This window comes from Haladaptatus sp. ZSTT2 (genome assembly GCF_037081775.1).
Taxonomy (GTDB): Archaea; Halobacteriota; Halobacteria; order Halobacteriales; family Halococcaceae; genus QDMS2.
Genome location: NZ_JBAMHQ010000001.1, coordinates 56,309 through 111,646, shown reverse-complemented (window position 1 = coordinate 111,646; position 55,338 = coordinate 56,309). Strand labels below are relative to the sequence as shown.

At 61.6% G+C, this 55,338-nt stretch carries 57 protein-coding genes (2 of these 57 only partly in view); 28 read left to right on the top strand and 29 right to left on the bottom strand.

Features of this window, described 5'->3' with window-relative positions; all coding sequences use genetic code 11:
* Positions 1–102 carry the start of a hypothetical protein gene (locus V5N13_RS00545; RefSeq protein WP_336359167.1) on the bottom strand. It extends 693 nt beyond the left edge of the window, so 102 of the gene's 795 nt are visible here — the first part of the coding sequence; it begins with the start codon at positions 100–102; its stop codon lies off the left edge, out of view.
* Between the two features lie 275 nt (positions 103–377).
* Between V5N13_RS00545 and rtcA the strand changes: the two genes are divergently transcribed.
* Positions 378–1,397: an RNA 3'-terminal phosphate cyclase gene (gene rtcA, locus V5N13_RS00540; RefSeq protein ID WP_336359166.1), complete on the top strand. Its 1,020-nt coding sequence runs from the start codon at positions 378–380 to the stop codon at positions 1,395–1,397.
* Here rtcA and V5N13_RS00535 read toward each other — a convergent pair.
* The 6 genes from V5N13_RS00535 to V5N13_RS00510 form a co-directional block, all read right to left on the bottom strand.
* Complete coding sequence (locus V5N13_RS00535) at positions 1,369–2,235, bottom strand: DMT family transporter (protein ID WP_336361401.1); 867 nt, start codon at positions 2,233–2,235, stop codon at positions 1,369–1,371. The genes rtcA and V5N13_RS00535 overlap by 29 nt on opposite strands.
* 132 nt (positions 2,236–2,367) lie before the next feature.
* The gene (locus tag V5N13_RS00530; RefSeq protein WP_336359165.1) at positions 2,368–2,922 is read right to left on the bottom strand and encodes an NAD(P)/FAD-dependent oxidoreductase; all 555 of its coding nucleotides are present in this window, start codon (positions 2,920–2,922) and stop codon (positions 2,368–2,370) included.
* Between the two features lie 32 nt (positions 2,923–2,954).
* Positions 2,955–3,440 (bottom strand): SRPBCC family protein, encoded by a 486-nt coding sequence (locus tag V5N13_RS00525; protein WP_336359164.1) that lies wholly within the window; start codon positions 3,438–3,440, stop codon positions 2,955–2,957.
* Positions 3,441–3,500: 60 nt separating this feature from the next.
* The gene (lrpA1, locus tag V5N13_RS00520) at positions 3,501–3,929 is read right to left on the bottom strand and encodes an HTH-type transcriptional regulator LrpA1 (protein ID WP_336359163.1); all 429 of its coding nucleotides are present in this window, start codon (positions 3,927–3,929) and stop codon (positions 3,501–3,503) included.
* Between the two features lie 68 nt (positions 3,930–3,997).
* Positions 3,998–4,936, bottom strand: a complete 939-nt coding sequence (locus tag V5N13_RS00515; RefSeq protein WP_332898865.1) for a thiamine pyrophosphate-dependent enzyme — start codon at positions 4,934–4,936, stop codon at positions 3,998–4,000.
* Entirely contained in the window at positions 4,933–6,831 is a 1,899-nt protein-coding gene (locus V5N13_RS00510) for a 2-oxoacid:acceptor oxidoreductase subunit alpha (RefSeq protein WP_336359162.1), read from the bottom strand. The genes V5N13_RS00515 and V5N13_RS00510 overlap by 4 nt, the downstream gene beginning before the upstream one ends.
* 386 nt (positions 6,832–7,217) lie before the next feature.
* Between V5N13_RS00510 and V5N13_RS00505 the strand changes: the two genes are divergently transcribed.
* Together V5N13_RS00505 and V5N13_RS00500 are read left to right on the top strand one after the other, a co-directional pair.
* Positions 7,218–8,804 carry a COG1361 S-layer family protein gene (locus tag V5N13_RS00505; protein WP_336359161.1) on the top strand — a complete coding sequence of 529 codons (1,587 nt, stop codon included), beginning with the start codon at positions 7,218–7,220 and terminating at the stop codon, positions 8,802–8,804.
* Complete coding sequence (locus V5N13_RS00500; RefSeq protein WP_336359160.1) at positions 8,804–11,296, top strand: efflux RND transporter permease subunit; 2,493 nt, start codon at positions 8,804–8,806, stop codon at positions 11,294–11,296. The genes V5N13_RS00505 and V5N13_RS00500 overlap by 1 nt, the downstream gene beginning before the upstream one ends.
* On the opposite strand, the gene V5N13_RS00495 is transcribed toward V5N13_RS00500, so the two are convergent.
* The 3 genes from V5N13_RS00495 to V5N13_RS00485 all read right to left on the bottom strand — a co-directional run bounded on the left by V5N13_RS00495 (position 11,293) and on the right by V5N13_RS00485 (position 13,545).
* The gene (locus V5N13_RS00495) at positions 11,293–11,490 is read right to left on the bottom strand and encodes a hypothetical protein (RefSeq protein ID WP_336359159.1); all 198 of its coding nucleotides are present in this window, start codon (positions 11,488–11,490) and stop codon (positions 11,293–11,295) included. The genes V5N13_RS00500 and V5N13_RS00495 overlap by 4 nt on opposite strands.
* Before the next feature lie 78 nt (positions 11,491–11,568).
* Positions 11,569–12,369 (bottom strand): N-acyl homoserine lactonase family protein, encoded by an 801-nt coding sequence (locus V5N13_RS00490; protein ID WP_336359158.1) that lies wholly within the window; start codon positions 12,367–12,369, stop codon positions 11,569–11,571.
* Positions 12,370–12,399: 30 nt separating this feature from the next.
* A complete protein-coding gene (locus V5N13_RS00485; protein ID WP_336359157.1) occupies positions 12,400–13,545 on the bottom strand; it encodes an acyl-CoA dehydrogenase family protein in 1,146 nt (381 codons plus the stop codon).
* Positions 13,546–13,727: 182 nt separating this feature from the next.
* Between V5N13_RS00485 and V5N13_RS00480 the strand changes: the two genes are divergently transcribed.
* Complete coding sequence (locus V5N13_RS00480; protein ID WP_336361400.1) at positions 13,728–14,672, top strand: oxidoreductase; 945 nt, start codon at positions 13,728–13,730, stop codon at positions 14,670–14,672.
* Between the two features lie 6 nt (positions 14,673–14,678).
* Here V5N13_RS00480 and V5N13_RS00475 read toward each other — a convergent pair whose 3' ends face one another.
* On the bottom strand, positions 14,679–15,128 hold the full coding sequence (locus V5N13_RS00475) for a luciferase domain-containing protein (RefSeq protein WP_336359156.1): 450 nt from the start codon (positions 15,126–15,128) through the stop codon (positions 14,679–14,681).
* Between the two features lie 123 nt (positions 15,129–15,251).
* Here V5N13_RS00475 and tuf point away from each other — a divergent pair, with 123 nt between their 5' ends.
* From tuf to gdhB, 3 genes are all read left to right on the top strand, one after another.
* Positions 15,252–16,517: a translation elongation factor EF-1 subunit alpha gene (gene tuf / locus V5N13_RS00470; RefSeq protein WP_336359155.1), complete on the top strand. Its 1,266-nt coding sequence runs from the start codon at positions 15,252–15,254 to the stop codon at positions 16,515–16,517.
* A gap of 90 nt (positions 16,518–16,607) precedes the next feature.
* Positions 16,608–16,907, top strand: coding sequence for a stress response translation initiation inhibitor YciH (gene yciH / locus V5N13_RS00465; RefSeq protein ID WP_442905053.1), 300 nt, complete (start codon positions 16,608–16,610; stop codon positions 16,905–16,907).
* A gap of 262 nt (positions 16,908–17,169) precedes the next feature.
* Positions 17,170–18,468, top strand: coding sequence for a glutamate dehydrogenase GdhB (gene gdhB / locus V5N13_RS00460; RefSeq protein WP_336359154.1), 1,299 nt, complete (start codon positions 17,170–17,172; stop codon positions 18,466–18,468).
* Between the two features lie 287 nt (positions 18,469–18,755).
* On the opposite strand, the gene V5N13_RS00455 is transcribed toward gdhB, so the two are convergent.
* Positions 18,756–20,408, bottom strand: coding sequence for a long-chain fatty acid--CoA ligase (locus V5N13_RS00455; protein WP_336359153.1), 1,653 nt, complete (start codon positions 20,406–20,408; stop codon positions 18,756–18,758).
* 133 nt (positions 20,409–20,541) lie between these two features.
* On the opposite strand from V5N13_RS00455, the gene V5N13_RS00450 reads away from it, so the two are divergent.
* Complete coding sequence (locus V5N13_RS00450; protein WP_336359152.1) at positions 20,542–21,312, top strand: hypothetical protein; 771 nt, start codon at positions 20,542–20,544, stop codon at positions 21,310–21,312.
* Here the strand turns inward: V5N13_RS00450 and V5N13_RS00445 are convergent.
* Both V5N13_RS00445 and V5N13_RS00440 read right to left on the bottom strand, forming a co-directional pair.
* Positions 21,305–21,970 (bottom strand): O-methyltransferase, encoded by a 666-nt coding sequence (locus V5N13_RS00445; protein WP_336359151.1) that lies wholly within the window; start codon positions 21,968–21,970, stop codon positions 21,305–21,307. The two genes, V5N13_RS00450 and V5N13_RS00445, sit on opposite strands and share 8 nt — an antisense overlap.
* A gap of 34 nt (positions 21,971–22,004) precedes the next feature.
* Entirely contained in the window at positions 22,005–22,958 is a 954-nt protein-coding gene (locus tag V5N13_RS00440; protein WP_336359150.1) for a mechanosensitive ion channel family protein, read from the bottom strand.
* A gap of 151 nt (positions 22,959–23,109) precedes the next feature.
* Between V5N13_RS00440 and V5N13_RS00435 the strand changes: the two genes are divergently transcribed.
* Positions 23,110–23,328 (top strand): hypothetical protein, encoded by a 219-nt coding sequence (locus tag V5N13_RS00435; RefSeq protein WP_336359149.1) that lies wholly within the window; start codon positions 23,110–23,112, stop codon positions 23,326–23,328.
* A 70-nt stretch (positions 23,329–23,398) separates the two neighbouring features.
* On the opposite strand, the gene corA is transcribed toward V5N13_RS00435, so the two are convergent.
* The 5 genes from corA to V5N13_RS00410 form a co-directional block, all read right to left on the bottom strand.
* On the bottom strand, positions 23,399–24,379 hold the full coding sequence (gene corA, locus V5N13_RS00430; RefSeq protein ID WP_336359148.1) for a magnesium/cobalt transporter CorA: 981 nt from the start codon (positions 24,377–24,379) through the stop codon (positions 23,399–23,401).
* The gene (locus V5N13_RS00425; RefSeq protein ID WP_332898848.1) at positions 24,376–24,540 is read right to left on the bottom strand and encodes a hypothetical protein; all 165 of its coding nucleotides are present in this window, start codon (positions 24,538–24,540) and stop codon (positions 24,376–24,378) included. Before V5N13_RS00425 ends, corA begins: the two co-directional genes overlap by 4 nt.
* Positions 24,541–24,584: 44 nt before the next feature.
* Complete coding sequence (locus tag V5N13_RS00420) at positions 24,585–25,238, bottom strand: DUF6517 family protein (protein ID WP_336359147.1); 654 nt, start codon at positions 25,236–25,238, stop codon at positions 24,585–24,587.
* A gap of 104 nt (positions 25,239–25,342) precedes the next feature.
* Positions 25,343–26,788 (bottom strand): cysteine--tRNA ligase, encoded by a 1,446-nt coding sequence (gene cysS / locus V5N13_RS00415; protein ID WP_336359146.1) that lies wholly within the window; start codon positions 26,786–26,788, stop codon positions 25,343–25,345.
* A 343-nt stretch (positions 26,789–27,131) separates the two neighbouring features.
* Entirely contained in the window at positions 27,132–27,632 is a 501-nt protein-coding gene (locus V5N13_RS00410; RefSeq protein ID WP_336359145.1) for a DUF7523 family protein, read from the bottom strand.
* A gap of 84 nt (positions 27,633–27,716) precedes the next feature.
* Between V5N13_RS00410 and V5N13_RS00405 the strand changes: the two genes are divergently transcribed.
* The 6 genes from V5N13_RS00405 (at position 27,717) to V5N13_RS00380 (ending at position 33,877) form a co-directional block, all read left to right on the top strand.
* The gene (locus V5N13_RS00405) at positions 27,717–28,379 is read left to right on the top strand and encodes a helix-turn-helix domain-containing protein (protein ID WP_332898844.1); all 663 of its coding nucleotides are present in this window, start codon (positions 27,717–27,719) and stop codon (positions 28,377–28,379) included.
* A gap of 93 nt (positions 28,380–28,472) precedes the next feature.
* Entirely contained in the window at positions 28,473–29,801 is a 1,329-nt protein-coding gene (locus V5N13_RS00400; RefSeq protein WP_336359144.1) for an ABC transporter substrate-binding protein, read from the top strand.
* Complete coding sequence (locus V5N13_RS00395) at positions 29,798–30,709, top strand: carbohydrate ABC transporter permease (RefSeq protein WP_332898842.1); 912 nt, start codon at positions 29,798–29,800, stop codon at positions 30,707–30,709. Before V5N13_RS00400 ends, V5N13_RS00395 begins: the two co-directional genes overlap by 4 nt.
* Positions 30,709–31,572, top strand: coding sequence for a carbohydrate ABC transporter permease (locus V5N13_RS00390; protein WP_332898841.1), 864 nt, complete (start codon positions 30,709–30,711; stop codon positions 31,570–31,572). Before V5N13_RS00395 ends, V5N13_RS00390 begins: the two co-directional genes overlap by 1 nt.
* Before the next feature lie 2 nt (positions 31,573–31,574).
* A complete protein-coding gene (locus V5N13_RS00385) occupies positions 31,575–32,699 on the top strand; it encodes an ABC transporter ATP-binding protein (protein ID WP_336359143.1) in 1,125 nt (374 codons plus the stop codon).
* Positions 32,696–33,877 (top strand): CaiB/BaiF CoA transferase family protein, encoded by a 1,182-nt coding sequence (locus tag V5N13_RS00380; protein WP_336359142.1) that lies wholly within the window; start codon positions 32,696–32,698, stop codon positions 33,875–33,877. The genes V5N13_RS00385 and V5N13_RS00380 overlap by 4 nt, the downstream gene beginning before the upstream one ends.
* Here V5N13_RS00380 and V5N13_RS00375 read toward each other — a convergent pair.
* Complete coding sequence (locus V5N13_RS00375; protein ID WP_336359141.1) at positions 33,870–34,943, bottom strand: LeuA family protein; 1,074 nt, start codon at positions 34,941–34,943, stop codon at positions 33,870–33,872. The two genes, V5N13_RS00380 and V5N13_RS00375, sit on opposite strands and share 8 nt — an antisense overlap.
* 100 nt (positions 34,944–35,043) lie before the next feature.
* Between V5N13_RS00375 and V5N13_RS00370 the strand changes: the two genes are divergently transcribed.
* The gene (locus tag V5N13_RS00370; RefSeq protein ID WP_336359140.1) at positions 35,044–35,916 is read left to right on the top strand and encodes a CbiX/SirB N-terminal domain-containing protein; all 873 of its coding nucleotides are present in this window, start codon (positions 35,044–35,046) and stop codon (positions 35,914–35,916) included.
* On the top strand, positions 35,913–36,968 hold the full coding sequence (locus tag V5N13_RS00365) for a DR2241 family protein (protein ID WP_336359139.1): 1,056 nt from the start codon (positions 35,913–35,915) through the stop codon (positions 36,966–36,968). Before V5N13_RS00370 ends, V5N13_RS00365 begins: the two co-directional genes overlap by 4 nt.
* Here the strand turns inward: V5N13_RS00365 and V5N13_RS00360 are convergent.
* The 4 genes from V5N13_RS00360 to V5N13_RS00345 form a co-directional block, all read right to left on the bottom strand.
* The gene (locus V5N13_RS00360) at positions 36,965–37,171 is read right to left on the bottom strand and encodes a hypothetical protein (protein ID WP_332898835.1); all 207 of its coding nucleotides are present in this window, start codon (positions 37,169–37,171) and stop codon (positions 36,965–36,967) included. The two genes, V5N13_RS00365 and V5N13_RS00360, sit on opposite strands and share 4 nt — an antisense overlap.
* Before the next feature lie 81 nt (positions 37,172–37,252).
* Entirely contained in the window at positions 37,253–37,819 is a 567-nt protein-coding gene (locus tag V5N13_RS00355; RefSeq protein WP_336359138.1) for a DUF7524 family protein, read from the bottom strand.
* Positions 37,820–37,852: 33 nt separating this feature from the next.
* The gene (locus V5N13_RS00350; protein WP_336359137.1) at positions 37,853–38,047 is read right to left on the bottom strand and encodes a methytransferase partner Trm112; all 195 of its coding nucleotides are present in this window, start codon (positions 38,045–38,047) and stop codon (positions 37,853–37,855) included.
* Between the two features lie 70 nt (positions 38,048–38,117).
* Positions 38,118–39,440 carry an adenylosuccinate synthase gene (locus V5N13_RS00345; protein ID WP_336359136.1) on the bottom strand — a complete coding sequence of 441 codons (1,323 nt, stop codon included), beginning with the start codon at positions 39,438–39,440 and terminating at the stop codon, positions 38,118–38,120.
* A gap of 190 nt (positions 39,441–39,630) precedes the next feature.
* Between V5N13_RS00345 and V5N13_RS00340 the strand changes: the two genes are divergently transcribed.
* The gene (locus V5N13_RS00340; protein ID WP_336359135.1) at positions 39,631–39,933 is read left to right on the top strand and encodes a hypothetical protein; all 303 of its coding nucleotides are present in this window, start codon (positions 39,631–39,633) and stop codon (positions 39,931–39,933) included.
* Between the two features lie 80 nt (positions 39,934–40,013).
* On the opposite strand, the gene V5N13_RS00335 is transcribed toward V5N13_RS00340, so the two are convergent.
* From V5N13_RS00335 to V5N13_RS00325, 3 genes are all read right to left on the bottom strand, one after another.
* Positions 40,014–42,080: a DUF7527 domain-containing protein gene (locus V5N13_RS00335; RefSeq protein WP_336359134.1), complete on the bottom strand. Its 2,067-nt coding sequence runs from the start codon at positions 42,078–42,080 to the stop codon at positions 40,014–40,016.
* A gap of 83 nt (positions 42,081–42,163) precedes the next feature.
* Positions 42,164–42,442 carry a UPF0058 family protein gene (locus V5N13_RS00330; RefSeq protein ID WP_332898829.1) on the bottom strand — a complete coding sequence of 93 codons (279 nt, stop codon included), beginning with the start codon at positions 42,440–42,442 and terminating at the stop codon, positions 42,164–42,166.
* A 64-nt stretch (positions 42,443–42,506) separates the two neighbouring features.
* Entirely contained in the window at positions 42,507–42,722 is a 216-nt protein-coding gene (locus V5N13_RS00325) for a DUF7120 family protein (RefSeq protein WP_332898828.1), read from the bottom strand.
* Between the two features lie 206 nt (positions 42,723–42,928).
* On the opposite strand from V5N13_RS00325, the gene V5N13_RS00320 reads away from it, so the two are divergent.
* From V5N13_RS00320 to V5N13_RS00275, 10 genes are all read left to right on the top strand, one after another.
* Positions 42,929–43,525, top strand: coding sequence for a sulfite oxidase-like oxidoreductase (locus V5N13_RS00320; protein WP_336359133.1), 597 nt, complete (start codon positions 42,929–42,931; stop codon positions 43,523–43,525).
* Between the two features lie 31 nt (positions 43,526–43,556).
* Positions 43,557–44,912, top strand: coding sequence for an isochorismate synthase (locus V5N13_RS00315; protein ID WP_336359132.1), 1,356 nt, complete (start codon positions 43,557–43,559; stop codon positions 44,910–44,912).
* Complete coding sequence (gene menD / locus V5N13_RS00310; protein ID WP_336359131.1) at positions 44,909–46,666, top strand: 2-succinyl-5-enolpyruvyl-6-hydroxy-3-cyclohexene-1-carboxylic-acid synthase; 1,758 nt, start codon at positions 44,909–44,911, stop codon at positions 46,664–46,666. Before V5N13_RS00315 ends, menD begins: the two co-directional genes overlap by 4 nt.
* Before the next feature lie 336 nt (positions 46,667–47,002).
* Positions 47,003–48,280: a Cdc6/Cdc18 family protein gene (locus V5N13_RS00305; RefSeq protein ID WP_336359130.1), complete on the top strand. Its 1,278-nt coding sequence runs from the start codon at positions 47,003–47,005 to the stop codon at positions 48,278–48,280.
* A 41-nt stretch (positions 48,281–48,321) separates the two neighbouring features.
* Complete coding sequence (locus tag V5N13_RS00300) at positions 48,322–49,206, top strand: 1,4-dihydroxy-2-naphthoyl-CoA synthase (RefSeq protein WP_332898823.1); 885 nt, start codon at positions 48,322–48,324, stop codon at positions 49,204–49,206.
* A gap of 207 nt (positions 49,207–49,413) precedes the next feature.
* Entirely contained in the window at positions 49,414–50,361 is a 948-nt protein-coding gene (locus tag V5N13_RS00295; RefSeq protein ID WP_336359129.1) for a 1,4-dihydroxy-2-naphthoate polyprenyltransferase, read from the top strand.
* A complete protein-coding gene (menC, locus tag V5N13_RS00290) occupies positions 50,361–51,395 on the top strand; it encodes an o-succinylbenzoate synthase (protein ID WP_336359128.1) in 1,035 nt (344 codons plus the stop codon). Before V5N13_RS00295 ends, menC begins: the two co-directional genes overlap by 1 nt.
* Positions 51,395–52,876 (top strand): o-succinylbenzoate--CoA ligase, encoded by a 1,482-nt coding sequence (gene menE / locus V5N13_RS00285; protein ID WP_336359127.1) that lies wholly within the window; start codon positions 51,395–51,397, stop codon positions 52,874–52,876. Before menC ends, menE begins: the two co-directional genes overlap by 1 nt.
* A gap of 45 nt (positions 52,877–52,921) precedes the next feature.
* A complete protein-coding gene (locus V5N13_RS00280) occupies positions 52,922–53,665 on the top strand; it encodes an NRDE family protein (protein WP_336359126.1) in 744 nt (247 codons plus the stop codon).
* A 26-nt stretch (positions 53,666–53,691) separates the two neighbouring features.
* Positions 53,692–54,042, top strand: coding sequence for a helix-turn-helix transcriptional regulator (locus V5N13_RS00275; protein ID WP_332898818.1), 351 nt, complete (start codon positions 53,692–53,694; stop codon positions 54,040–54,042).
* Between the two features lies 1 nt (position 54,043).
* Here V5N13_RS00275 and V5N13_RS00270 read toward each other — a convergent pair whose 3' ends face one another.
* Positions 54,044–54,202: a hypothetical protein gene (locus V5N13_RS00270; RefSeq protein WP_336359125.1), complete on the bottom strand. Its 159-nt coding sequence runs from the start codon at positions 54,200–54,202 to the stop codon at positions 54,044–54,046.
* A 40-nt stretch (positions 54,203–54,242) separates the two neighbouring features.
* Positions 54,243–55,338, bottom strand: partial view of an Asp-tRNA(Asn)/Glu-tRNA(Gln) amidotransferase subunit GatA gene (gene gatA / locus V5N13_RS00265; protein ID WP_336359124.1) — the 3' portion only. The gene runs 176 nt beyond the window's last position; only the last 1,096 of its 1,272 coding nucleotides appear in the window; its start codon lies beyond the right edge, outside the window — the gene reads right to left on this strand; its stop codon occupies positions 54,243–54,245.

The following is a 55,338-nucleotide window of genomic DNA, read 5'->3' as shown; positions in this document are numbered from 1 at the left end:
GAGTTCGTCTTCGTACTCCGCGATGGCTTGTGGCTCTATGTAGTAGGTTTGGTAGTGGTCTTGGTTACGGAAGGTGCCGGGCTCTGGGGCCAATTGGTCCACGACGTGTCGCCGACGACGAACGGAATCGAGCTGCACCCCGCGAGTCCACCCATCGCACCAGCACCGACCAACAGCCCTGTACTCCGTAGCATTCGCCGCCGAGAAAGTTCATCAAACCCCATATGTTTTCAATTATGACTCATCAACTGGTTGTAAATAGCTTCTGGTCTGACATATTTTCTCAGGAAGTCGGGTGAAAATTGATGAGTGCACATCGGAGCTAATCGCGTCGGGCCGACAACAGACCTTTCTCTGCCGCCCACCGAAAGAGCGTGATGCGAATCGTTTCGGGACAAACCGGCGGCGGGCAGATACTCAGAACTGCGTTGAGCCTCAGCGCGCTCTCCGGAACGCCTGTCACCGTAGAGGACATTCGCACCGCACGCCCGACGCCCGGTCTGAAACGCCAACACTGCGCGGTCGTCGAAACGCTCGCCACCATCTGTGATGCGACCGTGAGCGACATCTCGGTCGGCACCGAGACGCTCACCTTCGAACCGGCTGCCCCGACCGGCGGCGAGTTCAGCGTCGATATCGGCACCGCAGGGAGCCTCACGCTCCTGTTCGACGCGCTGCTCCCGCTCGCCGTCGCCATCGACGAACCGCTCACGGTGCGAGCAACGGGCGGCACGGACGTGCAGTGGGCACCGACCGTCGCGTGGTACGACCAGGTCAAACTCCCATTGCTCGCCCACTTTGGCCTCGATGCGTCGCTTAGAGTCGACCGCACCGGTTTCTACCCCGTCGGCGGCGGCGAGGCCACACTGACGCTCGCACCCTCTACGCTGGCACCACTCTCCATGCCAGTGCGTGGCGACCTCAACGCGATTGCGATTACCTCGAAAGCATCGACGCATCTCCGGAAGGCGAACGTCGCAGAGCGGCAAGCGATCGAAGCGCGCAGACTGCTCGAAGCCGACGGACACGAGGTGGCCGCCCAAACCGTGACCACCGTCGAAAGCGCCTCGCCAGGGTCCTCGCTGCTCGTACGGGCCGCCTACGATGCGACGGTCGTGGGATTCGATACGCTCGGAGAGAAGGGGAAAGTCGCAGAGAAAGTCGCCGTGGCCGCCGTCAACGCCTTCCGAGCGTTTCACGCGACCGGAGCGACCGTCGATTCGTTTCTCGCAGACCAGTTGCTGCTCTGGCTCGCGCTCGCAGGCGGTGAGTTCGTCGCACCCACCCTGTCCGGACACGTCGAAACCAACCGCGAGGTCATTTCGCAGTTCGGCTACGACATCGACGTACGCGAGGTAGAAACCGGCCTCATTCGGTGTTCCGCGCCGTCGTCGTAACGTAGATTCCGGCGAGCACGACGGCTCCGCCGACCACCGTGAGCGGCGTGGGAACTTCTGCGAGGAGACCAAAGGCGAGGAGCGTACTCCCCACGGGTTCACCGAGCAGTGAGACGCTCACCACACTCGATTCGACGTGGGCGAGAGCCCAGTTGATGACGGTGTGGCCGAAGATACCTGGCCCAAGCGCCATCGCGAAAAAGAGGAGCCACTCGTTTGTGGGGTAGCCCGTGAAGGGTTCACCCTCCGCGAGCATGAGCGCGAGAAGCACCACCGCACAGACGCCGTAGACGACGGTGACGTACGGGACGAGCGCGATGCGCTGGCGCAGCGAGCGACCAGCGAGGACGTAGGCGGCGGCGGTAATCGCACCCGCCACGGCGAGCGCGTTGCCGAGCAGTGGGTTCGAACCCGTCACGGTCGTGCCGGTCAGCACGTCTCCGAGCGACATGACGAGCATCCCGGCAAGGGCGATGCCGATGCCGACGACGGTGCGACGGGTGACGCGCTCTGAGAGCAAGAAAAACGCCCCGAGCGCGACGAACAGCGGTTGGGATTGGACGAGGGTGACGGAGGCGGCGACGCTCGTCCAGTTCAGGCTCTCGAACCACGTTGCGAAGTGGACGGCGAGGGCGACGCCCGAGAGGGACGCAAAGAACAGGTCGCGCGCGGAGAGTCGGCGGAGGTCGTCTCGGTAGCGCGTCGCCGCAACTGGGGCGAGCAACGCGAGGGTGAACAGGACGCGATAAAAGGCTTTGACGAGGCTCGGTGCGCTGCTCCACCGGACGAGAATGGCGCTCGTGCTCACCGCCACGATGGCAACGGCGAGCGCGGCCATTGGCGGGATGCGCGTTTCGAGGCGAGCCCAGTCGGTCACACCGTGAAGTGGTGGTGGTCGCCTCTTACGTGTATGGGTCTGATGCGGGCGACTGGGTGCGGTTTTCCGGGCTGAGAAAGAAGGGAAATTCGATTACTCGTCGTCGTCTGGCGTGTCGAAGTCGTGGAACGGCTTGCCCTGCTCTTTCGAGAGGATGTCGAGGGCGGCCGCCGCGCCGCCGCCGACCGAGATGGCCGCCTGAATCTTGTCCTTTCGCGCGGCCCACCCCGCGGCGTAGGCGTTTTCCACGGACGTTTCGTTATCAGAATCGACCGAGATGGTTCCGTCGTCGTTCAGGTCACAGCCCAGTTCCGTCGCTACATCACGGGACTCGCCCGTGGCAAACACGACGTAGGTCGCGTCGTACTCGCCGCCGTCGGTAGTGAGACGGAAGCCGTCGTCGGTTTGCTCTACCGCCGTCACCTCTTCGTCACGGCGGTCTGCCCCCTGTGCGTCTACCTGTGCGCGGCCGACACGGAGGAACTCGTCGCCGTCGATTTCCTCGATACCGAGATAGTTGTGGAGATCCGCGTAGTGGAGGGCGGTTTTGTCCGTGTCGAACACCACCGTCTCGAGGCCGTTTTTCGCCGTGAACAGCGCGGCGCTCAGACCGGCTGGGCCGCCGCCGATGATAGCAACGCCTGTCATAGTGTGGCATACGCCAACTGCAGGAAAAAGGGTTAGGCCTGTTCGAGCACGCGCTTCGTCGCCCGGTGGCGGCCGCGAAACATTCCCTCAAAGCCAACAGCGGAGAACGGAGTGACCGCCCTTCCCAGTTTGCCGCCGGGTAGTTCGTACTCAACGCGGTCGTGGACGATAGTGTCCGCGCCGTCTGCGCGAAACGAGTGGGTGTGTTTCCACCGCGCGAACGGCCCGCCCTGCATGATGTCCTCGAACATCGCGCTGTCTTCGCCCTCCGTGCGCTTCGTGATGACCGACGTCCAGCGCTGTTTCGGGCCGACGCCAAACGGTCTAAGTGACATCGAAATGCGCGTTCCCGGGGCGAGCGTTTCGGGGTCGCGATCGCCATCCGGGCCAGTCACCGATTCGATGGTGAGGTGAAGCCAGTCGGGGGTGAGCGCCTCCAGTCCCTCGATACGAGAGTGAAACGCCCACACCTCGCTGAACGGGGCACGAACACGCGTCTCGCGCTCGAATACGGGCATGGCTCTGGGTAGGGAAGTGAGACGTAAATCTTCGGTGGTGGCGGAAGTCACGGAGCCAACTTATTTCAGCCGTTCTTGCAGAAACGAGGGGTGGGCCGCCGTCACGCCGTCGATAGAAAGGATGTTTTCTGAGATGACTTTGCCAACCGACGCGCCGTCGGGGGCGCGCACTTCTGCCATCAGCATGTGGTCGCCACTTGAGGAGAACAGTGATTCGACCGAGTCAAGTTCGGTCAGCGCCCTCGTCGCTTCGACGTAGCGCTCTGAGGCCACCTCGATGCCGACGAGGGCGATGGTTTGGCTCGTGAGTTTCTTCGGGTCAACATCGGCAGAATAGCCCACGATGACGCCCTCAGATTCGAGCTTCGAGATGTACTTGCGAACCGTCGGCTTAGAGACCCCCGCCAGTTCAGCGATTTCAGCATACGACGCCTGTGCGTCTTTCTCCAGAACGGCGAGAATGCGATTCTCCGTAGACTCCGCGCTCATGAGACGCACTTTTCCGTCCGTGAAAAAATATCTTCCGTTAAAGAAAACTCCGTATCGGAGTTGGAAAGTTACTTGTGGCGCTCTAAGAGGGAGTCTGCGGTGCGCTCCCACTCGTAGTCTTCGTCGAAGTAGCGCTCTGCGAGCGGTTCTTCCGGCATCTCGCCGGTTGCCTGCTTCTCCTGCTGGTAGGAGGGACGCTCGTCGTCGACGTAGAAGCGACCGGTGAGCACCTGTCCCTCGTGGAGAGCGTTTTCGGCTTCGAACATCATGTCCGCGGCTTCGCGGCGGTCGTGGGTGTCGAAGTCGTAGTCGTCAGACTGCTGGATGTCCACGTACGGGACGTACTGACGGGCGTCCTTGTTCCACGTTGGACATTGGGTGAGGAAGTCGATGTGGGCGAAGCCATCGTGCTCGATGGCTTCCTTGATGATTTCCTTCGCCTGATTCGGGTTGACCGCGGCGGTGCGAGCGATGTAGGACGCACCGGAGGCGAGCGCCAGCGACAGTGGGCGGACTGGGTCCTTTGCGCTGCCGTGGGGCTGGGTCTTCGACTTGTGACCTTTCGGGCTCGTTGGCGAGGTCTGGCCCTTCGTGAGGCCGAAAATCTCGTTGTTGAACACGATGTAGGTCATGTCGTGGTTCTCGCGGGCGGTGTGCATGAAGTGGTTGCCACCAATCCCGTAGCCGTCACCGTCACCGCCAGCGGCGATGACTTCGAGGCCGGGGTTTGCGAGCTTCGCCGCGCGGGCGATTGGCAGACTGCGGCCGTGTAAGGTGTGGAATCCGTAGCTCTCGAAGTACGACGAAAGCTTGCCCGAACAGCCGATACCGGTGACCATGAGCACCTCGTCGGGACTGCGGCCGACTTCGGGCATTGCCTGTTTCAGTGACTTCAGGACACCGAAGTCACCACAGCCTGGACACCACGTCGCCTGCGGTTCGATGCCGGGCGTGAACTCGTTGCTGTCAATCTCGCGCTCTTCACCGATTGCGCTGAATACACTCATTGGATAACACCTGCTTCTGGAAGGTACTTCGTCCGCTCGTTCGAAACGTCGTCCTTGCCTTCGACGATGGTCTCTTCGAACGCCGTGACGATGTCCTGTGGGATGAACGGGTTGCCGTCAAACTTCAGGAGGCTCGCCATCTTCTCGCCGTACAGCCCGAGTTCTTTGCGGGCGAGGCCGCGGAACTGACCTGTCGCGTTCATTTCGACGACGATGACCTCGTCTACGCTCTCTAAGAACGCAGCGAGGTCCTTCTTTGGGAACGGCATCAGGTCGCTCACGCCGAGGCCTTTGACCGAGTGGCCCGCGTCGTTGAGCGCGGACACGGCGTCCATGACAGCCCCTTGCTGAGAGCCCCACGTGATGATACCGTACTCTGCGTCCTCCGGCCCGAACGTGGTCTGGTGGGAGGCGTCGTTCGTGTCTAAGTCCTCGCGGATGGCTTCGAGCTTCTGGGCGCGACGAGCCATCTGGTTGATGCGGTTGACGGGGTCTTCGCTGATGTGCCCTTCCTCTGAGTGCTCGTTCCCGGCTGCGAGGAAACGACCACCCTTCTGGCCCGGAATCGTGCGTGGGCTGACACCGTTTTCGGTATCGTGAAGGAAGCGCTTGAACTTGCCCGACTCGTGGTGGGCAGCCTTGGCGATTTCGTCTTCCGTGAGGACGGAGCCGAGGTCTGGGTTCGGCTCGCGGTCGAAGAAGGACTCGTCTACGTTCACCATCTCGCCAGAAATCTTCTGGTCGATGACGATGATGGACGGAATCTGGTACTCGTAGGCGAGGCGGAACGCTTCGCGCGTCTGGTCGTACGCCTCTGCGGCGTTGCCCGGCGCGAAGACGAGCCGGTTCGAGTCGCCCTGACTGGAGTAGAGGATGGACTCTAAGTCGGATTGCTCCGGCTTCGTTGGCATCCCCGTGGATGGACCGGCGCGCATTGCCTCGATGAGGACGACCGGCGTTTCGGTCATCTCCGCGAGGCCGAGTGGCTCGCCCATCAGGGCGAAGCCGCCACCGGACGAGCCGCTCATCGATTTGACGCCAGCGTGGCTTGCACCGATGGCGAGGGCCGCGGCAGCGATTTCGTCTTCCACCTGCTCAGAGATGCCGCCGAACTGCGACAGGTTCTGAGACATGATGGTGAACACTTCTGTCCACGGCGTCATCGGGTAGCCCGAGATGAACCGACAGCCCTCGTCGAGCGCGCCGTAGGCGATACACGCGCTTGCCGAGATAAGCACTTGGTCTTCGTCGTGGTTGCCCGTTGGGACGCGAAGGTCGTGGCTGAACTCCTCTTCGGAAACGATGTCGTAGGCTTCCTGCAGGATGTCCAGGTTGGCTTCGAGCACGTCGCCGCGCATGGCGTCGCGCATGAGCTCCTTGATGTGTTTGAGGTCGATATCGAGGAGCGCGGCGGTCACGCCAACACCAGCGGTGTTGCGCATGACCTCGCGGCCGTGTTCGCGAGCGAGCGACCGAAGGTCCATCGGGTAGACGTTCCAGTCGTTTTCTTCTACGCGCGCCTCGAAGTTCGGAACCTCAGAAACGTCGATGAGGCCTTCGTCGTAGACGATGATGCCGCCTTCGTTCAGCTCGTCTAAGTTCTCTGCGAGCGGCTTGATTTCCTCGTTGCCGTAGATGGCGTTTTCCTTTGGATTGCGTGCGAAGGAGTCACCAAGGGCGAGGAGGCAGTTGTAGCCGTTGCCGCGCGAATTGACGGGATTTTCGCTCGCACGGACTTCGACGTAGGTGTGACCACCGCGAATCCGCGATGGGTAGTGACGGTGCGTGAATACGTGCAGACCTGCACGCATCAGGGCCTTTGCGAAGTTCTGGCTGGTCGAGTCAATCCCGTCCCCCGAACCACCAGCGATTCGCCATACAAGGTCCTCAGTCATTGAGAAATCACGGCGCCTGTGTGGGCCATAGCGAAGATTGACGCCTTGTGATTAAAGAATTTGCCATCCATTGGCACAGATTAATTATGAGGTATTGGTATATATTAACACGAAAGATAACACAGGAACGCGGCGTCAGGGAGTGGGTTGGGACGCCTCTTACGTATGTATTTTGCATGCGGTGTGGGCACGCTCCGTCGTGTGAGTCGATTGATTTGACAGGGAGTGTGTCAAAACCGAATATTCGAGAATTTTGGCGTTTGAGAAGCCGACACCCAAACAAACATCTTTCCCGTTTGTAATCGTTCACACCACCTTATACGTACAGGGTACGACACTCTCGGCATGCAAACGCTGGGTATTCACAGTGAGTTCTGGAGGAATAGATGAAGCGGACTATTGCAGTGGTCTTACTGCTCCTCGTCGTGGCCGTCGCTCCGGGCGTCGTCGCGGCGTCGGTCCGTGGGTCACCAGACCTCGACCTCTATCTTTCGGATAACCGAGTAACGCCGGGCGAAGAAACACAACTGTCGGTCACGATTCAAAACACGGGTGACATAGACAGCGGCGGCAGTCCCGCAAACGAAGCCCGGGTCACGACCGCCCGCGGAACCACGCTCGAAATGCGTGAGAGCAGCGCGCCGATTACGATTAAATCGGGCAAAGTCGCCGCGGGCTCCGTCCCCGAAGGGACGAGTCCACCCATCCCGTTCTCCATTGTCGTCGATGAAGACGCTGCACCCGGCACCTACACCATTCCGATTCGGGTGTCCTACACGTACACCAACCAGATTTCTGACCGTGAGCCGTACGCCCAACAACAGCGCAGCGTGACCGAAACTCACGACGTGACCATCGTGGTCGAAGACGAATCGCGCTTCGAAATCGTCGGCACCACAAGTGACGCCTCGGTCGGTGACTCCGGTACGGTCACAGTTCGCGTCCAGAACGTCGGGAGCGCTCCGGCCGAAGACGCGACCCTCTCCGTCCAGTCACCGAACTCGGACGTGACTCTCGGGGCGGGCGCACAGACCGCAGAGTCGTTCGTTGGCTCGTGGGCAGCCGGTGAGACGAAAGCCGTCACCTACCGCGTGAACGTCGCAGACGACGCAGAACGCCGGTCGTATTCGCTCCAAACGACCGTGGCCTATGAGAACGAAGACGGCGAGCAAGTCCAATCAAGCCCACTCGCGACCGGGTTTGTCCCCGGCGGCGCACAGGAGTTCGAGATTGGAAACGTCGAGAGCAACCTTCGCGTCGATGCTGAGGGGACGCTCCGCGGCCAAGTTGCGAACACCGGCGATGTCGTCGCATCGAACGCCGTGCTCGTCATCGATACCCAGACGCAGAACCTGAACCCAGTGGAGACGGAAGTCGCGCTTGGAACGCTCGAACCCGGGCAGGCAAGCGAGTTCGCTTTCGATATCGAAGTCGGTGAAGAAGCGAGCGCAGGCCCACGCCAGTTCACGTTCCACTTAGAATACCGCAACAACGAGGGTGAAAAGCGCCAGAGCGACCCGCTCGACACGCAGGTCGCCGTTGGCCAGAAGCTAAAGGAGTTCAACGTCGAGGCAGTCAACGCCACCGTCACTGGCGGGCAGAGTACGACCCTCGAAGTCGCCGTGACCAACAACGGCGAGGAGGCGCTCTCTGACATCTCGGCAAAGCTGTTCGCAGACAGCCCCCTCTCGACGAGCGACGACGAGGCGTTCATCCAGTCGCTCGAACCCGGCGAGACGGCGACCATCGAGTTCGCTGTGAGCGCAGACGGTGCCGCACTCGAAAAGAACTACCCCGTCTCGATGGACTTCCAGTACGACAACGAGCAGGGTGATACGAAGCTCTCTGACACCTACCAACTGCCGGTGCAGGTCAACGAACCAGAGGGCGGTGGCCTCCCGGTCATTCCCATCGCGGTTGGGGCGATCGCGATCGCATTGATTGGTCTCTACGTCCTCTACCGGCGGCAATAATGGACACGAGCCGCCTCCTCGATTGGGCTGACCACCTCATCGTCGAGCGGTCGCTGCAAGTCATTTTTGCCTTTCTCATCCTGAGCGCGCTGTTCGCCGTGGGCCTTGGCAGCGTCGAAACGGAAGCCGGAACAGAACAGTTCGCAGAAGAGGTTCCGGCAGAGGAGGCGCTGCAAGCCATCAACACCGAGTTCTCGCCCGCGTTCTCGACAGGTGGCGGTAGCACGCAGCTCATCCAAACGAACGAAAACGTCCTCTCGAAACAGGGGATGTTGCGGATGTTGCGCGCCCAAGAGCAGATGCGCGACCGCGAACACCTGCGGATTTCGAGTACGTCGAGTGCCGCAGCCATCGTCGCCCAGACGATAAATCCGAACGCGACGACGCTCGAAGCCCAGATTATGACGCTCGAACGCGCCACGCCAATCCAGATTCGGACGGCCGTTCGGACGGCAGCGTCTCGCCCCGGCTTCGAGGGCTTGCTCAGCAACGACTTCAACCCAAACGAGGCGTACGCCTCCTCGACCATCGCTGTCGTCCAACACGACTTACCGCTTGAGTTGAGTCAAGGGGCCGGGACGGGTGGGGCCTCGCCGCTTACGAGCATCCAAGTCGAGATGGACCGCATCGCCACCCAACAAGGCGGCGACATCCGCGTGTTCGGCAGCGGGATCATCTCCGATGAGTTCTCCTCGGTCATCGTCGATACGATGATTATCGTGGTGCCCGCGGCGGTCATCTTCATCATCTTCTTCCTCGTGTTCGCCTACCGCGACCTGATGGACCTGCTGCTCGGGGTCGTCTCGCTCGCGATGGCGATTATCTGGACGTTCGGGTTCATGGGCCTTGCGGGGATTGCGTTCAACCAGATTCTGATTGCGGTGCCACCCTTGATGTTAGCGGTGGGTATCGACTTCGGGATTCACGCGGTCAACCGCTACCGCGAAGAGCGCGTCACGGGCAAGGGTATCGACGAGTCGATGACGGTGACGGGAAGGCAGTTGCTCGTTGCTTTCTTCATCGTCACGACGACGACGGTCATCGGCTTCATGTCGAATCTGACGAGTCAACTGCTCCCGATTCGTGACTTCGGTATCGTCGCGAGTGTCGGTATCATCTTCACCTTCCTCGTGTTCGGGATTTTCCTCCCGTCTGCGAAGGTTGCGCTCGACCGAGCGCGCACGAAATATCCCATTCCGACCTTCAGCCAGACGCCACTCGGCAGGGAAGGGTCGCGCCTTGGCCGCGCGCTGACCGGTGGCGTGTTCATCGCAAAGCGCGCCCCACGCGCCTTCCTCGTCGTCATGGTGTTGTTGAGCATGGGCTCTGCGTACTACGCGACGGGTATCGACACCTCGTTCACCCAGGAGGAGTTCTTGCCACCCGAGGAAACGCCAGTCTACCTCTCAAGCCTACCAGAGCCGTTCAAGCCGAGCGAGTACACCATCGTCGGGACGCTCAACTTCTTAGAGGACAACTTCGAGGCGAGTCAGGACAGTTCTGTCACGATATACATACAGGGGCCAATGGAGAACGACCTCGCACTTGAAGCACTCCACCGCGGGAGCGTTGACCCGCCGTCGTCGTTCATCCGCGACGGCAGACACGCAGAAGGTCAGAGCCTCATCAACGTCATCCAGAGTCGCGCAGCGACCGATCCCGAGTTTGCCGCACTCGTCGCCAGAAACGACTTAGACGGCAACGGGATTCCCGACGACAACTTAGGCGAGGTGTACGACTACCTGCTCAGTTCCACCTCGCGTGCCGAAACGCTTCGCTACCTGAGCGAAGACCGCCGGAGCACCCGTGCCGTCTACTCGGTGAAGTCGAGTGCCTCACAGAAAGAAATCGCCGCAGACGGTGATGCGCTTGCCTCCCAGTTCCGCTACACGGCAACCGCGACTGGGGGCACCATCGTCTTCCAAGCCATCTCCGACCTCATCTTGAACTCGGCGCTGGTGAGCCTCGGGGTGGCACTCGGTGGGACCATCGTCTTCCTGATGTTCATCTTCTGGGTGCTCGAAGGCAGACCGTCGCTCGGTCTCGCGAACGTCGTCCCAATCGTGATTACGGTCGCGTTGTTGGCGGGGACGATGCGCTATCTCGGGATCTCGTTTAACGCCTTCACGGCGACGATTCTCGCCATCACCATCGGGCTTGGCATCGACTACTCCGTCCACGTCGTCCACCGGTTCGTAGACGAACTCCACGAACAGGGCGCGACGATGCCCGCGCTCGAACGGACGGTGCTTGGCACCGGTGGCGCGCTCACGGGGAGCATGCTCACCACCGTCTTCGGGATTGGGGTGTTGTTCCTCTCCGTGTTCCCCGCGATTGGCCAGTTCGGGACGCTCACGGCGCTCAGCGTCGTCTATTCGTTCCTGGCATCGATGATTATCCTCCCGCCCACGCTCGTCGTGTGGGACCGGTACTTCAACCGCGGCATGCCAACGCACGCGCCTGCTGGAACGGGCGTTCCGGCGGACGACTAGTCGTTGAGCAGGGGAGAAAGCCCCCACACCGCGGTGAACGTCGATGGAATGAACGCGATGAGTGCCGAGGTCATTTCGAGTGGCGCGAGAAACTCATTCGTGAAAAATGGCCCGCGTAACAAGAGCCAAAACACGTACAATGCAATCCCGAATGCGACCGCCCCAATCACCAAGCGTATCCTCTGTGTCTTCATATCTCCCCCTGCCGGTTCCCCAGAACTACTGACAGTCGTACTATATGATGTTTCCAGACAGCATGACTGTTTCTATGATCAGCTCCAGCGTTCGTGGAGGTCGTGGAACTGCGACAAATCGTGCCCAAAGAGGACGGTGGCGTCGTGTTGGCGTTCGATTTCTCGCACGAGGTGGAGGCTGTCTTCCCACGCCTGATTGCTCCAGAGGAGGCTGGTTGCCATCGGCCACGCGTCCTCGTAGTTCGAGCGGAGGTACACCTCGTCACCGGCGACGATGACCGACTCGTCGTCGAGGTGGAGAAGCGCCCCGAGCAAGCCGGGCGTGTGCCCGGGCAGGTGGTGGAGTTCGACCCCGTCGAACAGCGTGTGGCGGTGACCGTGGACGAGCTGCCAGTTCAGGTCGTGGTCGAAATCGCTCGCGAGATATGCCACAGAGCCTTCCGGCGTTTTCGCGCTGAAGTAGGCGAAGGGAATCTCCTCGCGGTGGACGTAGATGGGCACGTCCGTCCCGGCGAAGTGGTGGAGGCCGCCCGCGTGGTCGAGATGCAAGTGGCTCATCACGACTGCATCGATGTCCGTGAGGTCGTAGCCAGCGGCGTCTAAGTCGTCGTCTAAGCGATGGTTCGCCGGGTCATTCGGCGTGAACGCCTGATAAAGTGGGTCGGGCCAGTAGCCGTCTGCGGCGTCGTGGTGTGGGCCAGTGTCCCATAGGATTGTCGCGTCGGGATGGTCGATAACGAGATTCCAGACGGCGAAGTCTTCGTAGGCCTGCTCCGGATTCGGCTCGGCTTCGGTTCCCATGACGTAGCCGTCTAAGACGAAGTTCAGGTCGGCACTGATGGTTCCCCGGTCTACAAGGGTGAGGGACGTCGTTCCCATGAAACTCCTTGAACCGCTGTCAGTAAAAGCTCAGCCCTGCCGGTAGATGAGGTTGCGCTGGATGGCGTTCGCCCCCTCGTAGATGACGGGAATGCGCACGTCGCGGTAGACACGGGCAATCCGGCGTTCCGAGAGGACAGACCTCCCGCCGTGGAGGTTCATTGCCCGTTCTGCCACCGAAACCGCGGTTTCCGTCGCTTTCGTCTTCGCCATGGCCGCCCACAAGCCGGAGTTCTCCTCTGTGGCGACCATGTCTGCCGCGCGCCACGTAAGCGACCGCGCGGCCTCGAACTCTAAACGCATATCTGCGAGGTCGTGTTGGACGGCTTGGAACTCGCTCACGTCACGGCCGAACGCTTGGCGGTCGTGGGTGAACTCCCACGCCTCTTCGATAGCAGCGGCCGCGAGGCCAATGCCGTGACCACTGACGACGATGCGGCCGTGGTTGAAGAACTCAGCGAGCATGTAGAAGCCGGCCCCCTCGAAGCCGACCAGATTCTCTTCCGGGATGCGACAGTCGTCTAAGACGATATGGCCCTGCTTCGAGGCGCGCATGCCCATCTTCTCGGGGATGTGTTCTGCTTCGTAGCCGGGCGCGCCGGTCGGGACGATGAACAGCGAGTAGTTGCCGTAGCGGTCTTCGCCGTCGCCGGTTTTCGCATAGATGGTGAGCCAGTCGGCTTCGACGGCGTTGCCAACCCAGTACTTCTCGCCGTTCAACACCCACTCGCCGTCGCGTTTTTCGGCGGTGGTAGTCATCCCGGCGAGGTCGCTTCCCGTCTGCGGTTCTGAGACGGCGAGCCCGGAGATTTGTTCGTTCTCTGCAACTGGCCGGAGGAACGTCTCTTTCTGTTCTTCGCTGCCGTATTCGTAGACGAGTTCACAACCGAAGCTGGCGAGTTGGAGGGTGAGGGCGATGCCCGCATCGGCTTTGAAAAACTCCTCGGCTATCGCGAGCGTTTCGTGGAGCGAGAGGCCACGACCGCCGTACTTTTCGGGGATGTCCTGGGCTATCAAATTGGCATCCATCCCCGCCTGCAGTATCTCCCATGGATACTCACCGCGTTCGAAGGCGTCGGCCGCGTTTGGCGCGATGTACTCTTCTGCGAAGGCACGGGCTTCTGCTTTCACGTCACGGGCGTACTCGGGGACAATTCGGGCGTCGAGTAAGTCCATACGCACCGTTGGGATGCCAGCCTATTATAGCTCGGCGCGGGTGCGGAAACTGCGGCGAGGAAGGCCAGAGGGGTGTCCATAATCTGGAGACTCACACATTCTGAAGATAGCTTCATTCAACTTCGTCTCGCAGAGAGTACCATGCGTCGTCCGTGGCACACACCGCTCTCACTTCGACTGCGATGACCGACACGGGGTGGGAGGTTACGAGAATGCCCGACCTGACTGGCAAGACTGCCGTCGTGACGGGCGCGAACAGCGGGCTTGGCTTCGAGACCGCGCGGGCGTTCGCGCAGAAGGGTGCACACGTCGTCCTCGCCTGCCGGAGCGTCGAGCGCGGGCAGGCGGCGCGCGACGAGATCGCGGATGCTCACCCGGACGCCTCGCTCGAAGTGCTCGAACTCGACTTGGCCGACCTGTCTGCGATTCACTGGTTCGCAAACGCGCTCAAAGAACGCCACGACCGCCTCGACATCCTCGTCAACAACGCGGGCGTGATGCATCCGCCCCACCGCACGACGAAAAACGGGTTCGAACTCCAGTTCGGGGTCAATCACCTCGGTCACTTCGCACTGACCGGGCTGGTGGTGCCACTACTCACGAAAGCGAAAGCGGCCCGCGTGGTTACGCTAAGCAGTTTCTTCCAGCGACAGGGCAGACTCGACTTCGAGGACTTACAGAGCGAAGACGACTACGACCGCTATCGCGCGTACGCACAGAGCAAACTCGCGAATCTGCTGTTCGCCGTCGAGCTACAGCGCCGATTCGACGAGGCCGGATGCGACGTGTTGAGCGTCGCCGCGCATCCGGGGTGGGCAGCGACCAACCTTCAGTCACACGGGGTTTCGATGGACGGGGGACGCTTCCGGCCACTCGTCTATCGGTTGTTGAATCATCTGCTCGCGGAGTCCCCGGCGTACGGTGCCGTGTACGTGCTGTACGCGGCGACGGCTCCCGACGTGGTCGGCGGACGCTTCTATGGGCCGAGTCGTTTTTTCGAGATGCGCGGCCCGCCAACGGAGCTTCCGCTGCCCGCGGTGGCTGAAACAGACGCCACAGTCGGGCTGTGGCAGGCGTCGGAATCGTTCACCGGCGTCCAGTACGATTTCGACGTGCCGCTGGCGTGAGGACGATTACGAGCGTGCGAGCAGGCTTTCGTACACCGCGCGCGCTGGGGCAGGCGGGTCGAGTTCGTCAAGGGTTGCCACAACGTCCATGTCCGCGAGCGCCTCGTGGTCGGGTTTCTTCCGGAAGATGAGCGCGTGGTAGAGGTAGTTCGCCCGGAGCAACCAGACGGCACGGGCTGCGCCTGCCTCGTCGGTGGCATAGTACGTCGTCCATCCCGAGTCGGGAAACAGGTGGTGTGGGCCAGTTAAATCGGCGTCGACGAGCGCGTCGCGGAGGCGTTTTGGGTACGGAATGTCGGTCATACCGTTGCGGTGGATGTGGCCGATTTCGCGGCCTGCGAGCGTGAGCTCGACACCGCCGAATCGGTGGCCGTGGGCGCTGACTTCGGGCCACGCGGAGACGGTTTCGAGGACGGTTGCAAGTGGGCCGTCGAGGGGTGGAAGTGAGGTAGCCATTGGGGTAGATAGGGCGTCCGCGGCAATAACGGTCGTTCTCGCGTCGATGCACGATACGTTTTTCATTAATCGTGGTGAATATACATTGACACGCGTGGGGAACCCACGTCGTGGGTGATTACCATGGCAGATAAACCGCATATGAACCTGGCCGTCATCGGCCACGTTGACCACGGGAAAAGCACACTGGTCGGTCGCCTCCTCTACGAGACGGGGAGCGTTCCAGACCACGTCATCGAGCAGTACCGTGAGGAAGCCGCAGAAAAAGGGAAGACCGGCTTCGAGTTCGCCTACGTGATGGACAACCTCGCAGAAGAACGCGAACGCGGTGTCACCATCGACATCGCCCACCAGCGATTCGACACGGACAAGTACTACTTCACCATCGTGGACACGCCCGGTCACCGCGACTTCGTGAAGAACATGATTACCGGCGCGTCGCAGGCGGATAACGCAATTCTCGTCGTCGCTGCAGACGACGGTGTTGCACCACAGACCCGCGAACACGTCTTCCTCGCGCGCACCCTCGGGATTGAAGAACTCATCGTCGCCGTCAACAAGATGGACGTCGTTGACTATTCAGAAGACGAGTACCGCGCCGTCGTAGAGGAAGTCAAAACCCTCCTCAAACAGGTGCGCTTCCGCTCTGAGGACGCGACGTTCATCCCGACCTCGGCGTTCGAGGGCGACAACGTCTCAGAACACAGCGACAACACGCCGTGGTACGACGGGCCGACCATCTTAGAGGCGCTGAACGCGCTCCCAGAGCCACAGCCGCCGACGGACGCGCCGCTTCGCGTGCCGATTCAGGACGTGTACACCATCTCCGGTATCGGGACGGTGCCGGTCGGGCGCGTAGAAACGGGTATCTTGGAAGTCGGCAAGAGCGTGACGTTCATGCCCTCTGATGCGACGGGTGAGGTGAAATCCATCGAGATGCACCACGAGGAGGTCGCGGAAGCACGCCCCGGTGACAACGTCGGGTTCAACGTGCGCGGCATTGGCAAAGACGACATCCGCCGCGGTGACGTTGCTGGCCCCTCGGATGACCCACCGAAAGTCGCAGAGACCTTCCAAGCCCAAATCGTCGTGATGCAACACCCGTCGGTGATTACGGCGGGCTACACGCCGGTTCTCCACGCCCACACCGCACAGGTCGCCTGCACGGTCGAATCAATCGATCAGAAAATCGATCCAGCCAGTGGTGAAGTCGCAGAGGAAAACCCGGACTTCATCAAGGCCGGTGACGCAGCCGTCGTGACGATGCGCCCGCAGAAACCGCTCGTCGTCGAGCCGTCGTCTGAGATTCCGGAACTCGGCTCGTTCGCGCTGCGCGACATGGGCCAGACCATCGCGGCCGGAAAAGTGCTCTCGGTCAACGAGCGCTAAGTCTGCTGTTTTTTGGCGGAACTGCTAGCAATTGAGACTGTACGCTAGTTGCTAGCAACACGTATCGTACTCGGGAACCATACCTCCCTCGTGGCAAAGGACGATTTCAGCTCGATACTCAACCTGCCAGACGACTTTGGGCTCGGTGAAGACCTCGCTCGAAGTGAACAGAAACTCCGAATTCGAACGGAGAGCCGACGCTATGGCAAGCCGGTAACCATCATCGAAGGCTTCGACTCCTCGATTAATCTCAAAGAGCTTGCCTCGACGCTCAAGAAGAAACTCGGAACTGGCGGGACAATTGAGGACGGCACCATCGAACTGCAGGGCAACCACCGCGACCGGCTGCCCGCGCTGTTGGCCGCAGAAGGCTTCACCGTCCTCGACTGAGGACGTGTGCGAGAGCGGCCGCGCCGATTCGTCATTTTTCGTGACTCGCCCTCTCATGGGATGATGGGGAACCTCGACAGTGTGTGAACCAATGCTCCTAGCGCGTGTTAATATAACATAAGGTCATTAATATTATTAGTCGGCGGTGGGAAGGGGAGTTCAATGGTGTAAGTCCGCAGAGCACCCGCCGTTGTTCGGCAGACCTCACTGGCTCATTGCCGGGCAAGACGTACGCGGGTGTCCCTGCGCGCTCATCTGAGTCATGTCCACAACATTACCCCCCAACCGAGAGGAGACTGACGAAGTGACAGAACAAGATACCGAGTCGGCGCTCGCCACGGCCCGACGACAACTCAAACAGGCCGCCGCACACCTCGACATCGACGAGAACATCGTCGAACGTCTGAACCATCCCGCCCGCGTCCACCGCGTCGCCGTCCCCCTAGAGCGCGATGACGGCAGCCTCGACGTGTTCACCGGGTACCGCTCCCAGCACGACGCCGTGCGCGGCCCGTACAAAGGCGGCCTTCGCTTCCACCCGCACGTCACAGAGGACGAGTGCATCGGCCTCTCGATGTGGATGACGTGGAAGTGCGCCGTGATGGACCTTCCCTTTGGCGGCGCAAAAGGCGGCATCGTCGTGAACCCGAAAAAGCTCTCTGCGGACGAAAAAGAGCGCCTGACCCGCCGATTCACCCAGGAACTGCGCGACGCCATCGGCCCGATGCAGGACATTCCCGCACCGGACATGGGCACCGACGCCCAGACGATGGCGTGGATTATGGACGCCTACTCGATGCAAGAAGGCGAGACCACGCCCGGCGTCGTCACCGGCAAGCCGCCGGTCATCGGTGGCTCCTACGGCCGTGAAGAAGCGCCCGGCCGTTCGGTGGCCATCATCACCCGCCTCGCGTGTGACTACTACGACATGCCGCTTTCCGACACCACGGTCGCTGTCCAAGGGTTCGGGTCGGTTGGTGCGAACGCCGCTCGCCTGCTCGACTCGTGGGGCGCGAACGTCGTCGCCGTGAGTGACGTAAACGGCGCAATCTACGACCCAGACGGGCTCGACACCCACGACGTGCCAACGCACGAAGAGGAGCCAGAAGCCGTCATGAAGTACGACGCGCCACAGAAACTCGAAAACCACGAACTGCTCGAACTCGACGTTGACGTGCTCATCCCGGCGGCCATCGGGAACGTCCTCACCGAGGACAACGCAGACAACGTAACCGCAGACCTCATCATCGAAGGCGCGAACGGCCCGACGACGACCGGCGCGGACAAAATCTTCGAAGAGAAGGGCATCCACGTCATCCCCGACATCCTCGCAAACGCAGGCGGAGTCACCGTCTCCTACTTCGAATGGCTCCAGGACATCAACCGTCGTCGCTGGTCGTTAGACCGCGTAAACGAAGAGCTAGAGACGGAGATGAACACGGCGTGGGAAAGCGTGAGAGAAGAGTTCGACACGCGTGACGTGTCGTGGCGCGATGCGGCCTATATCGTTGGCCTCAGGCGGATTGCCGAGGCACATCAGGCACGGGGCGTGTGGCCATAACCGTCGGTTCCACAACGCGAATCCGATAGAAGCCGGTAAACTTCACGAATTCTCGCTGTTCTAACTCGCCGATGAGCGATGGCGAAAGGTCTCTGCCCTGTGCGTCTCCGTCCAACAGTCGCGGTAACGCGCGCTGTTCCGCCTCAGTGAGTTGGTCGAAATCGCAGACGGATGCGTCGACGGGGAGGCGTTCCCGACGTTCGATGACTATTTTCAACGACATAGTTCGTGTGCTACTCGCTAACAAACTACATGGAAATATATAATGATTGTGGCTGGACGACCGGCTATTCTGGTGCCGCGTCTTCGGGCGTGGAGCCTTCGAACATCGACGCATCAGCGTACTGGTCACGCAGCACCTTTTTGTCGAACTTGCCCGTCGCCGTCTTCGGCACTTCCTTGATGAGCACCACGTCGTCTGGCACCCACCACTTTGGATACTCGTCTTTGACGAGCGCGAGCAGTTCGTCTTTCAGCGTGGCTTCATCAATCCCTTCGTCCGGAACGACGAACGCAATCGGACGTTCTTGCCAGCGCTCGTGGGGCACGCCAATGACTGTCGCTTCTGCGACATCATCGTGAGCCATGAGCGTGTTTTCGAGTTCGACCGAGGAGATCCACTCCCCGCCGGATTTGATGACGTCTTTCGCGCGGTCGACGATTTTCATGTAGCCGTCTTCGTCGATGCTCACCACGTCGCCGGTCTTCAGATAGCCGTCCTCGAAGTCCTCATCGTTCGCATCGGGGCGCTTGTAGTACTCTTGGGTCACGGTCGGACCGCGAATCCAGAGTTCCCCGAAGTCCTCGCCGTTCCACGGCACCTCCTCGCCATCGTCGCCGACGATTTTGAACTCAAGGCCGGGAACCATCAGGCCTTGCGTCTTGCGCTTTTCCATGTAGCCAGCGTCGTCTAAGCCTTCCAGCCCGGCTTTCATGTGCGCGACAGAGCCGATTGGCGACATCTCGGTCATGCCCCACGCGTGGAGCACCTCGATGCCCTTGTCTTCGAAGTACCGAATCATCGCTTCGGGGGCCGCAGAGCCGCCGATGATGACCTGTTCGAGCGAAGAAACGTCCGCGTCATTGTTCTTGAGGTAGTCCATCAGGCCGAGCCAGACTGTTGGCACGCCAGCGGTGATGGTAACGCCTTCCTCTTCGATGAGGTTCGCAAGGTCCTCTGGACTCGGTGATGGGCCGGGATAGACGTGTTTTGCGCCCGCGGCGGTCGTCGAGAAGGGAAGCCCCCACGCGTTGACGTGGAACATCGGCACGACGGGCATCACCACGTCGGTGTCGTGAATGCCGAGGCCCTGTGGGGTGAGCGTCATCATCGTGTGCGCCCAGAGCATCTTCTGGGTGTACTCGACGCCCTTTGGCTTGCCCGTGGTGCCCGAGGTGTAACACATCCCCGCAGGCTGGTCTTCTGAGAGCACCGGCCAGTCGAAGTCGGCGTCGTGGCCGTCGATGAACGACTCGTAGTCCGTGACGTTGTCGAGGTCCGTGTCCGGCACTTCCGAGTCCATCACGACGTACTCCGAGACGCCGTCGAATTCGGGTGCGTCCGTTGCCGCGCCTTCGAGCTTCGGGAGCAATGACGGGTCAACGAAGATTATCTGGTCGTCTGCGTTTTCGACAATGTACTGGACATGTTCGTCGGGAAGCAGCGGGTTGATCGTGTGGAGTTGGGCACCAATCGTCGGAATCCCGAAGTACGTCTCGAAGTGACGGTGGTGGTTCCAGCAGAAGGTGGCGACGCGGTCACCCTCCTCGATACCTGCCGCAGTCATCGCGTTTGCGAGTTGCGCCGTGCGGTCTGCAAACTCGGTGTACGTGTAGCGTTCTATACCCCGGTTTGTCCGCGAGACAATCTCGCGGTCGGGATACATCTTTTCTGCGCGCCACAAAAATGGTCGAAGGGTCTGGTCAGTACCACCTGGCATACACGGTAAACGGTGCCGCCGCCTTATGATTCTTGTTACCACAACGCCAGTGACACACCGAGACAGTCACGGAACGTGGCAACAATTTTTCCCACCGCTACACCTATCAGGAATTACTCCATACGACATGTACATGAACAGAAGAATGTTTCTGGGCATGACGGCGGGCATCGGGCTGACCGGGCTTGCTGGATGTGGTTCCGTCCTCGCATCTGTCCCAGCACCTGAACTGTCACAAGACAAACTCGAATCCGGCGGCTGGACGCTCATCGACGAGCAAGACAAGAATATGTTTACCGAGTCGTACAGTGGGGCGACGGTCTCTGCGGCCGCCCACACCCTCACCTACGAGGACAGCGATCTCACCGCCCAAATTACAGAACGTACCCTCGACACGGTTTCGGCCCAGATGGCCGTCTTCTTCGCCAGCCGCGTCGATTTCTCACCGAATTTGGACAACATGCCCGCCGGAGCCGGGCGCAAAGAGGTCATGGAAGAGACCAAACTCACGGCGAAAGACAACTTCGAACAGCGCCTCAAAGACGGCGGACTGGTCGAGGTGAAAGAAGGAGACACGAGTTCGTTCACGCCCGAAACTGGCGAGGAAGGCGACCTCGTCGAGTACACCGCCGCCTATCCCTTCGAGGGGTTCAGCTTCGACGTGACCGACGAGCAATCCGTCACCGTCGAAGGTGAGGACATTGTCATCAACGGCTGGCTCGCCATCTGGCATCACGACGATTCGATTCTCATCTCGGGTGGGGCGGCTCCGGGCACGAACTACGCAGAGACAATAGAAAAGGAGCTTTCTGCTGGCGTGAGCGTCACCGTCGACATCGACCTCGGATTGCACCCGGTTTCCTACCGCGACGAGATTTTCTCGCTCATGCGCACCGTCAGCTAACTCGGTAGCTGACCGCAATCCCTTCCCCGACGGGCATCACCGCCGTCTCGAACGCCGGGTCAGCCCGCACCGCCTCAAGGTACTCCGCAATGCCCCGTGTGCCTGCGTCCATTGCAAGGTCGTCGCCCTCGGCCCACGCGAGGAGTTTGTCGAAATCCTGCACCCCAGAGGTCATCGCGTTGTCAGCGATAACGACCCCGCCCGGAGCCACCTTCTCTCGTACCGCGTCGAAGGCGTCTTTGTAGCGCTCTTTTTCGTTGTCGATGAGCACCACGTCGAACGGGCCGTCGTAGGCGTCCACGATGTCGATGGCGTCGCCGTGTTCGAAGCGCGCGCGGGTTGCGATGTCGCCGCGTTCTAAGTATTCGCGGGCGCGGTCGAGTTCCCCTTCATCGATTTCCGTGAGGACGAGTTCGCCGTCTGCGGGCAGGGCGCGGGCGAACCAGTACGCAGAGTAGCCAAAGCCCGAACCGAACTCGAAAACGCGCTCTGCATCGACCATCGTGGCGAGCAGCTGAAGCCAGCCGCCGACCTCGGGGCCGACGGTCGGAAAGCCGATTTCCTCGCCGTAGGTGTCCATCTCTTCTAAAATATCGTCTGGCTCCGGGCCGAGTGCGCGAACGAAGCGAGCCGCCTTCGTTGGATCAATCGCCGTCATATGTGGGGGTTCTCACTCCACCGCCAAAACGCTTCTAGCGGCTGCGCCCGAGCGGGAACTTGATGCGCTCTGGGTGTTCGTTGAACGCGGTCAATATCCGCTTGTAGAGCTCATTTCTCACCCGTTGGCCCTGTCGTGGGTGCGTGAGATAGCGTAGCCGGAGGTCAACCCACGACTCTTCTTGTCTGATGTTCACGGTTGGGCGGTCGCGCACCTCCAACTCGACGGGCGTCTCTGCGAGTTGTCGCCGGTAGTTTGCGATACTGGCTGCCATCTCGTCGCCGAGGTAGTCGTCGGCCACGTCGATGAGCAAGGACTCGGCGAAATCGAGGTCTGTCTCGAAGGCGACTTGGACGGACAGCTCGTTCCAGATGTGCGGAAAGCCCTCCCACGAGTAGTTGAAGACGTGCGAGGAGAGCACCACGCTGTTCGGGAGGGTGATGATGCGCCCGGAGGGTTGATTCGAGGAGACGAGCTCACCGTTTATCTCCCAGAGGGTGGTGACGAAGAAGTCAACCGCGACCACGTCACCTTTCGAGCCTTCGATGGCCACGCGGTCACCGACTTGGTACGGTCGTTTGACCATGATGTAGAACCAGCCGATAAAGGAGAACAGTGGTTGCTGGAGCGCGAAGGTGATGGCAAAGCCAACGACCCCGAGCGAGACGAGCAGGCCAACCCACTGCTCGGTGATGATGGCGAAGGCGCTCACGAGCGCGAAGACGATGAACACCAACTGGACGACGTTTTTGATGTCGTGTTGACGTCTGCGGTCTACGAACTGCGTGTTGATGAGCCGGGTCGTAAACAGATAGAGTCCGTAGGCGAGAAACACAATCGCTAGCGTCGAGAGGAGTTTTGCGACGATGAGCGTCGCCTGAAACCCGCTGATGACGAACTCATCGGCCGGGAGGCTGTGTACGAACGCGGCGAGCAGCGCGAACGCCGCCGCGAGCAAAAACGAGATGACACCGAGAGGACGTTTCACTGTGAAACCAGTCACACCCCCGAACTAAAACCGTTGTCCACGACATCCCTCACGGATTTCCATGAGACGAAGACCCTAGACAACCACTATCATAATTATCAATTCTGCGACAAGTTTATGAACCCCGGGGAGTTTCCCTTCACCACACACGATGGAACCACTCGAAACGCTATCGGCAATCTCGCTCCTCGGTGTCGCACTCGCGGTCATCGGAGAGTTCACAGGAAGTCTGCTCACAACAACGACAGGGCTTGTAACGTTCGTTCTCGCCCTCACCGTTGCATTCTTCGTCATGACGTTCCGCCTCGCTCGCGCGACGGCAACGTGGAGTCGCACGACCGACCACATGGCAGACCCGTTCCTGAAGTAAGTAGTATCGATTTTTGATAATTATTCACTCGCCGTGAGCGGCCGCGCCCACAAGCGCGGGTGTCGAACCACTAGAGGAACGACCGCTCGCGGAAGTACACCACGAGGATAATCGTGATGAGAAACATCCCGAGCAACACGGCGGGGTAGGCGTAGGGCCACTGTAACTCGGACATGTTGAAGGGGCCGCCAGCAAAGTTCATCCCGAACATGCCCGTCACGAGGGTGAGGGGTAAGACGATGGTCGCAACGACGGTGAGCGTCTTCATCACGTCGTTCGTGGACTGTGAGAGCACGTTCAGGTAGATGTCGCGCGCCCCGCTTGCGAGGTCGCGGTAGGTCTCGATGAGGTCTACCACCTGCACGATGTGGTCGTACACGTCGCGGTAGTACTTCTCTGTGGGCTGTTGGATCTGTTTTGGGTCGCCGCGGGCGAGGATGCCAACAGCCTCCCGTGAGGGCCACGCGACTTTGCGAAACGAGAGGAGGTCGCGGCGAACCGCGTTGATGGCTTCGAGTATCTCGATTTCCGTCGAGGTCGTCACCTCGTCTTCGATAGCCTCTATCTGGTCTTCGAGTTGGTCTAACACGTCGAAGTAGCCGTCTACGATGCCGTCGATGACGCGGTAGGCGGTGAAATCAGGCCCGCGTTCGAGCAACCGCTCGTCTTCGCGCAAGACGGCCTCCCACGTCGTATCGATGGCTTTGATTTTTCGCGTCGAGAGCGTGACCACCCAGTCGTCACCGATGTAGACGCCGACGGGAATGTCGCGGATTTCCTCGTTGAACGTCGTCTCGCCCTTTCTAAGTCGGGCGGTTTTGAGGAGAATAAACGTGTAGTTGCGAAACTCTTCGGTTTTCGGGCGCACGTCGTTTACGACGTCTTCGACCGTGAGCGGGTGGATGTCGAACACTGCAGTCACGTCGAGCAGCTCTTGTTCGTTGGCTTCCGTCGCCGTCACCCACGTCGTTCCCTGGGCGGCTTTCGCCGCGTCAAGGTCGTCGTAGTGGGTGATTGCCCCGTCAGCGAAAACGACCGCTTCGGTTGTCATGCGTCCTCTCCGTGAATCCAACTGATAGAGAGTAAGGTAACGCCGACCATTGCCCCAGTCAGTGACAGTTCGCGCCCCGGGTAGGGTGCGACGATACCGAGGGCGTAGCCGAGCAGGCTGAGAAGGGTAATCGCAATCCCCGCACCCAACACGGTGTTCATACTCACCGTGACACGGCCGCACACAAAAAGGATTACCGCGACGACTAGTGCTCGATGCCCGCGATGAGTTCGTCAACGCGCGCCTGTTCGCCGTCGATTTGCTGTGGATAGACGCCGATGCCGATGACGTAGTCGTCGCCGTCGCCCACGGCCTCGGTAACGTGAATGAACACATCGACTTCCTCGCCGTTTGCGACCTCTGCGCGGGCGCTGAACTTGGTTACCGTCCGGCTCTCTCCGAGCATCGAAACCGAGCGCTCACCTTCCTGTTGGATGTCGCTCAGCCCCTTGTAGGCCGACTGAATCTGCATGACGAACTCCTTTGCAGACCACTCGCCAACGGGGTTGAACGTCTTGCCCGCGATGTCAACCTTCGGCGTCGAGAGAACGATAAAGCGCGCGAGTTCCTGCTCACCGAGCACGCCGAGGTTCACGGAGCGTTTGTACTCCTGAATGTGGTTTGTCACCTCGACCTGCCGCTCTTGGTCTGCAACCGAGAACGACCGTTCGACCGTCTGCTCACCGGAAGAATCCGGCGCTTTTTCGTAGTCAGTCTCTTCGAGGGATGCCGAGGCGACCGTCGCGGTCTCGGCCGAGAACTGGAGTGCCTCCGACCCTGTCAGGAAGCCAATACATCCGCTCAGTGAACCAACTGCCCCCATCGAAACCAGGGCAAGTGCTCTACGCCGTGATATCATCTGTTGTGCGCGTCTTACTCTTTGTTCCATATAAGTCTCTTGGCCTACCAATCAGTATGGGTGCACGTACCAAAGCAGCAAAACGCAATCTGTCGTGGCCTGCGTCAGAGCCGGTAGGTCGGGCCGTCGTCCGAATCTTCGATGGTGACGCCGAGGGCTTCGAGTTCGTCGCGCAGTTCGTCTGCCCGGTCGTAGTTGCCCGCCTCGCGTTCCTGTTCGCGCACCCGGAGCACGAGGTCGACGACCTCACCGGCGAGCGACACGTCGCTTTCCGGTTCGCCGCCGAAGGTGAACCCAAGGACGCCGCCGCCGAGTTCCTCGAACAGCGCGACCGCCTCGTGGAGGCCCTTGTAGTCGAACTGGGCTGCGTCGTCTGCGTGGCGGTTGACCGCCGAAACGAGTTCAAGGAGCGCCGCGAGCGCCTCGCGGGTGTTGAAGTCGTCGTTCATCGCCTCGGTGAACGACTCACGGGTCGCCGCTAAGGCATCTCGAAGCGCCTCGTCTACGACCTTGCCGGAGGCCTCGACGCTGTCGCAGGCTTCGACCGCGCGTTCGTAGCCCCGCGAGAGCGTCTCCCAGCGCTTTTGGGCTTCGGTGAACGTCGCCTCGTTGAACAACTGCGTGCGGTTGTACGCGGCGGACATGAGGAACATCCGAACCACGTCCGTGCCGTACTCGGCGACGATGTCTTTGGCCGTCGAGAAGTTGCCGAGGCTCGTGGACATCTTCTCACCCTCGGTTTCGAGCAGGCGAACGTGAAGCCAGTAGCGCGCGAACTGCTTGCCAGTGGCTGCCTCGCTCTGGGCGACTTCGTTTTCGTGATGCGGGAAGACGAGGTCTTGGCCGCCAACGTGGATGTCGATAGTCTCGTCTAAATGGGTCATCGACATCGCAGAGCACTCAATGTGCCAGCCTGGTCTGCCGTCGCCCCACGGCGAGTCCCACACCTCGCCGCCGGGTGGCGCGTCGTCGGGATGTGCTTCGCCGGCTTTCCAGAGCGCGAAGTCTGCAGGATTGCGCTTTTCTGAGCGTTCGGTCGGGTCGCCTTGTGCCTCTAAATCCTCGACCGACTGATTCGAGAGTTTGCCGTAGTCGGGGAATTTCGTCACGTCGAAGTAGACCGACCCGTTCGACTCGTAGGCATAGCCCTTCTCCATCAGCGTCTCGATGAGCGATTCGATTTCGGGGAGATGTTCTGAGACGCGGGGGTAAATCTCCGCGCGTTTGAGGTTGAGCGAGCGCATGTCCGCGAGCGTCTGCTCGATGAAGTGGCGTGCCACTGCCGCCTCGTCGTCGCCCAAGTCATCGTCACCAATGCGCGCGACGATTTTCTCGTTCACGTCGGTGAAGTTCTCGACGTGGTGGACGTCGTAGCCGAGAAATTCGAGCCACCGGTGCATCACGTCAACGTGCACCCACGAGCGGGCGTGGCCGAGATGCGCGAAATCAGAGACGGTGAGGCCACAGTAGTAGAGAAGAACGGAATCCGGGTTCTGTGGCGTGAACACCTCGCGCTCACCAGTGAGCGTATTCGTCACGTGTAGCGTCATTGTCGAAGGATACTGAGCAAAGGTGTTTGAATCCGTCGGTGGCAGGTTCACGCACTCGCGTCTGCGGGAGATAGCGAGACGAAAACGTCGCCCCGCCCACGTTGTTGCTGCAAAGGTGTGTTCTTCGGCGGGGTGGACATACTCGAACGCGTTATCGCCGAGAAGGTCGCCCGGTTCGTAGCCAAGTACCAATGAAGGAGAGGGACTTTCATACACAATTGCCCCCGATTCACCGAGAGCAGTGATAATGGCAGAGGAGCCTTCAATCAGCGCCTGAAACTGCTCCCCGGTGTGGGTGAATCACCCATTCGTACATCAATTCTGTGAGTATACCAAATGAACATTACTCTCCGACAGCCCGATATTGTGGTACGGCTGATAACTCGCGTTCGACGGTTCGCAACGCGGTCGGGCCGTCACGCCGAGTGACGACGACGATTAGCGCGTCCTCTGTACCTGCGGCGGCGAGCGGTTCAATGTCCGCGAGGGCGAGACAGGACAGCACGTGTCCGAGTGCCGTCACCGACACATCACCCGCGACGACAATGCCCGTGAGCGCACCCGCGCCGGGGACGAGATGCGTCTCGCCAACGGTAATGAGCGCGTCGGTGGCCTCGCCCTCACCGAGTCCGCTTTGCATCGAGACGCGCGGGGCGCAGTCAGTTTGGGTGAACGCTGGTAAATCCGTGGCGAAGCGACGCAGTGCGGCCGTGACGGCTTCCGTGTCACCGATGTCGAGAAAGCGAGCGGCTGCGGTGTAGTTGACGACGTCTGCTCTGAGTGCGAGGTGGAGAAAGGGATGCCCGCGAACCGCGGCCCGCGTCTCCGAGGCGAGTGAAGACATACTGTCTCGTTTCGGTCACGATGATTTAGTCGTTCGGTGGAAGCGATGCAAATACTCATTAGCAGAGAGATGAGAACACACCACATGCTTCGCGCGACCCTCTATCTCGACTTGCAGTGTGACTGTGTCCTGAGCGAAATCACGGGCGAGGGAGACGAGTCGTTCACCGTCACGCAAGAAGAAGTGTTGGACGACGAGTACATCACGTTCCTCATCGAAGCCGGTGAGCGAAGCGACCGTTTCGAAGCACGCCTTCGCGCAGACGAGATGGTGACCGAGGTAGAGCGCATCGGCACCTCCGGGTTGCTCGTCACCAAACGCTCGTGTGGCGCGTTGCCCATCATCCGCGAAAACCACGGAATGCTCCACGGGTTAGACCGCGTGAACGGCAACGAGCGTGTCTTCGACGTCATCGTGTTCCGACGCGAAGACCTGAAAGCCATCGTCACAGACCTCCGGAAAATCGGCAGCGTCAGACTCGGCCGCCTGACACCGGTCGATGACACCACCAGTTCGCTTTCGACGCGTCAAGAGGAGGTCATCAGAGCCGCCTTAGAACAGGGGTACTTCGACTGGCCCCGGCGCATCGACGCAGAGACACTTGCGGGGCAACTCGACATCACGCACACGACGTTGTTAGAACACCTGCGGAAAGCCGAGAAGAAACTCCTCACCGAAGCGCTCCACCAGGCGTCGACGCAGGTTGCCGTTGGCAATCCACCCGTCGCTCCCGGCCCATCTACGTGAGGCAGATAGCCCCCGTGTTTTTCCGGAAGCCTATTTAAAAGCCCTACATTTGTAGGACAAAGTCGTTCATGGTAGACCATGGTATTCCACACCATGGCTAACGAGGCAGGCAACCGACCAGCGAAGCACACCAGACGACGATTCTTACAGGGCACGGGCGCGACCGCATCCGCACTCGCCCTCGCCGGCTGTCTCGGCGGTGGCGGCGGCGGTGGAGACGGCGAGAGCACTACCGTTCGTTACCTCTCAGACCGCGGCGATTCGAAGGAAGTGATGGACTCGATTATCGCCGAGTTCGAAGACCAGAGCGACTACACCGTCGAGGTGACCTACACCTCGAAGGGGACGTCGACCGACCAAGAGATGCAGAAGATGGTGGCGGCGGGCAACCCACCGGACATCCTCTTTGACACCTCGACCGACGCCTACCGCCTTCAGCGAGACGGCGTCCTCGCCCCGCTCACAGACGCGGTGTCGAACAACGACCTCCCCGACCCCGTGAACGTAGACGGCGAGTCCTACTTCGCGGCGGCGATGGTCGAACCGCTGATGGGCTGGTACCGAAGCGACATTTACGACGGGAATCCAGAGACGTGGGAGAACTGGCAGGCAGAGGCACAGCGCGTCTCCGAAGAGGAGGACATGCAAGGGTACATCGTCCAGTCCGGCCAGACGAACAACGCCGACACGCAGATGACCCAGTACCTCTGGCAAAACGACGTCCAAATCTATTCTGGACCATCCGACAACATCGAGGTCACGGTGGACAAAGGCGACAACCGCGCCGCCGCCATCGAGACGTTCGAGTGGGTTCAGCAGATGGCAGAGTACTCGCCAAACGGCAGCGGCTGGGAGTGGGGCGATGCGATTGGCGCGCTCCAACAGGAGAACGCCGCCGCGGGCGTCTCTGTGGGTGGATTACCCATTCTCATCATGTCCAGCAACCGCCCGGATTTGGTCAAGAAGTTCAGCCCGATGCCGTTCCCCGTCCCACAGGGGAAAGCACAGGACAAGTGGTGGGCGTACATGGAGGGCCACCTCGTGCGAAACGACGGGCAGGCCACCGAAGGCGCCCAAGAGTTCGTGAAGTTCTTCAACCAATCCGAGAAGTTCTTCGACTTCGTGCTCTCTGCACCGCTGTTCCAGTTCCCGCCGAGCCGCGAACAACTCGACAGCGATGCGGTCAAAAACAACGAGACGCTGAACGAGTACCCCGAAGTCCTCGAACTCGTCAAGGACAACTGGGACGTGTTCACGTCCGTCCTCGCCACGGGCGACGAGGGTGCGCCGAACCTGCTCGCCGCAGACGGCTACGGCAATCAGGTGTTCGGACAGGCCGCAGACCAACTGCTCGTCGGCGGCAAATCTCCGGAGGAGACCGTCGATTGGCTCGCTGAAAAGCTCCGTAGTCTCAAGCGATGAGCGTCAGCCTGAAAAACCGCCTTCGACCCTCCGACTTAGACGGGAGTACGTGGCTGTTGCTCGTGTCGTTCGTCCCGCTGGTGGCGTTTTTCATCGTCGTCTGGGTCGTCCCGATAGCGTACGCCCTGGGGATGAGTTTGTTTCAGAATCCAGTGCGCAATCCGACGTTCGTCGGGCTTGGCAACTACATTTCACTGCTCACAGAGCCGACGTTCTGGGGCTTTCTCTGGAACAGCGTCGTCTACGCGATTGCGACGACAGGCCTCAGTCTCATCCTCGGCCTCGGGCTTGCGCTCGTCGTGAACCAGAAGATTCGCGGCGGTGCGGCCCTGCGGACGCTGATGATTTTCCCCTATCTGTTGCCCACGCTCGTGGTCATCTTCATGTGGAAATTCATCTTAGACCCGAACATCGGCGTGCTCAATCAGGTGCTCGAAAATGCGGGCTTCATCGACGAACCGATCGCCTTCTTCTCGACGCTGACGTGGGCGATGCCCGCCGTCGTCATCACGAGCGTTTGGAAGTTCGCCTCGTTCGCGTTTTTCATCCTGCTCGCGCGCTTGCAGGCAATCGACCCCGACCTGTACGAACGGGCGCGGGTCGAGGGCGCGACGACGTGGCAGGCGTTTCGCGACATCACGATGCCCCACCTCCGGGGAGCCATCCTCATCATCCTCCTCGTCCGGGGCATCTGGATGTTCAACAAGTTCGATATCATCTATCTCACCACCAGAGGCGGACCGCTCCAACAGACGACCACCCTCCCAATCAGGGTGTTCCAAATCGCGTTCAACGAGGTGAACTTCGGTGAGGCAACGGCGCTCGCGGGCATCATGTTCTTCCTGCTCGCGGCGGCCGCCATCGTCTACTTCCGCACGTTCGCGCCGGAAGCGGAGGTGGCTCACTGATGGCGACGGCTGATTCCAGTTGGTTCGACCACCGAACCCAACAGCGCCTCCAGCGAATCGCCCTCTACGTCACCGCCTTGCTCATCACGACGTTCGTCGTGGTGCCCGTCTACCTGATGGTGGTCATCGCCCTGCAGTCTCCGGCAGCCACCTTCGCAGGCGGTCAAGTGAACCTCATCCCGTCAGAGATTACAGCACGAAACTTCCTCGTCCTGCTCGACACGACGGAGACGGTTCGCTACTTCACGAACAGCCTCATCGTCACCGCGAGTTCGACGCTGCTCTCGACGGCGATTGCGATTGCTGCGGGCTACGGCCTCACCCGCTTCGAGTTCCGCGGCAAATCCATCGCGGCGCGTGCGGTGCTGTTCAGCTACATGTTCAGCCCCATCGTGCTCGCCATCCCGCTGTACGTGATCTTCTACAGTCTCGGGCTGTTGAACAGCTACTTCGCGCTCACACTCGCGCTCACTGCCATCTCCGCGCCGTTCACCATCTGGCTGATGTGGCAGTACTTCCAGACGGTGCCCCTCTCGCTTGAGGAGGCAGCATGGGTGCGCGGCGCGAGTCGGTTCCGGACGGTTTGGGACGTGGTTTTACCTGTTGCCCAGCCGGGCTACATCTCGGCGGCTATCTTCGCGTTCGCCGTCGCGTGGAACGATTTCACCATGGCGCGTATCGTCATGAGCAACGACGACATGTACACCATCAACGTCGGCGCGAGTCTGTTCTTAGACCGCGTCACCATCGGATGGGGCGAGACGATGGCCGTCTCGCTGCTCATCTCCATCCCCCCATTCCTCATCGCGCTGTTCCTCCAGCGATATCTGCTGCAGGGGTTCAGCGTCGGAGGGCTCGAATAACTATGGCACAATCCATTCGACTCGACACGGTTCGCAAAGAGTTCACAACACTCGGCAAGACGCACGTCGCGGTAGACGACATTTCACTGGAGATTCCCGCCGGTTCCTTCACGACGCTCGTCGGGCCTTCGGGGTGTGGGAAGACCACCACCCTGCGGATGCTCGCCGGGCTTGAGACACCCACCGCCGGGCGGATTCACTTCGGTGACGACGACGTGACCGACCTGCCCCCACAGAAACGCAACGTCTCGATGGTGTTCCAGTCCATCGCGCTCTACCCGCACATGAGCGTCCGCGAGAACATCGGCTACGGCCTCAAGATTCACGGCGTCCCGAAAGCAAAACGCGACGAGAAAATCGAGGAGGCCGCCCGTGTGCTCCAAATCGAAGAGCAGTTGGAGAAGATGCCCGCGGAACTCTCCGGGGGCCAACAACAGCGCGTCGCCCTCGGCGGCGCGTTCGTCCAAGACCCGGAGGTTTTGCTCTTGGACGAGCCGATGAGCGACTTAGACGCGAAACTCAAATCCGAGTTACGCGTCGAAATCCAGCGCCTCCACCAAGAGTTGGACACCACCATCGTCTACGTCACCCACGACCAGACGGAGGCGATGACCATGTCAGACCGCGTGGTGCTCCTGCGCGAGGGACACGTCGCGCAGTTCGACCCGCCGCGGACGCTGTTCCACCGGCCACAGTCCGAGTACGTGGCGAGCTTCATCGGCACGCCTTCGACCAACTTGCTCCGGTGTTCGGTCACGGACGCAGACGGCACTGCAACCGTCGAAGGCCACGGCATTCGCGTGCCCGTTGGCTCCCAGCTCGACGCCCATCTCGGCAACACGGTCACCCTCGGCATCCGCCCGCAGTACCTCAGCCCGAGCGCTGGTGACATCCGATTTACGGTGACCGCAGAGGTCGTCGAACCACTTGGCACGGAATCGGTGGTACACGGCAAAACCACGGATGGCACCCGCGTAGACGTAGTCTCGCCGGAAGTCGATGACGTGCAACCGGGTGACGAACTCACCGTGGGCTTCGACCGCGAGGACTGCTACATCTTCGGGGCAGACGGCGAGACGATTTGCTTCGGTGACGACCTCGCGGCAAACCAAACGCAGGTTCCATGAGCGACCGGCCACTCTCTGATGTGACCGTGCTCGAACTCGGGCACATCGTCGCCGGGCCGTTCTGCTCGCTCCTGCTCGCGGACATGGGCGCACGAGTCATCAAGGTCGAACACCCGAAGGGTGGCGACCTCGTGCGCGACTCATCGCCGCTTGGCAACAGTTCGTTCAACTACGTCAACCGGGACAAAGAGAGCATCACGCTCGACTTGAAAACCGACGACGGGCTCGACATCTTCCACCAACTGCTCGACGACGCAGACGTGGTGGTCGAGAACTTCAAGCCGGGCACCGCAGAGCGGCTCGGCGTCGGCTACGACTCGCTGAAAGAGCAGTACCCACGGCTCGTCTACTGTTCGATAAAGGGGTTCAACGAAGGCCCCTACGCCGACCATCCCGCCCTCGACCCGGTCGCAGAGGCGCTCTCGGGACTGATGAGCGTGACCGGCCATCCCGGCGAACCGCCCGTCCGGTCGGGGACGAGCGTCGCGGACATGGCCGCCTCGCTCTACGGCGCAATCGGCATCCTCGCCGCACTCCGCCAGCGCGAGGAGACCGGCGAGGGCCAGAAAGTGTCCGCGCCGCTGTTCGAGAGCACCGTTGCCCTCATGGGGTATTGGCTCTCGTTCACCCAAGCCTACAACGACGTGCCGGAACCGCTCGGCGCGGGCCACCCGAACTGGGCTCCTTACGACGTGTTCCGGAGCGCAGACGAGAAGTGGGTGTTCGTCGGGCCGTCAGGCGAACACCAGTGGCACGCCCTGTGCCGGGCGCTCGACCTCTCGCTACACGAAGACAGCCGCTTCGAGACGATTGCCGACCGCCGCGAGAACGTCGACGTGCTCACGGACTTGCTCGCCGTCGAACTCCGGCAGTTCGACCGCACAGAGATTGTGGACAAACTCCGCGAGGCGAGCGTTCCCGTCGCGCCCGTGAACAACATTCGCGAGGTCTGTGACGACCCACACCTCGCGGCGACGGACGCACTCACGACCGTGCACGTCGCAGAAGGCGACGGCGACAGCGTGAACGTGCCGCGCTCGCCCATCCGCTCGTCTGCGTTCTCGCCTATCGACTCGGAGGACCCGCCGACGCTCGGTGAACACACCGGCTCGATTCTCGCCAGTCTCGGCTATTCGAGCGCAGAAATCGACGCGCTCAGAGAACAGGGCGCTATCTGACCGCGCGGGCGAGCGAGAGCGCGTCGTCCAGTTCCACTTCTTCTCTCTCACCAAGCGTTTCGAGCAGCGCCGCCACCCGCTCGTCGGTCGGTTCGACGCCCGCGCGAGCGAGGAGTCGGCGGGCCGCGCCGCGCCCCGTATCGGGGCCGAACAGAAGGCGGCGTTCGCCACCAAACTCGGCGGGGTCAAACGGCTCGAACAGCGCCGGGTCGTCCAACATTGCGGCGGTGTGCAGGCCCGATTCGTGGGAGAAGACTTGGTCGCCGAGCAGTGGTTTCCAGTCGGACACGTCCTCGCCGAGCGCGTCGAGGACGGCGTGGGCGTGAGTGAGCAGATTCGCGGTGTCGATGTTCGATTCAACACTCTCTTCGCCAAGTAATCCGGCGACGACGAACTCCTCTGTCGGGACGTTTCCGGCGCGTTCACCGATGCCCGCGATTGACACGTCAACGCGGCCGATGCCTATGTCGGCGGCCGTGAGGGCGTTTGCGGTGGCGACGCCGATGTCGTCGTGGAAGTGGACGCCCACTCGCGAGAGGTCGGTGTCGAGGGCCGTGAGCGTTTCTTCGACGCCACGGGGCGTTCGCACGCCGACGGTGTCCGCGAGGGTGACGTACTCGGCATCGACGGCTTCGACGACGGTTGTGAGAAAGCCGAGGTCCGTGCGAAAGCCGTCCATCGCGGTGAAGTGGACGTCGAGGCCGGTGTCGTGGGCAACATCGAGCGCCTCGTGGACGGACGCGAGCAGGTCGTCGCGGGAGGTGCCGAGCATGAACTCGCGTTGGGCGTCGCTCGTCGGCGCAAACAGGTCGATGACGTCTACGCCCGCCTCGACAGTGGCTTCGATGTCGCCTTCAATGGCGCGGGCGATGCCGGTCGTTTTGGCGTCGCCGTCGTACCGGTCAGCGACGCGCTTCGTGCGGTCGTCTGCGACGGGAAAGCCGAGTTGGATGTAGTCTACGCCGAGAGCGTCGAGGTGGCGGGCGGCGGCGACCTTTTCATCGACCGAGAAGCGCCGACCGGGGCGTTGCTCTCCCTCGCGGAGGGTGACGTCGAGCAGTTTCATGGTGGAAAGAGGAATGCGACGACCAAACGATTTCGCCCTGCATGTGTGGGTTTCCGCGGGCGAAGCCGCTAAGGCCGACCTGTCCTAACGGACGATAATAATGAAGGCGCTCGTGATTGCCGCCCACGGCTCGCATCTGAACGCGGAGTCGAGCACCCCGACGTTCGCCCACGCAGACACGATTCGAGCAGCGGGCGTGTTCGACGAGGTGCGCGAAGCGTTCTGGAAAGAGGAGCCGTCGTTTCGTGAAGTCATTCGCACGCTGGAAAGCGACGAGGTGTATGTGGTCCCGCTGTTCATCAGCGAGGGCTACTTCACCGAACAGGTGATTCCCCGGGAGCTGCGCCTTTCGGGATGGGACGTGGCCGACTGGGGGTCTGATGGGCTGAGCGCGACGCACGTCACGCTCACGAGCGAGGATACTGGGAAGACGGTCCACTACTGCGGGCCGGTCGGCACTCACGAGTCGATGACCGACGTGATTATCCGGCGGGCGGAATCGGTGACGGCCGACCCCGAGGTCGGGCCGGGGTTCGGTCTCGCCGTCGTCGGCCACGGCACCGAGCGCAACGCGAACTCCGCGAAGGCGATTCACTACCACGCAGACCGCATCCGTGATTCAGGGCGGTTTGCGGAGGTCGAGGCGCTGTTCATGGACGAAGAGCCGGAGGTAGACGACGTGACCGACTACTTCGAATCGGCGGATATTGTTGTGGTTCCGCTGTTCATCGCAGACGGGTTTCACACCCAAGAGGACATCCCCGAAGACATGGGGCTCACCGACGACTATCGCACGGGCTACGACGTTCCAGCGACTGTCGAGGGCCACCGAATCTGGTACTCGGGCGCTGTTGGGACCGAACGCCTGATGGCGGACGTGATTCTCGAACGCGCTGCGGACGCGGGTGCACCGGTGGGTGACGCCATCGAAACCGTCCGCGAAGCGACCCGCGCCGTGGGAGGTGCGCGATGACCCACGCCCAGCGCGCCGCGCTCAGGGAAGCCGCCGCAGACGGCGTTTCCTGTGACGGCCTCGTCGTCTCGAAAACAGATGACGGCTACACGTTCGAAACCCCCGCGACGAGCCACGAGGGATTGAGCGAGGAAGCGTTCGACGCCGTCGCCACAGACCACCCGTGGCTCGTGTCGAACTGGGACTACTGGCAGAGTATCGACGACCCGGCCCGCCGCGAGTTTTTGCGTTATCTGGAACGTGCAGACGAGACGAGCGTGGCGATCCGCTTTGAGAGTCTCAGCGACGGCATCGAAACAGGATGGGGCGAACTCAGCATCATCGCGTCGATTTCGGGAGCAGGCGAGCGAACGTATCACGTGCGACACGTTGCGGATGTGGATACGGACGCTGAGGCGTTGACCACCTACACCGACCCGCTCTCAGCCCGCGACATTGCGAAACGCGACGCGGATGGGCGGTATCGACCGCTCAAAACCGCGCCGACGCTCGTCGGTGGCTGGGAGTTCGTCTCCCTCTCTGGGCGCGAGTTGCTCCAGACGGTCGATTTCTTCTACCCCGCGACGGTCGCAAACTGGTATCGAGAGCAGGAAGGCGAACTTGACGTGACACACTTCCGCGAGACCGCAGAGCGCCAGACCGGGATTTACGACATCATCGACGAGCTTCCGGCGGCAGCCGTCGAATGGGTGGCGGAAGCCTGCTGTGTGGATTCCCAATGCCTGAAGAGCCGCGAGTGGGACGAGGATGAAGAGACGCCCCTCTCCGTGCCGCGCGGTGAGGGCGAGTTCCCGTGCAGAGAGCCATGTTCACTGGTTGTGGCGGCGGCGCGAAAGTGGACAAAACTCGAACAGGAATCAGAGCAGACGTACGAGGTGACGCTGACTGAAAGCGAGTTTGAGCAGTTAGGAGAACTGGTCGAAGCGGTGGCGGAGGGGCGCGTAGATGAGATTCGAGAAGCGGACGTGTCCGATGGTGCAAATCGGTATCGGGCGCGCTACCTGCGGGCAAAGCGGATGGCAGACGGGCGATTCGAGCGCACGGAGCGCTAGCGGAGTTTCCGGAACAGCGGCCAGAACGGCAGCGCAAGCGTCACGGCGACGGCCAGTATGAGTGGCATGAACGAGCCGCCAGTGACATCGGTTCGACTATCGACGATGAGCAGGCCCACGAGGCAAGCGAACAGGTACAGCCACGCTAACACCGCCTTTGACTTCACCCGGTCTGTGAACGGCTTGCGCCACGCACCAAACATGCCAGCGTTCTACCACAGCAGCGCTAATAAGTCTCAGTCAGACGAGCGTAGGACGGTTTATATACTTCAGATTGTGTGAAATTACGAAAGTGTAAAATAAACTGAGACGAGGACGCCCGCGAGCACCGCGAGCACGCCAAACAAGAAGACGGTGCTGTTTGCGGTGACCAACGCGACGAGCGCGAGGACGAGCGCGGCGACGCCGAGTACTAACACTGGCACATCTTTCGCCTCAAGCGTGAAGTCCTCGAACAGCCCACCGGAGGGCTCGGGATTCGGAACCGGTTTGCCGAGCGATTCATCGACTTCGACCGGCTGTTTTTCGACGGTTGGCTCGGCAATATTCACGTCGATGAACTTCGTCTCCGCGCCGTAGGCAGAGACGACTTTGAGCTTCCCGCGAACCGGCCGCTTGCCGTCGAACACGGAGATGCGAACCGGCCGGGTGGATGCGGATTTGACGTGGTGATTTCCCGCCTCGAGGGTGGCCACTTCGGAGAGCGCATCGTCTAAGTGAAGGTGGACGTGTACCGGCTCGCCGTGATTGACGAGATTGACGGTGAACGACTCCCCCGTCTCAAAAGAGTCCGGTGTCTCAAGTGCGTGGAGTCGACCGCGGTTGACGTGCACGGGAAGCGTATCGGACACGTCAGACAAGTCTACGGGACAGTAGAAAAAGGTTCAGGCTGCAATGTCCTCCCGCATGTCCGGCGGGAGGAGGTTGGGGATGCCGTCCTCGATGGGGAACGTCTCGCCACACTCGGTGCAGACGAGCGTCCCGGAGAGGACTTCGTCGTCGTCGCGTTCGTCAACCTCTAGTTCGAGGTCGCTCTTGTCCATCGGACAGCAGAGAATGTCCATCAGCGATTCCTTCATCGAAGCTCACCCGTGGTCATAGTGAAAGTGTGGGAAGGTATCGCTAAAAGCGTGACGGGTCTGCTCCCGTCTATTCGAGCGGGTTCTCTAAGATGACCGTCTGGTCACGGTCTGGACCCATGCCGACGGCGAAGATGTCGGTGTCGAGTTCGTCGCTGATGTATTCGAGGTACGTTTGGGCGTTGTCCGGGATCGCGTCCCAGCCGTCTTCTGCGACGGCGGTCCAGTCAACGTCCTCCCAGCCTTCGAACTCCTTGTAGGTCGGCTCACAGCGCGCCCACTGTTCGGTGGTCGGTGGGACGGTGAAGATTTCTTCTCCGTCGAGGGTGTAGGAGTGGCCGACTTTCAGGTCGCCGAGTCCGGCGAGCACGTCGATGTGGTTGATGGCGAGGCCGGTAAAGCCGCTCGCGCGCTCTGCGTGGCGGAGCATCGGCATGTCGAGCCAGCCAATGCGGCGTGGGCGGCCGGTGACAGTGCCGAACTCGCCGCCTTTCTCTCGGATCTGGTCTGCGAGCGGTTTCATGTCGCCGTCGAGTTCGGTCGGGAGTGGTCCCGTGCCGACCCGGGAGAGGTAGGATTTGACGATTCCGACGACGTCGCCTTTGCCGACAATCGTGGGGGCAACGCCCGTGCCGACGGCCGCGCCGCCGGAGGTTGGGTTCGAGGAGGTGACGTACGGGTAGATACCGTGGTCGATGTCGATGGAGGTGCCCTGTGCGCCCTCAAACATGACGTTCTTCCCGTCTTTGATGGCGTTCGTGAGGAACTCGCCTGCGTTCACGGTCATTTCGCCTTCTGCGAGGCGCTCGCCGAAGCGTTTGTACTGCTCGAAGAGGGCGTCAACGTCGAACTCGTCGCCGACTTCGACGCCGAACACGTCTTCTGCGAGGGCGCGTTTTTGGGGAACGACGTATTCGAGACGCTCGCGGAGGACTTCGGGGTCGAGCAGGTCGCCGATGCGAATGCCGCGGCGACCGGCTTTGTCCTCGTAGGTCGGGCCGATGCCGCGGCCCGTGGTACCGGCGTCCAAGTCGGAGTCGGACTTTGCCGTCTCCTCGATGCCGTCTAGCACTTTGTGGTACGGGAGGATGACGTGGGCGCGCTCTGCGACGCGCACGTCCGGCGAGAGGCCGCGCTCTGCGAGCGCGTCAATCTCCGAGAACAGGGTTTCTGGATTCACGACACAGCCGTTGCCGAGGACGCCGATTTTGCCCCGGACGGCCCCGCTCGGAACGAGCGAGAGTTTGTATTCTTCGCCGTCGTGGACGACGGTGTGGCCTGCGTTGTCGCCGCCCTGGTAGCGGGCAACGATGTCGGCATTGTCGCCCCAGAGGTCGACGACGCCGCCTTTGCCCTCGTCGCCGAGCTGCGAACCGACGATGGTTACGGTCATACGCGGCAGTTCCTGTTACCGGGGTAAACCGATTACGAAATTGGCGACGGAATAAACTCACCACGCGTGTCATGTTCTATCGCAAGCCGAAGCGTTAATTAATGCCACACGCGAAGTCCGAATCTACCATTCTATTCGGGGTATGGCGACAGCAACCTTTAAAAGCTTCAAACACAAGTTAACAAATGCCATGATAGACCGACTTGAGAAGGAAGTCGATATGCTGGAACGTCACCTTCAAGTCCTGAAGATGGTCATCGAAAACGAGCCCATCGGGATCGTGAAGATGTCCAACGAAACCGGCTACCCGCACCACAAAGTACGCTACTCCCTCCGCGTGCTCGAAGAGGAGAACCTCATCGAGCCATCGAGCCAAGGTGCAATCACCACCGACCGAACCAAAGAGTTCGTTTCCGAACTCGACGGCAAGGTCGACCAGATCATCGAAAAGCTCGAAGGAATGAAAATCGAAGGCGCGACCGAACTCGCATAATCGTTCTTCGCTAGCTACCTCAAATACCGTCTGCAACGCGCAGACGCCTCTCTTTCGTTTAGTTACCTCATTGAACGTCCCTACAGCTCAGGGACGTTCATATAGAACTCGCCGCCGCGAGCTTCGACGAGACACAGGTGATAGCCCTGCTTGCGCGAGAGCTTCACGAAGCTTTTTCGCTTATCCCGACTGAGCAGGCCACCGCCCGCGGCATCGACGGCCGTTTCGAGCGCCTCTGGCTCGTAAAAGCTCGTCGTGACGAAGAAGGCAGAGCTCAGACTGTTCGAGGTCTCTGCGACGCGCGTGCTTTGTTTGACGAGCGAGGCGAGCATCGATTCGGTGGCCGGGCCGCGCGAGTCGTTGAAGTTTGCGACCACGAGCGGGTTGCCCATCCGGTCGCGCAACACCACGTCAAATCTGAGTTGTTCGCGGTGTTCCTCGCCGTTCTCTATGTATTTGACGCCGACGTTCGCGTTCAGCTCTGCGCGGTCGATTTTCGGAATCGCCTCGTAGAGTTCGCCAAGCGAGTTCGTGTTTCGCGTGTCCGCAATCTCGAACAACAGCGTCTGAATCGTCCACGCAACGAAGCGATACTCGACGGTGTTCGTGAGAAACGTCTCGAACTGCTCGCCGTTTACGGCAACCGAGGACGAATCGAACTGCGTGTGGTGTTCGATACGGAGATTCTCGATGACCTCGTCTGGCTTCGCCTCGCCGTGGAAGGCTTTTTCGAGCGTTGCCTTCCCCTTCGTGTGATAGCGGATGAAAAGATTCGTGCCGTCTAAGGCGTCCGCGGGCGAGAGGGTCTGTTCGCGGCCAACGGCCGCCCCACTCGCTTCGGCCTGTGAGAGCAGGTCTTCGAGGCGCTCTACCTCCGCTTCGAGACGCTCGACTTCGGCTGCGAGGTCGTCGCGCTCTGCGCGCAGGTCATCTCGTTCCGTGTTGGCCTGTTCGAGTTGTGCTTTGAGGCGCGTCACCTCGTTTTTCTGGTTTTGCAGGTCGGCTTTGAGCTCTTCGAGTTCGGGAGCCGGTTGTTTCGGAGTCGACTGCTTCGGCGGGGCGTTTGGCGTGCCCGTCGCCCGCTCTGATACCGATTCGCGGACGCGAGAGCGCTCAGGCGCGCGTTGCTCGTCCGGGCTGGACGCCGTGTCGATGCGCGCGCTCGACTCTTCTGTCTTCGCCGGGTCAAGCGACGGAATCGACCGCGTTTCGAGTGCCTTCGCGCTCAGGCTCGACGCGCTCGGGGCGCGGCTGACCTCTGCGGGCTTTCGGTCTTCAGACCTCGGCAGTCTCGACGACGGTTGGGTCGCTGGCTCTGCGGGCGGGTCTGGAGCCGGATCGGTCTCTGATTCGGGCGCTGGCTCCGATTCAGGCTCCGGCGCTGGTTCCGGTTCGGTGTCCGTGTGACCCTCAACTGACTCAGCCCCACCGTTTGCCATGGCTGGCTCCGACGGGGCATCCTCAACAGCACTGTCGGGGTCTTCCACTGGCTCGTCGGCTTCGAACTCGGGTTCTGGTTCCGGTTCTGGTTCCGGTTCTGGTTCCGGTTCGGATACTTCTTCGACTTCTGGCTCAGCGACCGGCTCCGGTTCTGGCTCCGGCTCGGAAGGCTCTGGCAAGTCGATGATGTCGATGTCAACCGCGTTCACCGAATAAATCCCGACTTCGTCCGCCGCGCGGTCGAACGCTTCGTCGTCCGTGAGCATCCGGCCGCTGTTGCCGACGAAGGCGATGCTCTTTGCGCGCCCGGCGTAGTAGACAACGTAGTAGTCGCCAGAGAGCACGTTCTCAGACAGCTCGATGTAGCCGCTGAAGTTGCCGCTCGTGAGCTGGTCGTCGACCTCACGAAGCGGCGTGTCGTTCGTATAGTACTTCGCGCGAGTCTCACCGTCTGCTTGTTGCATGAACAACAGCAGGGGGAGCGACGAGTGGGGGGCGGCGTACGCCGTGCCGGTTGCGTCTTCGAACGCCGCAATATCACCGTCTGCGATGCCGACGACGCGGCCGTTCAGCATGAAGAGCCACGCGCCGCCTGCAGATACCGCGCCGGAGAACGCCTCGTCGGCGAGCGTATGCAGGCCTCGGTAGCCTTCTGCGAACGACCGAGCGTCCCACGCCTGGATTCGCTCGACCGTAGTTTGGTCCATAGTCACAAAAGCAAGAATAACGGCAAATACTTTCCGCACGACTCATCAGATTCTGGAAAGAAAGGTGAGAGAGGCCGACGTAGTTAGAGTTTGGACTCAGCGTCTTCTGCAAGCTCTTGCATCCGCTTTCCTATCCGGCCTGCGTTCGAGAACTCGTCTTCGCTCATGGCGCTTGCAAGCGCGTTGCCAAGCACGAAGACGGCGTGTTTGTGCTCGCTTTTTGACTTGTGGACATCGGCTGGCGTGACGTCGAGTTGGTAATACGGGTCAAAGAGGGTCGCATCAACGCCCGAGATTTCCGAGTAGTTCTCCATGATAGTCACCATCTGCTCGTGCAGCTGGAGAAGTTCATCTTTGTGCATTAGCGTGTGTTTAGCAAGAACGCCGCTTAAGAATTTCTGACAACTGGTACCACAATTCGCCGGGTTAGAAGACGTACTCGTCTTCGTGACCCATCATCCCGTCGTCTTCGAACCCACCCATAGGCTCGTCGTCCATCGGCCCACTCGTCTTGTACGCCTTGAGCCCGGCTGAGATGAGTTGCTGGACGGCTTCTTCGCGGTTCAGGAATTCGCCGCTCTCTACCATCTGCGTAATCTGCATCTCGAGGTGCTCGGGGATTGTTAGCTCAACTTTGGGCATCGGAATAGTCGCCGCTTCGTGGGAGCCGTATTTAACTCTGACGGGGAGTGCGATTCGCGCTACGTGAAGACATGTGACTCACTTTCCACGCACCAGCGTGCCAGCAGAGGCGAGCTGTGAGCCGCGCGGTGGCGGGAGTGCGGAAAAGTCGCCACTGCAAAAACCGGTTCGACAACCCTTACGACTTTCCGACACGTAGCTCTGATATGAGCAAGCGAGACGTGACGGATGTCTACACAGAGTTCGGTGAAAAACGCCTGCCACCGGGACAGCGAGAGACGTCTCGGTTCCCTGTTCTCTCGAAGGGCGGGACGCCGAAGTGGAACAAAGAAACGTGGAAATTCGAGGTGTGGGGTGCCGTCGAGAATCCACTCACGCTCTCGTGGGAGGAGTTCACCGACCTGCCGAGTGAGACACAGGTACAGGACTTTCATTGTGTCACCGGCTGGAGCAAACTCGACTGTACGTGGACGGGTGTGACGTTCCCGACGCTCGCAGAACACGCACAGGTACGCGACGACGCCACCCACGTCATGTTCTACGGGATGGACGACTATTCGACTGACCTCCCGCTCGCAGAGTGCATGCGTGACGAGATGTTGTTCACGTGGGAGTACGAGGGCGAACCCCTCGAACCCGACCACGGCGGCCCGCTGCGCGTCGTGATGCCCCACCGCTACGCCTACAAGGGCGCAAAGTGGGTCACTGGCGTCGAGTTCCTCACCGAACCCGAGCGCGGCTACTGGGAGAAACGCGGCTACTCGCAGACGGCGAATCCGTGGAACGAGGAACGCTATAGTTAGGCTAAATAGTCGCCAGCACTGACTACCGGTAATGGAACCCCTGCGCAGCGACGAGACGGTGGCGCATGCGGCGGATGATGCCACCTTCGTCAGTCGGGCCTGCGAGGTCGAACCCGTTTCTCTCCATCGCCTTCTCGACACTGCGGACGCGCCACGATTCGCGTGGAGCGCGCCGGACGCCCCGTCTATCGTCGCCTTCGGTTCGACAGAAACACTCACCGCGGCGGGCGACACCCGCTTTGACACGATTCGAACGCAGGCAGAAACGCTGTTTTCTCAGAGCATCACCCCCGAACGCCTCCCCGAAGCCGCCCGGCCGCGGTTGTTCGGCGGCTTTTCGTTCAACGAAGGCCCCACCGAAGACGACGACTCTGCGTGGACTGGCTTCCCCGATGCGCGGTTCGTCCTCCCGCGGGTGCAGGTGGCTCAAACCGACGCAAAAACGTTTCTGACAGTCACGCTCGCAGGGCCAAATGCAACTCCGACGGCGGCGGCCGACCTGCTCGAACGCGAACGCGAGGCGCTCACTTCCCTGCCGACCGACAATCCGGAAACCCAGCAGCCCGGCGTCGCCTCTGTGCAACTCACGACGCCGCGTGAGACGTGGAACGCGCAGGTGGAAGCCGCACTCTCGCGCATCCACCGCGGCGAACTCACGAAGGTCGTGCTCGCCCAAGCACTCACCGCGACCCTCGACACCGAACTCTCCGTCCCGGGTGCACTCTCGCGACTCGCCACCACGTACCCCGACTGTCACCGCTTCCTCGTCGCACCCGATGAGGAGGGTGCGTTTTTCGGCGCGACGCCCGAACGACTCGTCTCCCTGCGCGGGCGCACCGTTTCGACCGTCGCGCTCGCCGGGTCGACCGGTCGGGGCGACACGCCGGAAGAAGACGAGTGGCTGGGCGAGGAACTGCTCACGAGCAAGAAAGACCGCCACGAGCACAACGTCGTGGCCGAAACCATCCGCGAGCAACTCGAACCGTTCGCCTCAAGCGTGACCCTCGGCCCACTCGGCCTGCGTCGGCTCGCAACCGTCCAACACCTCCAGACGCCAATCAGCGCCGAACTCACCCACGACGAACACGTCCTTTCGCTGGTCGAGGCGCTCCACCCAACGCCCGCCGTGGGCGGCCTGCCGCCCGAACGCGCGAAACAGACCATCCGCGACACCGAAACGTTCGACCGCGGGTGGTACGCCGCGCCCGTTGGCTGGTTCGACGCGGCCGGAAACGGCTCGTTCGCTGTCGCGCTGCGCTCTGCGGTCGCCCGTGGCACCGAGGCCACCCTGTTTGCCGGTGCGGGCATCGTCGCTGACTCAGACCCCGATGCCGAGTGGGACGAAGTACAGTTGAAATACCGCCCGATGTTGGACGAACTCGAATGAGCGCACCCAACAAAAACACCCTCTGGGCGCGCGTGCTGGTAGACGAGTTTGCAAAGGCTGGCCTCAACTCCGTCTGCATCTCCCCCGGCAGTCGCTCAACGCCGCTCACCGTCGCCTTTTCGCGCCATCCCGACATCCGCGTGTTCTCTCACCTCGACGAGCGGTCTGCGGCGTACTTCGCGCTCGGTCGAGCAAAGCGTACCGGGCGACCAACGCCGCTCGTTTGCACCTCTGGAACTGCGGCCGCGAACTTCCACCCGGCCGTCATCGAAGCGTCGCAGGCGCGCGTCCCGATGCTCGTCCTCACCGCAGACCGTCCGCCCGAACTCAGAGACAGCGGCGCGAACCAGACCATCGACCAGGAAAAGCTCTACGGGAATTCTGTGCGGTGGTATCGTGACCTGCCTGAGCCAGCGGTCGAAGACCGCAAACTGCGCTCGCTTCGCACCGACTGTGCGCGGGCGGTTGCGAAAGCCGAGGGAACAGACGCAGGCCCGGTACACCTGAACGTCCCCTTCCGGAAACCGCTCGATCCCGTCGAGGTGTCGGGCGACGTTCCCGAGGGGTTCGAAGCGGAATACCCGCTCGCCGCGACTGGCCGAGACGGGCCGTTCGTTGAGGTGGCCGAGGGCCGCGCGGCCCTCGAGACGGCGACCCGTGACGAGTTAGTCCGTGCATTCGAGCAGGCAGCGCGCGGCCTCATCGTTGTCGGCCCGGACGACAACGGCCCGACTCCGGCGGCGATTGGCGCACTCGCAGATGCGACCGGGATGCCCGTGCTTGCAGACCCGCTCTCTCGGGTTCGCTGGGGGCCACATACGGTGGGGGAACCGATTTTAGGCGGCTACGATTCGTACGTAGACGCCCTTCCTGCGCCCGATGTCGTGCTCCGCTTTGGAGCCGCCCCGACTTCGAAGACGCTCCAACACTACCTCCGCGACTCGGGTGCGCGGCAGTTTGTGGTAGACCCCGCAGGCGAGTGGCGAGAGGCGACGTTCACCGCGAGCGACCTCGTGGTCGCAGACCCGACTCGGGTGGCTGAGGCGCTCACACAGGCACTCACGATGGACGCAGGCGACTGGACACGCCAATTCAAGGAAGCCGAAGCCCGCTACTGGGAACTCGTCGCGGCTGCCCACGACGAACAGTTCTTCGAAGGAACCGTCCTCGCGGACGTGGTCGAACTCGCCCCCGACCCGACGACGCTGTTCGTCTCGAACTCCATGCCGGTGCGCGACACAGACCGCTTCGGGAAGCCACGCGAGGCGACGATTACTGCGCTCGCAAATCGCGGCGCGAGCGGCATCGACGGCATCACGAGTTCGGCGCTCGGCGCGGGCAGTGCGACCGACGACCCGCTCGTAGCCGTGACCGGCGATTTGGCCTACTATCACGACATGAACGGGCTGCTCGCACTCGCTCGGTGTGGCGTGGACGCGACCATAATCCTCGTCAACAACGACGGCGGCGGTATCTTCCACATGCTCCCCATCGAGGAGTTCGACCCGCCGTTTACGGGCCAGTTCAAGACGCCCCACGGCCTCGATTTCGAGCCGACGGGCGACCTCTACGACCTTGAGTTCGTGCGCACCGAAGGTCGAGGCGAGTTCCGCGAGGCGTTCGTGGCATCGGTGGGCGAGGCCGGAACTCGCATCATCGAAGTGCAGACTGACGCCGAGGCGAGCCACCGTTTCAGGGAGCAACTCTCCGAGCGCGTGACCGAGGCAATTCAGCGAGACTCGTCGCGTCCGTAAGACGGTGAGAATCGTCGGCCACGCTCGTTCAATTCTGTACAAAGCAATTGACTGCACCCAGTTCTCGCGGGTCGGACGCCGCTGAGTGCTGAGTCGGATTCGTAGAAAACCGAGACACAGAGCCGTGTAAGACGGTTTGATTGTGCGCGATTCGGCTGCCGGGTGTTGATTTTTCCAGCGTCCTGTCAGACCAACCGGGCTGACTGTCTCACAGAACTTTATCAAGACGGCAGTTGATGATTGAATTGCCTGCGGGAGCGCCGTGGGTGGGGAAATTCAGACCGGTTCGAAACCAGTGAGCCACGAGTGGCCACGCTGAATCGATCGCTGCAAACCATGAGCCAACACGAATCGAACACGCCCGACGCAAACGGACCTGATGCCGGACGGCGGCCGGCAGAGGTTGGGCTTTTCGACGAGTTGCTCACGGAACCACGGTTGTTCAAACAGCGGGACAAACTCCGTCCCGCTCACACCCCCGTGACACTCCCCCACCGAACGACCGAAATTGCCTCACTCGCTGGCGTTCTGGCAGGTACACTTCACGGAGAAACGACCGCGCACGTACTCTTATACGGAAAAACGGGCACTGGAAAAACCGCCTGTGTCCGCTCGGTGACGAGAGAACTCGAACGGGCCGCAGCGCGCCTCGAAAGACACGTCACCGTGGTTTACGTAAACTGCGAAGTCACGGACACGCAGTATCAGATACTCGCACACCTGACGAACGTGCTCGTAGAATCGAATCGAGCGCTGACGGGCGACCCGAACGCGGGGCCGGAACCAGTTCCGATGACCGGATTTCCGACCGAAGTCGTCTACGATACGCTCATCGAAGCCGCGAGTGTCGTCGAACGGTCGGTTATCGTCGTTCTCGACGAAGTAGACCAACTCGCGTCTTCAGGCGGCGACAGCGTCCTCTACAATCTCGCGCGATTGAACGGTCTCCTCGATTCGTCGCGGGTGACACTGGTCGGCATCAGCAACGACCTGACGTTCACCGAATCGCTCGACCCACGGGTGCGGTCTCGTCTGGGAACCGACGAAATCGTGTTCCCGCCCTACGACGCGGGCCAGCTCACCGATATCATTACCGAACGGGCGGCCGTCGCGTTCGAACCGGGAGTCATCGATGCGGGCGTTTTCGCGCTCGTCGCTGCCCTCGCCGCACAAGAACACGGCGACGCCCGACGAGCCCTCGACTTGCTCAGGGTTGCGGGAGAACTCGCAGAGCGAGATGGCGCGCAGACGGTGACGGAGGCGCACGTCAGAGACGCCAAGGCGCGCGTCGAGTTCGATCACACCGAGCAGCTCGTCGACTCGCTCCCAACACAGTCAAAACTCGTGTTGCTCGCCGTCGCTGATTTCCCCGAAGGAGCACCTGTCGAAGGTGTCCACGAACGCTACACGCGACTGTGTACCTCCTTTGGGATGGAGCCGCTGTCGGGTGCCCGAATGTCGAGCGCATTCGGCGACCTCGATTCGCTCGGGTTGGTGACGGTCGCGTCGAAAACACGGCCACGGAGACGCGACGTGCGTCTTTCATTGCGATGGCGTGACCTCCGGCGGATTCTCGCGGCTGACAGTCGATTTGCGAATCTCGCCTCGGAGTGACCGCGCAGAATCTTTTTGCGCCGCCCGACCCGAGTGGCGGTATGGTTTCAGATATTTTCGACCCCGCTCGCTGGGACGAGATTGCAGACTTTGATTTTCAGGACATCACCTACCACCGCGCGACCGACCAGGGTACGGTCAGAATCGCCTTCGACCGCCCAGAAGTCAGAAACGCCTTCCGCCCCGGGACGGTTGACGAACTCTACACCGCCCTCGACCACGCCCGCCGCCAGACGGACGTTGGCTGTGTGCTCCTGACCGGCAACGGCCCTTCCCCGAAAGACGGCGGCTGGGCTTTCTGTTCCGGCGGCGACCAAACGATTCGCGGCGACGACGGCTACCAGTACGAAGGCGACGAGGCGGGCGCATCAGACACGGGCCGCCTGCACATCCTCGAAGTCCAGCGGCTCATCCGCTTCATGCCAAAGCCCGTCATCGCCGTCACTCCCGGCTGGGCTGTCGGCGGTGGCCACAGCCTCCACGTCGTCTGCGACATGACCCTCGCCTCGGAGAAGGCTATCTTCAAGCAGACCGACCCTGACGTGGCGAGCTTCGACGCTGGCTTCGGCTCTGCGTATCTCGCCCACCAAGTCGGCCAGAAGAAGGCGCGTGAAATTTTCTTCCTCGGGAAGGATTATTCGGCAGAAGAAGCGGCAGACATGGGCATGGTAAACGACGTTGTGGCGCACGAAGACTTAGAAGACGTGGCGCTTGAGTGGGCCGCAGAAATCAACGCGAAATCGCCGACGGCCATGCGGATGCTCAAATTCGCCTTCAACATGGATACCGATGGCATGGTCGGCCAGCAGGTGTTCGCCGGGGAAGCCACCCGGCTTGGTTACATGACCGACGAAGCAAAAGAGGGCCGCGAGGCGTTCGTCGAAAAGCGCGACCCCGATTTCTCGAAGTACCCGTGGCACTACTAAGCAACTTTTTCTTCGTCGAGTTCACCTCCGGCGAACCCCTCCTTGAAAAACTTGCATGAAAAAGGCCGACTGCGCCCGTGTGCGCAGTCGGGTGCGACGCTGAACCGCTACGGCAGTGGACTCGTACCGTTAACCGCAACTGCCTCCGCACCGAAAACGCACTGCAACCACAGTCGCTATGTCGGTGCCTTCCTAACTGCCAACTGAATGACTGACACCGCGACCATCTCGCCGACGAAGGCGTGGGTCATGGCCGCCCGTCCGCAGACACTTCCGGCCGCGGCCGCCCCCGTCATCGTCGGCACCGGACTCGCCGTCCACGACGGTGTCTTCGCCGCGCTTCCCGCACTCGCCGCGCTCGTTGGCGCGCTGCTCATCCAGATTGGGACGAACTTCGCAAACGACTACTACGACGCGATAAAGGGCGCAGACACCGACGAACGACAGGGGTTCACCCGCGTGACGCAATCCGGCCTCATCGCGCCGGAAGAAGTCAAACGCGCGATGTACCTCACCTTCGCCATCGCCATCATCTCGGGGACGTACCTCGTCTCCGTTGGCGGCCTTCCCATCGTCGTTATCGGCCTCGCAAGCGTGGCAAGTGGCATCGCCTACACCGGCGGCCCCTACCCGCTTGGCTACCACGGCCTCGGTGAGGTGTTCGTGTTCATCTTCTTCGGTATCGTCGCCGTGACGGGCACCTACTACGTCCAAGCAGTCGATGCGGTGGCAGGCATCCCGATGACCGTCCCGTCCGGAACGCTCCCACTCGCCGCACTCGTGGCGAGTCTCGCGCCCGCCGCGCTGTCGACGGCGATTCTCGTCGTGAACAACGTTCGAGACATAGAGACCGACGCGAAAACCGGCAAGCGCACCCTCGCGGTGCGACTCGGCTACCGCTGGAGTCGCGTCGAATACCTGCTCATGCTCGCCGTTGCCTACGCCGTGCCTGCGGTGTTCGCGCTCGACCCGGCCTACTCGCAGTTCGTGCTCCTGCCGCTGCTTTCGTTGCCGATTGCGGTGCGCGTCGCGCGAACCGTGCTCACCCGCACCGACGGCGCGGCGCTCAATCCCGCGCTCGAACAGACCGGCCAACTGCTCGCGATTCACTCGATTCTGTTCGCCCTCGGGTTCGCCGCACCGGCGGTACTCTGATGGAACTCACTCGATTCTCGTTGCCGCTCACCTCGCCCCTGCAAACAGCCGCAGGCGACATCGAGGAACGCGAGGGCTTTCTCGTCCGTGTGACCGTAGACGGCGTCCCCGGCGTCGGAGAGGCGACCCCGCTGCCTGGCTGGACCGAATCGCTCGCTGCCTGCGAAGTGGCGCTCAACGCGGTTCGCTCACAAGTCGAAACAGGAGCCGAAGACGAGGCGATAGCCGCCCTCTCAGAGAACCCGGCCGCGCGCCACGGCCTCTCGCTTGCGGTGGCCGACGCCCGCGCGCGCGCCGCAGCCCAGCCGCTCTACCGATTTCTCGGTGGCGACGCTCGTGTCGAGCACGTCCCGGTGAACGCGACCATTGGCGCGGGAACTGTCTCGGAGACCGTCGTGGCAGCCGAGAACGCGGTCGCTGAGGGGTTTCGAACGCTCAAGCTCAAGGTCGGTACAGACGCGGTCGAAGCCGACGTGGAGCGAGCCGCGGCCGTCCGCGCCGCCGTCGGAGACGACATCGAGCTCAGAGCCGACGCGAACGGCGCGTGGGACGTGCCGATGGCGAAGCGCGCGCTCGATGGCTTCGGGAAGGCGAAGCTCTCGCTGCTCGAACAGCCCCTCCCGGCGACGCACCTCAAGGAGCACGCCCGGTTGCGCGGTGGAGGCGTGCGAATCGGCCTCGACGAATCGCTCACCGAACGAACCCCCACGGAGATTTTCGACGCGGACGCGGCCGACGTGCTGGTACTCAAACCAATGGCCCTCGGCGGCGTTGACGTGGCACGAGAGACAGCACGCGCTGCACGCGAGGCAGGCGTCGAGTGCATCGTGACGACCACCATCGACGGTGCGGTTGCGCGAACGGCGGCGGTGCACCTCGCCGCGAGCCTGCCCGACGTCGAAGCGTGTGGACTTGCCACCGCGAGTCTTCTCTCAGCAGACGTGACGGAGACAGACCCCGCGCCCGTCTCAGACGGCGCAATCACGGTTCCGCAGGGAAAGGGCAATATTCAGCCAGTCCTGAATGGGGAATGATGCGAGACTGGGTAGCCCAACAGGCGCGAGCGTCACCGGACGAAGTCGCGCTTATCGACGCCGAAAACGACGTACACTGGACGTACCACGAATTGACCGAGACAGTCGATGAGACCGCCGCACATCTCGCGGGAGCCGGCGTGCTTCCCGGCGACCACGTCGGCGTCTTGCTCGAAACGAGCATTTCGTTCGTACGACTCATCCACGCTGTCGCGCGGCTCGGCGCGGTGCTCGTGCCCTTCAACACGCGCCTGACCGCCGCCGAACTCGCCCCGCAAATCGAGCGCGCGGACGTGTCGGTGCTCGTCTGTAGTGAGTCAACAGAGGCGAAAGCGATGGGTGCAACCGAAGGGACAGGCGTTTCTCTCCTTTCGCTTGACGCCAGTCTCAGAGCGCGCGTCACGAAACTCGATTCCCAGCCGACGGCCGAGGTTCGACCGACGACGTGGGAGGCGGACGACCCACAGCTCATCATGTTCACCTCGGGGACGACTGGCGAACCGAAGGCGGTGGTTCTCACCCACGGCAACTTCGCGGCGAGCGCCGAGGCTTCTGCCTACCGCCTCGGCACGCTCCCCGACGACCGGTGGCTGGTCTTCCTCTCGCTCTATCATATGGGCGGGCTGTCCCCGATTTTGCGCGCGGCACGCTACGGGTCTGCTGTCGTGTTGGTCGAAGCATTCGACGAACAGGCGGTGGGCGACGCTATTGCCGAATACCAGCCGACGGGCATCTCGCTCGTGCCCGTAATGCTCTCGCGCCTGCTCGATGCGGGCGTTTCCTTTGACCCATTTCGGTTTGTCCTGCTCGGCGGCGCACCTGCACCGGACGACCTCATCGAGCGGTGCGAACGAGAAGGCGTGCCCGTCTGCCCGACCTACGGTATGACCGAGGCCGCCTCGCAAATCGCCACCGCGACGCCGAGCGAGGCGTTTGCGCATCTCGGAACGGTCGGCAGGCCGCTCTTTGGCACGGACGTGACCGTGGTCGGTGACGACGGCGACCCCGTCGAACCGGGAACGCCGGGCGAACTCGTCGTCTCCGGGCCGACGGTGATGAAAGAGTACTTCGACGACTACGAGACGACGGTCGATGCCTTCTCTGAGTACGGCCTGCACACGGGGGACATGGGGTATCAGGACGAAGGTGGGCGACTCTGGGTGGCGAATCGACGCGCCGACCGGATCATCACGGGCGGCGAGAACGTCGACCCCGCGGAGGTCGTTGCCGTGTTGCTCACGCACCCAAAGGTGGCCGACGCGGCCGTCGTCGGCATCGAAGATGACGAATGGGGCGAACGGGTGGGTGCGCTCGTCGTCACAGAGGATGATGAAAAAGTCACCGGCGACGAACTGGTCGACCACTGTAGAGCCAAACTTGCGGGCTACAAGTGCCCGCGAGTGATTGGATTTACCTCGGCGTTGCCCCGGACGGCGTCGGGGACGGTTGAACGCGAGAAGGTGCGCGAGGCGCTTCGATAGCCCCCACGCCAAGGGTTTAGAAGCGCCCGCGACCTATGAGAGACTGTGTGTACGCTCACCTTCGCGTGGCAGGTGTTCGACGACACGCCGCTCGTCGTCGCTGCCAACCGTGACGAACGTGTAGACCGACCCTCGACGCCGCCGCAGGTCAGAGACGGTGACCCCACAATCGTCGCCCCCGGCGACAGCGAAGCCGGTGGGACGTGGATTGGCTACAACGAACACGGCGTGTTCGTCGCCATCACCAATCGCTGGATAGAAGCCGAACTCAACGCGCCGCGGTCGCGCGGCTTGCTCGTCCGCGATGCGCTTTCCTACGAAACCGCAGAGGACGCGACCCGATACGTCGAACGCGAGGTGGACGAACGCGAGTACGACGGTTTCAACCTCGTGCTCGCGGATGCGAACGCCGCGTTGCTCGTTGAATGGGACGGGCGCAAACGGATTCGAAATCTCGACCCCGGCGTCCACGTCGTGGTGAACGTCGGCATAGACGGTGAGTTCTTCGAGCCGCCGCGCTTCCCCGAAGCGGGCGAACAGCAATCACAGAACGCGATTGCCCTCCGCGATGCACTCGAACCGACGCCTGCAGAGACTGCAGAGGCGTGGCTCCACCGGGCGCGTGACGCGATTTCCGACCACGATTTCGGGGTGTGCATTCACGAAGACGGCTACGGAACGCGCTCGTCGTCGCTCATCACGATTGGCGCAGGCGGGGATGGGACCTACGACTTTGCACCCGGGTCGCCGTGTACGACCGAATACGAACCCGTCGAAGGTCAGATTTAACCTGCTCGGGGCAATTTGTTCAATCCATGAGTACGGCAGAAGCGGAGGCTGAACTCTCCGAGGACGAGCAGGCAGGACTCGAACTCATCCGCGAGACGGGTGGCGTTTACCAGAGTGACTTCTGGAAAAAATTGGATGTGAGCTCCCGGAAGGGAAGTCGCATCGTGGAGTCACTGCTGGCCAAAGACTTCATCCGCCGGGAGGAAGCCGTCTACAACGGTCACACGACGTACTTCGTCACCCCCGCACCGAAAGACCTCGATTTCTCGCTGCTGATGGCGGGCGACCTGCTCTCGCCGTTCATCGGTGAAGAAGACATCGACGCGCGCAGTGACGCCCTGAGTCACTGGATTATGAACCTCGCCTACAACGGGTAGGCTACTCGTTTTGCTGTTGGTAGGCCACGCCGATTGCGACTCCCATTGCGACCCCGAGTGCGAGCCCAGCACCGATGTTGTCCATCGCCACGCCGAGTGCGACACCAATGCCCGCACCAATCGCAATCCACGCACTCTGAGACATCGTGTCGGCAGCCATGGCTCACGTTTGTGAGCGATGAACAAAAAGCTCTGTTAGCTTACGCGAGCGCGCTTCCGGCGCGGATGATGACCTCCTCGCCGAACGCCGGGCCAATCAGTTGCAGACCGACCGGAAGACCGTCGGTTTCCCCCGCAGGCACCGAGATGGCAGGCAGGTTTGCGAGGTTCACGGGCACCGTGTTCGCGTCCGCGAGGTACATCTGAAGTGGGTCGGACAGGCTCTCGCCGAGTTTGAACGGCGGCGTTGGCATCGTCGGGCTCGCGAGCACGTCAACGTCCTCGAACGCTTGGTTGAAGTCCTGTTTTATCCACTCGCGGGCGTCCTGTGCCTTCTTGTAGTAGCGGTCGTGGTAGCCAGCAGAGAGGGCGTAGGTGCCGAGGAGGATGCGGCGTTTGACCTCGTCGCCGAAGCCAGCCTCGCGCGAGCGGGCGTAGGCCTCGTTCCAGTTGTCCTCGAAGCCACCGGAGATGCCGTAGCGGACGCCGTCGAACCGGGCGAGGTTCGAGGAGGCTTCCGACATGGCGATGACGTAGTAGGCCTGGACGGCGTGTTCGACCGAAGGGAGCGTGACCTCTTCGACGGTCGCCCCTTGGGCTTCGAGTTCCGAGAGCGCGTCGTCAAACTGTTCTACGACGCCGTCGTCTGCGCCCTCTACGAGTTCAGTCGGAACGCCGATGGTCAACCCGTCAACGTCGCCGGTTGCGGCGTCTGCGTAGCTCACGTCGGGTTTTTCGCGGGTGGTCGCGTCGTGTGGGTCTTGCCCGCTGATGACATCGAGCAGGGCAGCGGCGTCTTCGACGCTCGGGGCGATTGGCCCAATCTGTTCTAAGGAGTTCGCGTAGGCGACGAGGCCGTAGCGCGAGACGAGGCCGTACGTCGGTTTGATGCCGACGACACCACAGAACGCGGCGGGACAGCGAATTGAGCCACCGGTGTCAGAGCCGAGGGCGAGGTCAGCATCGCCCGCGGCGACGGCGGCCGCACTGCCACCCGAAGAGCCGCCGGGGACACGGTCTTCGTCGAGTGGGTTGAGGGTCGGCCCGTAGGCGGAGGTTTCGGTCGTCGTCCCCATCCCGAACTCGTCCATGTTGGTTTTTCCGACGATGGTCGCGCCTGCCTCTTTCAGGCGGGTG

Coding starts and splice junctions, on each gene's coding strand:
- rtcA (WP_336359166.1), top strand. CDS start 378: ATGCGAATCGTTTCGGGACAAACCGGCGGCGGGCAGATACTCAGAACT.
- V5N13_RS00535 (WP_336361401.1), bottom strand. CDS start 2,235: ATGGCCGCGCTCGCCGTTGCCATCGTGGCGGTGAGCACGAGCGCCATT.
- V5N13_RS00530 (WP_336359165.1), bottom strand. CDS start 2,922: ATGACAGGCGTTGCTATCATCGGCGGCGGCCCAGCCGGTCTGAGCGCC.
- V5N13_RS00525 (WP_336359164.1), bottom strand. CDS start 3,440: ATGCCCGTATTCGAGCGCGAGACGCGTGTTCGTGCCCCGTTCAGCGAG.
- lrpA1 (WP_336359163.1), bottom strand. CDS start 3,929: ATGAGCGCGGAGTCTACGGAGAATCGCATTCTCGCCGTTCTGGAGAAA.
- V5N13_RS00515 (WP_332898865.1), bottom strand. CDS start 4,936: ATGAGTGTATTCAGCGCAATCGGTGAAGAGCGCGAGATTGACAGCAAC.
- V5N13_RS00510 (WP_336359162.1), bottom strand. CDS start 6,831: ATGACTGAGGACCTTGTATGGCGAATCGCTGGTGGTTCGGGGGACGGG.
- V5N13_RS00505 (WP_336359161.1), top strand. CDS start 7,218: ATGAAGCGGACTATTGCAGTGGTCTTACTGCTCCTCGTCGTGGCCGTC.
- V5N13_RS00500 (WP_336359160.1), top strand. CDS start 8,804: ATGGACACGAGCCGCCTCCTCGATTGGGCTGACCACCTCATCGTCGAG.
- V5N13_RS00495 (WP_336359159.1), bottom strand. CDS start 11,490: ATGAAGACACAGAGGATACGCTTGGTGATTGGGGCGGTCGCATTCGGG.
- V5N13_RS00490 (WP_336359158.1), bottom strand. CDS start 12,369: ATGGGAACGACGTCCCTCACCCTTGTAGACCGGGGAACCATCAGTGCC.
- V5N13_RS00485 (WP_336359157.1), bottom strand. CDS start 13,545: ATGGACTTACTCGACGCCCGAATTGTCCCCGAGTACGCCCGTGACGTG.
- V5N13_RS00480 (WP_336361400.1), top strand. CDS start 13,728: ATGACCGACACGGGGTGGGAGGTTACGAGAATGCCCGACCTGACTGGC.
- V5N13_RS00475 (WP_336359156.1), bottom strand. CDS start 15,128: ATGGCTACCTCACTTCCACCCCTCGACGGCCCACTTGCAACCGTCCTC.
- tuf (WP_336359155.1), top strand. CDS start 15,252: ATGGCAGATAAACCGCATATGAACCTGGCCGTCATCGGCCACGTTGAC.
- gdhB (WP_336359154.1), top strand. CDS start 17,170: ATGTCCACAACATTACCCCCCAACCGAGAGGAGACTGACGAAGTGACA.
- V5N13_RS00455 (WP_336359153.1), bottom strand. CDS start 20,408: ATGCCAGGTGGTACTGACCAGACCCTTCGACCATTTTTGTGGCGCGCA.
- V5N13_RS00450 (WP_336359152.1), top strand. CDS start 20,542: ATGAACAGAAGAATGTTTCTGGGCATGACGGCGGGCATCGGGCTGACC.
- V5N13_RS00445 (WP_336359151.1), bottom strand. CDS start 21,970: ATGACGGCGATTGATCCAACGAAGGCGGCTCGCTTCGTTCGCGCACTC.
- V5N13_RS00435 (WP_336359149.1), top strand. CDS start 23,110: ATGGAACCACTCGAAACGCTATCGGCAATCTCGCTCCTCGGTGTCGCA.
- corA (WP_336359148.1), bottom strand. CDS start 24,379: ATGACAACCGAAGCGGTCGTTTTCGCTGACGGGGCAATCACCCACTAC.
- V5N13_RS00425 (WP_332898848.1), bottom strand. CDS start 24,540: ATGAACACCGTGTTGGGTGCGGGGATTGCGATTACCCTTCTCAGCCTG.
- V5N13_RS00420 (WP_336359147.1), bottom strand. CDS start 25,238: ATGATATCACGGCGTAGAGCACTTGCCCTGGTTTCGATGGGGGCAGTT.
- cysS (WP_336359146.1), bottom strand. CDS start 26,788: ATGACGCTACACGTGACGAATACGCTCACTGGTGAGCGCGAGGTGTTC.
- V5N13_RS00410 (WP_336359145.1), bottom strand. CDS start 27,632: ATGTCTTCACTCGCCTCGGAGACGCGGGCCGCGGTTCGCGGGCATCCC.
- V5N13_RS00405 (WP_332898844.1), top strand. CDS start 27,717: ATGCTTCGCGCGACCCTCTATCTCGACTTGCAGTGTGACTGTGTCCTG.
- V5N13_RS00400 (WP_336359144.1), top strand. CDS start 28,473: ATGGCTAACGAGGCAGGCAACCGACCAGCGAAGCACACCAGACGACGA.
- V5N13_RS00395 (WP_332898842.1), top strand. CDS start 29,798: ATGAGCGTCAGCCTGAAAAACCGCCTTCGACCCTCCGACTTAGACGGG.
- V5N13_RS00390 (WP_332898841.1), top strand. CDS start 30,709: ATGGCGACGGCTGATTCCAGTTGGTTCGACCACCGAACCCAACAGCGC.
- V5N13_RS00385 (WP_336359143.1), top strand. CDS start 31,575: ATGGCACAATCCATTCGACTCGACACGGTTCGCAAAGAGTTCACAACA.
- V5N13_RS00380 (WP_336359142.1), top strand. CDS start 32,696: ATGAGCGACCGGCCACTCTCTGATGTGACCGTGCTCGAACTCGGGCAC.
- V5N13_RS00375 (WP_336359141.1), bottom strand. CDS start 34,943: ATGAAACTGCTCGACGTCACCCTCCGCGAGGGAGAGCAACGCCCCGGT.
- V5N13_RS00370 (WP_336359140.1), top strand. CDS start 35,044: ATGAAGGCGCTCGTGATTGCCGCCCACGGCTCGCATCTGAACGCGGAG.
- V5N13_RS00365 (WP_336359139.1), top strand. CDS start 35,913: ATGACCCACGCCCAGCGCGCCGCGCTCAGGGAAGCCGCCGCAGACGGC.
- V5N13_RS00360 (WP_332898835.1), bottom strand. CDS start 37,171: ATGTTTGGTGCGTGGCGCAAGCCGTTCACAGACCGGGTGAAGTCAAAG.
- V5N13_RS00350 (WP_336359137.1), bottom strand. CDS start 38,047: ATGAAGGAATCGCTGATGGACATTCTCTGCTGTCCGATGGACAAGAGC.
- V5N13_RS00345 (WP_336359136.1), bottom strand. CDS start 39,440: ATGACCGTAACCATCGTCGGTTCGCAGCTCGGCGACGAGGGCAAAGGC.
- V5N13_RS00340 (WP_336359135.1), top strand. CDS start 39,631: ATGATAGACCGACTTGAGAAGGAAGTCGATATGCTGGAACGTCACCTT.
- V5N13_RS00335 (WP_336359134.1), bottom strand. CDS start 42,080: ATGGACCAAACTACGGTCGAGCGAATCCAGGCGTGGGACGCTCGGTCG.
- V5N13_RS00330 (WP_332898829.1), bottom strand. CDS start 42,442: ATGCACAAAGATGAACTTCTCCAGCTGCACGAGCAGATGGTGACTATC.
- V5N13_RS00325 (WP_332898828.1), bottom strand. CDS start 42,722: ATGCCCAAAGTTGAGCTAACAATCCCCGAGCACCTCGAGATGCAGATT.
- V5N13_RS00320 (WP_336359133.1), top strand. CDS start 42,929: ATGAGCAAGCGAGACGTGACGGATGTCTACACAGAGTTCGGTGAAAAA.
- V5N13_RS00315 (WP_336359132.1), top strand. CDS start 43,557: ATGGAACCCCTGCGCAGCGACGAGACGGTGGCGCATGCGGCGGATGAT.
- menD (WP_336359131.1), top strand. CDS start 44,909: ATGAGCGCACCCAACAAAAACACCCTCTGGGCGCGCGTGCTGGTAGAC.
- V5N13_RS00305 (WP_336359130.1), top strand. CDS start 47,003: ATGAGCCAACACGAATCGAACACGCCCGACGCAAACGGACCTGATGCC.
- V5N13_RS00300 (WP_332898823.1), top strand. CDS start 48,322: ATGGTTTCAGATATTTTCGACCCCGCTCGCTGGGACGAGATTGCAGAC.
- V5N13_RS00295 (WP_336359129.1), top strand. CDS start 49,414: ATGACTGACACCGCGACCATCTCGCCGACGAAGGCGTGGGTCATGGCC.
- menC (WP_336359128.1), top strand. CDS start 50,361: ATGGAACTCACTCGATTCTCGTTGCCGCTCACCTCGCCCCTGCAAACA.
- menE (WP_336359127.1), top strand. CDS start 51,395: ATGCGAGACTGGGTAGCCCAACAGGCGCGAGCGTCACCGGACGAAGTC.
- V5N13_RS00275 (WP_332898818.1), top strand. CDS start 53,692: ATGAGTACGGCAGAAGCGGAGGCTGAACTCTCCGAGGACGAGCAGGCA.
- V5N13_RS00270 (WP_336359125.1), bottom strand. CDS start 54,202: ATGGCTGCCGACACGATGTCTCAGAGTGCGTGGATTGCGATTGGTGCG.